This is a genomic window from Hydrogenophaga sp. UC242_53 (genome assembly GCF_042696965.1).
In the GTDB taxonomy this organism is placed as follows: domain Bacteria; phylum Pseudomonadota; class Gammaproteobacteria; order Burkholderiales; family Burkholderiaceae_C; genus Hydrogenophaga.
This window is the reverse complement of record NZ_CP170552.1, coordinates 2070119-2125356: the sequence shown is the minus strand read 5'-3', so window position 1 is coordinate 2125356 and position 55238 is coordinate 2070119. Positions and strand designations below refer to the sequence as shown.

The following is a 55238-nucleotide window of genomic DNA, read 5'->3' as shown; positions in this document are numbered from 1 at the left end:
CACCACGCTGATCGAAAGCGGCGACGGCCCCGGGCCCTTCGGCGCGCGCGGCGGCGGCGAAGGCGCCATCCTTCCGGTGGCCCCAGCCGTTGCGCAACGCGCTCTTCCAAGGCTGGGGCGTGCGCATCAAGGAGCTGCCGCTGACGCCGGAGCGCGTCTGGCGCGCACTGCAGGCTGCCAAGGCCGAAACCAACAACCAATGAGAGACTTGCATGGATTTCAAGATCGACGCCACCCTGCCCGCGACGGCCGCTCAACTCTGGGCCATCTTCTTTGATGTGCAGCGTGTCGCCGGGTTGATCCCCGGCTGCGAGAACGTCACCGAGGTCGAGCCGCTCAAGGAATTCTCCGCGGTGATGAAGCAGAAGATCGGCCCGTTCAAACTCGAGGTGCCCACGCGCATCGTTCTCGAATCGCACACCCTGGAAAAGCACGTCGAGCTCAGCGCCAGCGGTCGCGACAAATTCACCGGCACCACGATCGACGTGCGCATGAAGGTGGATCTGGAAGAGCTGAGTGATACGCAGCCGCGCCAATGCCGGCTCGCGGTGGACGCGCAGATGCAGGTGGCGGGCCGATTGGCCGCGCTGGGTTACCCGGTCGTGAAAAAGCGATCCGACGAGTTGTTCGCCGAATTCGAGCAACGCCTGCGCGACGAGCTGGCGTCATTCGGGGTCGCTCGGGCACCCTCCGCGGCCCAGGCGCCTGCGGCAAGCGCCCACAAGCCCGAAGCGCGAACCGCCGTCGCACCGCGACCCGGTGCGGCACCGGCCGCGCCGACCGCAGCGACACGGACCCGACCACGCCGCGTCGAACTGGTGTTGGTCTGGCCCCGCGTGGGCGTGAGCGTCGGGGTCGCTTTTGCGGTGGCGCATGTCGCCCACCTGCTGGGCCAGGCACCCTGGTGGTGGCTGGTGGCGCCCCTGCTGGGCGTGGCGGCCGGACTGGGTCAGAAGGAGGACTGATGCGCCCCGCCCGTTTCGAACTTCATCGCCCCACGAGCCTGGAGGATGCCCTGGCATTCAAGGCCGTGTACGGCGATGAATCCACGTTTCACGCCGGCGGCACGGAGCTGCTGGTGGCGCTGAAGGCGCGCGTGCTGCACTACGACCACGTGATCGACCTCAAGCAAGTGCCGGAGCTGCGCCGCATCCACCTGCGCGAGGACGGCACGCTGGTGATCGGCGCGCTCTCCACCCACCATGCCATCGCGCGCGATCCGCTCGTGCAGCGGCTCTTGCCGGGCTACGCCGAGCTGAGCGACAACGTGGCCAACATCCGGGTGCGTGTGGCCGGCACCCTGGGCGGGGTCCTGTGCTTCGCCGAGCCGCATGCCGATGCACCCACCATGCTGTGCGCGCTGGATGCGCGCATGGCGCTGGCGAGCCACGGGTCGGCGCGAACCTTGCCGTCGCGCGAATTCCACCTGGGGGAGTTCACCACGGCGCGCGAGGAAAACGAAATCCTGGTGGCGATCGAAGTGCCACCGCAGCCGCCCGGTGCGCGCTCGGCCTACCGCTGCTTCGGGCACACCGAACGCCCCGCCGTGGGCGTGGCCGCTGTCTGGTCCCGCAAAGGGCCGCAGCGCTTGTCGCTGTGGGCCGGCGCCATCACCGGTGTGCCCATCCCCCTGCCCGAGACGCAGGCCGCGGCGAACACCCTCCCCGCCGACCTGCCGCCGACCGAGATCTGGAATCGCCTGGCGCCGGTGCTGGCCGCCGAAGCGACCCGCATTCCTGCACACGACGATCTGCACGGCGGTGCGGACTACAAGCGCCATCTGGTCCAGGTGCTGGCCCAGCGCGCCATCGAGGCCTGCCTGACATGAACGATTCGAGTTCCCCCGAATTCCCCCTCACGCGCGTGGACATGACGCTCAACGGACGGCCGACCTCGGTCGACGTCGAGCCGCGCGACATGCTGATCGATGTGTTGCGCGACCGCTTGCGCCTCAAGGGCACCAAGCGTTCCTGCGACGTGCAGGTGTGCGGCGCTTGCACCGTGCTGGTGGACGGCATGCCCGCCTCCAGCTGCACCACGCTGTGCAGCGATGTGCACGAGCGCAGTGTGACCACCATCGAAGGGGTCGCCGCCGGCGGGCGGCTGGACCCTGTGCAGCGGGCCTTCATCGCCCATGGCGCACTGCAATGCGGCTTCTGCACGCCGGGAATGATCCTGGCCGTGAAGTCGCTGCTCGCCGTCGACCCCCGGCCGACGGAGGACACCGTTCGACATTACCTGCGCGGCAACCTCTGCCGATGCACCGGCTACGTCAAGATCATCGAGGCCATTCTGGACCTCGCCCACAACCCAGAACGTTTTTCATCGGAGCAACAATGACAGACAAGGTACAAGGAGATAAGCGCCCCCACGTGATCATCGCGGGCGCTGGCATGGGCGGGCTCACGCTCGCCGTGGCGCTGCTGAAGATGGGCATGGATGTCGACGTCTACGAACAGTCGTCGGAGCTGCGCGAGGTGGGGGCCGGCTTGTGGATCTCGGCCAACGGAGGCAAGGTGCTCGACACGCTGGGCCTGAAGAAGACGGTCGAAGCCATCAACCTCCCGCCCCAGGACCGTGTCGTGCGCTATTGGAAGACCGGCGAGGAACACTCGGTCTACAACCGCGATGCCCCCTCCTCCAAGGCCGATCACACGCTGATCCAGGTGCTGCGCGCCGAGCTGCAGCGCGTGCTGTTCGAGGCCGTGATCGCGCTCAAGCCGGATGCGGTGCACTTCGGTGTGCGCTCGCTGGGCGCGGACACGGTCGATGGCCGTGCGCGGCTGTTGCTCGATGGTGGAGGTTTCGTCGAGGGTGATGTGGTGGTCGGTTGCGACGGCGCGCATTCGCGCGTTCGCCAGTCCCTCTTCGGCGAGGCGCCGGCGCGCTACACCGGTGCCAATGCCTGGCGCGGCCTCGCGGCGATGTCGCGGCTCAAACCGCAACACCGCAGGCCCCTGGCCTCGACCTGGGTCGGACCGACCGCGCACGTGACCACCTACCCTGTGCAGCGCAACGGCGAGCAGTTCGTGAGCTTCTCGGCGCAGGTCGACAGCGACCTGTGGCAGACCGAATCGTGGTCGGAGCGCGGCGAGCTCGCCGACGCGCTCAAGGATTTCGAGGGCTGGCACCAGGACATCCTGGACCTGTTCATCCAATCGGAGAACCTGTTCCGCTGGGGTCTCTTCGTGCGCGATCCGCTGGAGGCCTGGTCCAAGGGACACGTCACGCTGGTCGGCGACGCCTGCCACTCGATGACGCCTTACCTGGGCATGGGGGTCAACGTGACCATGGAAGACGCCTATGTGCTGGCGCGCTGCCTCTCCGAATCGCCAAATGACGTGGCGAGCGCACTGAAGCGCTACGACACCGCCCGTGTTTCGCGCGCCAACCAGACCAAGGCCAGTTCGCTCGACATGCTGCACGTGTTCCACAGCCCGGCGCTGGAAAGCATCGAGACCGCGCGCCCCTACATTCAGAAGGCCTGGGCGCCCCAGGCCGTGCGCGAGCGCTACGACTGGCTGGTGTCCTACGACGCGACCACGGTGGAGATCTGAAGATGAGCGCTGCAGATCCTCAAGCGCGCCCTTGGGACGGGGTCATCCCTCCTGAAGAGCAGGCCATCTACCGGCAGTCCGGTTGGGGCATGCCCAGCGGCATCGGACGACGACCGGCCCTGCTGGTGATTGATGTGCAATACCGATCCATGGGTGAACAGCCCTTGCCGATCCAGGAGGCCATTCTCACCCTGCCCACCAGCTGCGGCGAGTACGGCTGGCGGGCGGTGCCGCACATCGCGCGGCTGGTCGAGACGTTCCGCCAACTCAACGCACCCATCCTGTATCCGTACGTGGCGCACAAGTCGGCGCACAACCGCGGCCAGTTCGAGACCAAGGTGCCCGGGGTGATGGACGTTCCGGAGCAGGCGTATGCCTTCGTCGCCGAGGTCGCCCCCCGCGAAGGCGACATCACCATCCCGAAGTTCCAGGCCAGCGCTTTCCACGGCACGGCCCTCACGAGCTACCTGGTGAGCCTCGGCGTCGACACCGTCGTGGTCACCGGCTGCACCACCAGCGGCTGCGTGCGCGCCACGGTGGTGGACGCCTGCGCGCTCAACTTCAAGGTGGTCGTGCCACAGGACGCCGTTTACGACCGCTCGCAAACCTCGCACGCGGTCAACCTGTTCGACATGGCGAGCAAGTACGCCGACGTGACACCCACGGACACCCTGGTCGACCTGCTGAAGAACAAGATCGAACGGCGCGGCTGATCGGCCGCCGGAGTCCCCGCTCTACGGGGCATCGTGGAACGACAACTCCAGACCGATGCGCTCCCCCTGGCGCACGCGGCCGATGGCGTGCTTGAGGTTGACCTGGTAGTGCCCCTTGCTTCCCTTGAACGGGCGCTGCGCCGTGGCGATGAGGGCCGCGTCCCCGAGCCCAAGCGGCAGCACCATCGGGCGCGACTGCGTGCGGGGACGTTGTTCCGTCATCACGAATTCGCCGCCCTGGAAATCGGTGCCCGGCTCGGACAGCAATGCCACGAGCTGCAACGGAAACACCTGTTCGCCGGCGTTGCGCTGGTGCAGCGGCACATGGTCTTCCACGCCAAGCCGGCTCAGGTAGGACTGCCCTCGCGCCTGACCCGCCTTGCGGTTGCGCCGCAGGAAATCGCCCAAGGTCGCGGGATAACGGTCGTCCATGCCCAGTGTGTCGTTCCAGCGATTGGCGATCACGGCCAGATGACCGTAGAACGCCGTGCGCCAGGCGTCCAGTGGCGCCGGCAGCGCCGCGTCGAAATAGAACACCTCGGCGTTGCCCGGATCGGCCCCGCGCCGCGATGCGCCCTCCCCGTCTGCCGCTGCCGGCATCCTCCGTGCCAGGCGCCGGGCAGCCTCGGCGCCCAGCAGGCCTGGCAACAGGCAACAGCCTTCGGCATCGAGCTGTGCGCCGATGCCGGCCCAGTCCAGGCGGTCGATGAGGGTGTCGGGTGACGTCATGAAAATCCCTGTCACGCCTCGAGCTCACGGCGCAGCAACTCGCGCTTGCGGTCCACGCCCCAGCGGTAGCCGGCCAGTTCGCCATCGCGGCGCACGACGCGATGGCAGGGAATGGCCACGGCAATGGGGTTCGTCGCGCAGGCCTGCGCCACGGCGCGCACGGCCTTGGGAGCACCGATGCGCCGGGCGATCTCCGTGTAGCTCGCGGTCGTGCCCGGCGGGATTTCGCGCAGCGCACGCCAGACGCGTTCCTGGAACGCCGTTCCCTGCACATCCAGAGGCAGGTGCAGGCCGACCGCTGGCGCTTCGATCAACCCCACCACCTGGGCGATCCAGTCTTCGAATTCACCGTCGCACCCGATGATCTCGGCCTTGGGGAACTGGTCTTGCAGGTCGCGCACCAGCCGCTCGGGGTCATCGCCCAGCAGGATCGCGCAGATGCCGCGCTGGCTCTGGGCCACCAGTATGGCGCCCAGCGAGCACTGGCCCACCGCGAAGCGGATGACGGCGCCGGCACCGCCTGCCCGGTAGTCGCGCGCGCGCATGCCCAGCAGATCGTCAGCGGCTTCATAGAACCGGCTGTTGGAATTGAAGCCCGCGCCATAGATGGCATCGGTGATCGAGGCCTGCGGGCTGCTCAGTTCCCCACGCAGCTTGCGGGCGCGGTAGGCCGAGCTGTACGCCTTGGGTGTCAGCCCGGTTTCGGCCTTGAACACGCGGTGGAAGTGGAACGGGCTCATGCCCACCTCCTGCGCCAGGTCATCGAGCGACGGAGGCGTCTGCGATGCCTCGATCACGCGGCAGGCGCGCGCCACCAGCGCGGCGCGCTCGGCCGCGGCGCTGGTCTGGTCGGCGCGGGCGCGGCGGCTGGGGCGGTAACCCGCGGCCTCGGCGGCTTCGGCGCTGTCGAAGAACTCGACGTTCTCGCGCTTGGGACTGCGCGCCATCGAACTCGGTGGGCAGTACACGCCGGTGGTGCGCACGGCGTAGACGAAATGGCCGTCGGCGGCGACGTCCCGCGCCTGCACGGCGGCCCAGCGGGTGTCTTCGGTGTCGTAAGCAAGGGTCGTGTTCATGGCAGAAACTCGGTGTCGGCGGGTGTCATCCCGCTTTGCGGAACGTGAGATTGAGGCGTTGGCTGCCGAGCAGCGCATGCGGCGCCTCCTTGAGCGGCATCACGCCGTGGTAGCGCAGGCGATCGGCACCGCCCCACACCACCACATCGCCATGGTGCAGCGGCACCTTGAGCACGGGGTCGGTGCGCGCCTGGCACCGAACAGGAACGTGGCCGACATGCCCAGCGACACGGAGACGATGGGCGCGGTGTCGTCGCGCTCGTTCCGGTCCTGGTGCAGCGAAAGCCGGCTGCCGGGCCGGTAGCGATTGACGAGGCAGGCATCGGGCTCGAAGCCGTCGAATCCCGCCGCGGCCGCCGCCTGGGGTGCGCAGCCGGGCCAACACCGCCGGCATGGCCGGCCAGGGGGCGCCGGTGTCCGGATCGACCGCGCTGTAGCGGTAGCCGCGCCGGTCGGTGGTCCATCCCAGCGCGCCGCAGTTGGTCAATGCCACCGACATGGTGAAGCCACCGGGCGTCACCATGTGCCGGAACGGCGAGATGGCCTCGATGGCGTCGATGGCGGGCAGCAGCTCACGCACGCACGGCAAGGCGAAGCCGCGCAACACCACCGCGGCGGGCCCCAGGCGCTGGCGCTCGTCTTGCGCCGTGGCCTCGAAAAGGTCGAGCGATGGCATGTTCACCTCGCGTCGTGAAAGATCAGGCCGACGGTGTGGCGCCGACCGCTGCGGACGCGGCTGACGCCGTGCCGCATGGCCAGCTTGCGGATGCCGCGCTGCCCCATCGCGGGCCGTTGATGGACGGTGAACACCACCGCATCCCCTTGGCGCAGCCCGACGACCTCCGCGCGTTGGCCCCGGGTGGACAGCTCGGTCATCACGAACTCGCCGCCGGCGAAGTCCCGGCCCGGCTCCGAGAGCAGGATCGCCACCTGCAGCGGAAAGACGTGCTCGCCATACAGATCCTGGTGGAGGCAGTTGTAGTCGCCTTCGCCGTATTGAAGGATCAGCGGCGTGGGGCGGGTCTGGCCGGCCTGGTGGCACCGGTGAAGGAAATCATCCAGCTCGTCGGGGTATTGCACCGCGATCCCCAGCTGCCGGTTCCAGCGGTTGGCGATCGGTGCCAGCCGAGGGTACAGCGCATGGCGCAGCTGGTCGATCAGCGCCGGCAAGGGGTACGCGAAGTACTTGTATTCGCCGCGCCCGAATCCGTGGCGGGCCATGACGATCCGCGAGCGATAGCCCTTGTCCTGCGGGTAGAGCGCGGCCAGTGCCTCGCATTGCGCCGCCGTCAGGAGGCCAGGCAGCACGGCATGTCCCTGCGCGTCCAGCCGCTGCGCCATGCCTGCCCAGCCGCTGGCGTCGGGCTTCGCGGTGCTGTCGTCGGTGGAACAGAAAAGGGAACGGGTCTGCATGGCCATGGCGCTTGGTGTCGAAAGGGTGGAGTGAGTCTAGGAACCCGCCCTCTTCCCGACACTCCGCTCCTTGCGGTTGAATTATTTTCCTGCCGCTCCCCCGCCGGTTCAGGTGCGCCGCCCGCCCCGGCCTAGGCGCTGGCGTCGAAGAAGATCCCCGCCGTGCGCCGGTAGTGCTCGGCCATGAGGCGCTGCGCCTCTTCCAGCTGCGAGCCCATCACCGCGTCGAAGATGGCGCGGTGCTCATCGAGCTCGTTGCGGCGCTTGTAGGCCTTGCGCGCCGCGAGCTGCCGGTAGCGATAGGCCTGGTCGTACAGCTGTTCGCAGAAGCCCAGCAACAGGGGGGAGCCGCAGCCTTCGAGCAGGGAGACGTGAAACGCCCGGTGAAGCCGCTCCCATTCCGGGTTCTCCTCGTAGTCGGCCTCGCCCACCGAGCGCGGCGTTCGCGACAGGCGGTGGAAGGCCAGCACCACCTTTTCCTCCCAGGCCGCCGAGCGCTTCGCGAAGGCCTGCGCCAGGGCCATCGACTCGACGGCGATGCGCGTGGACACCAGGTCGTCCAGCTGCGCCTGCGTGGCCTGCGCCACGCTGAAGCCGCGCTGGTCGCTGTGCACCACCCATTCCTCGCTGGCCAGGCGGTTGAGCGCCTCGCGCAGCGGGCTCGCGCCCACCTGGTAGCGCTCGCGCAATTCATGCATCAACAGCTTGCGGCCGGGTTGCCAGCGGCCGGACAGCACGTCGGCCCGCAGCCGGTCGTAGGTGGTGCGGGTCAGCGTGGGCGTCGAAATCTCGGGTGGGGCATCGGTCTGCATAGGGTTTTCACTTAATTATCGACAACAACAACGGTTGCATAATTTTTATCGACAAAACAACGTATCGAAGGATTTATCGACATCATGCCAAAGTTTGCGCGCATTGCAACGCTTGCGGGTGGGCCTGCCCATTGGGCCGTCCAGCAGGGCGACGACCTCATCGATCTGGGCCCCGCGCCAGCGGGTGACGACCCCGCCGCCTGGCTGCAACGGCTGGCGGGCGGCGCCAGTGCGGCGGCGCTGGCCCGTGGCGAACGCCTGGATGCCGCCCGCGTCCAGTGGCTCACGCCCGTGCCTCGGCCCGGCAAGGTGATCTGCCTGGGCCTGAACTACGCCGCCCACGCGGCCGAGGGCGGCAACGCGGCACCCGAGTACCCGGCCTTCTTCATGCGCGGCGCCACCTCGCTGATCGCGCACCAGGCGCCGCTGGTGCGGCCCCGCGTCTCCGACAAGCTGGACTTCGAGGCCGAACTGGCCGTGGTGATCGGGCAGCGCGCGCGCCACCTCACCGAGGCCAACGCGCTGCAGGCGGTCGCCGGTTACGCCTGCTTCAACGACGGCACGCTGCGCGACTACCAGCGCCGCACGCCGCAATGGACCATCGGCAAGAACTTCGACGGCACCGGCGCGTTCGGCCCCTGGCTGGTGCCTGCGGCTGACCTGCCGCCGGGCGCCACCGGGCTGAAGATCGAGTCGCGCCTGAACGGCCGCGTGATGCAGAGCGACAACACCGGCCACATGGTGGTGACGGTGGCCCAGGCGCTGGTGCTGCTCTCGGAAGTGCTCACGCTGGAGCCCGGCGACGTGATCGCCATGGGCACGCCGGCCGGCGTCGGTTATGCGCGCAAGCCCCCCGTGTGGATGCAGCCCGGCGACCGCATCGAGATCGAGATCGACGGCGTCGGCCTGCTGTCCAACCCCATTGCCCAGGAGAACCATTGATGGAACCCCGCGTGACCCGACTGCCCGACGACTTCCGCTGGCCCGGAGGCCGCCAGCTGGCCGTCATCTTCAACATCGCCTACGAAGCCTGGTCCGATGGCCAGGCGCCGGGCATCGGCCCCATGGGCAACGTGCTCAAGCCCGGCTTCTTCGACACCAACGCGCATTCGTGGGCCTCGTTCGGCCTGACGCGCGGCATCCACCGCCTGCTGGCCATCGCCGAAAAGCACGCCGTCAAGACCAGCATCATGGTCAACGGCGTGATCTGCGAGCGCGATCCGGCCACGGTGCGCCAGCTCGCCGAGTTGGGCCATGAGGTCATCAACCACTCGTGGGGCATGGACGTGATCCCGGTGTACTTCGACGAGGCCGGCGAGCGCGCCAACCTGCGGCGCAACCACGACCTGCTCACCAAGACGGCCGGCGTCGCGCCCACGGGCTGGATCAGCCCGCGCGGCACGGGCAGCCCGATCAGCTCGCGCCTGCTGGCCGAGGCCGGTTACCTGCACCACGGCGACGTGAACGACGACGACCGCCCCTACGTGATGGATTTCGGCGGCCAGCGCATCGTCGGCATCCCGCTGACCATGGATGTGAACGACCTGCCCACCTGCATCCGCTACGGCCAGGGCCCGCGCCACATGCTCGACACCTTCGACGACACCTTCGCCGCGATGCGCGCCGAGCGCGCGCCGCTGATGCTGGACGTCACCGCGCACACGCACGTCATGGGCCGGCCGTCCGGCGCCTGGGTCTACGACGAAATCATGGCGCGCGTCAAAGCCGCGGACGACGTCTGGATCTGCACCCGGGAAGAAATGGCGCGCCATGTGCTGAAGACGGTCTGACGGCGCGCGCATCCCCCTCACAACAAAAGGAGACAAACCACCATGCAACGTCGATCCCTTGCGCGGACCCTGTTGGCGGCCGCCCTGCTGGCCGCCCCAGCGCTCGGCCTGGCCCAGCAGCCGGCCTCCTCTGCCCCCTGGCCCACCAAGCCGGTGCGCCTCGTCGTCGCCTTCGCGCCCGCGGGGCCGGCGGACATCATCGCCCGCCTGCTGGGCCAGAAGCTGGGCGAGGTGTTCGGCCAGAGCGTGGTGGTGGACAACCGCCCGGGCGCGGGCGGCAGCGTGGCCTCGGCCCTGGTGGCGCGCGCCGAGCCCGACGGCTACACGCTGCTCATCAACACCAGCTCGTACGCGGTGAACCCGTCGATGCAGCGCAACCTCGGCTTCGACGCCGAGAAAGACCTGACGCTGCGCAGCCCCTGGTCGCCTCCAGCCCGAACCTGATCGCGATCGCGCCTTCGCTCAAGCCGCGCAACCTCAAGGAGGTGATGGAAGAGGCCAAGGGCGGCACCTACAACTACGGCACCGCCGGCGCGGGCACCACGCCGCACCTGACGGCCGAGTACCTCTTCAAGGTGCTGGGCAAGGTGCCGGTCACGCACGTGCCGTTCCAGGGCGCGGGGCCGGCGCTCAACTCCATCATGGGCGCGCAGACCCAGCTGGCCAGCGTGGCGCTGCCGGCGGCCGTGGAGCTGGTCAAGTCCGGCCGGGTGCGCGGCCTGGTGGTCACCGGCTCCAAGCGCTCCGCCGCGCTGCCGGACGTGCCCACCGTGGCCGAATCGGGCTTCCCCGGCTTCGAGGACGTGACCTGGGTCGGCGTGTTCGCGCCCGCCAGGACACCCGACGCCATCCTGCAGCGCGTCAACCGCGAGGTGGCGCGCCTGCAGCAGGACCCGGACTTCCTGGCCAGGCTCGCCGCCACCGGCTTCGAGCCCCTGGGCGGCAGCGTCGCCGAATCGCGCGACTACCTGCACAAGGAGCTGGCCAAGTGGGCCCGGGTGGTCAAGGAGACCGGCGCGCAGCCCAACTAGTCAGGACACGCCCGCCCCGGGGCGGGCCCGCACCCGGTTGGACAACTCGCCCAGGCCCTCGATGCGGCAGGTGACGACATCCCCGTCGGCCAGGAAGCAGCGCGGATTCATGGCGTAACCCACGCCCGAGGGCGTGCCGGTGGCGATGACGTCGCCCGGCTCCAGCGTCAGGCCGGCCGACAGCGACTCGATGATGGCCGGGATCCTGAAGATCATGTCCGCGGTGCTGGCGTCCTGCCGGCGCTCGCCGTTCACGTCCAGCTGAATGCGCAGGGCGTGGGGGTCGGGAATCTGGCTGGCGTGCACGATCCATGGCCCCATCGGGCAAAAGGTGTCCAGCCCCTTGCCCTTGAACCACTGGTCGTGGCGGCGCTGCAGGTCGCGCGCGGTCACGTCGTTCACGATGGTGTAGCCAAAGACGTGCCGCCAGGCGTCCTTGGCCTGGATGTCGCGGCCGCCCCGGCCGATGACGAAGGCCAGTTCCACTTCGTAGTCCAGCCGCCGCGTGACCGCGCTGTCCAGCTCGATGTCGGTGTCCGGCCCGGTGATCGAGGTGGCGGGTTTGGTGAAGAACTGTGGCGCTTCGGGCAGGGGCGTGGCCTTGTCGCGCGAGGTGTTGTCCTCCTGGATGTGCTCGGCGTAGTTGCGCCCCAGGCAGAAGACGTTCTTGCGCGTGCGCGGGATCGGCGCGGCCAGGCGCAAGGCATCGGGCGCGATCCGCGCGGCGCCGAGCCCGGGCAAGGCCTGCGCGACCGCCTGGGCCAGCTCGAGCGCCCGTTCATCCAGCGCGATCAGTTGCACGATGTCGGTGGTCGCGCCAGGCGCAAGCCACTTCAGTTGGCCTTCGCGCTGAAGCAGCGGCAAGGCCAGGTGCAGATCGACGATGGTGTCGTCGTCCAGCTTCAGGACGGTGTGGTGCTCGCCTTCGCGCAGCAGGGTGCCCAATCTCACGGGTGGTCTCCTTCGGTGGTCAGAACAATCAGGGCATCGAGCGCCACGGGTGCCGCGTCGCCGATGAGCAAGGGGTTGATTTCCATGGCCTGCAAGGTGGGGCCAAGGTTGGCGGTCAGGGTTTGCAGGCGCTCGAGCACGTCCACGAGGTCCTCCAGCGTGCTGGCGCGTGGCCATCGGGCGGCCGTCACGACGCGCCCCACGGTGCCCTTCAGGACGAAGGCCCGCATCTCGTCGCGGCTCACCGGCATGCGCAGCAGCTGCACGTCGTCGATCGCTTCGGCGTACCGGCCGCCCAGGCCCATCAACAGGAAGCGACCCAGCGGGGCCTCGTGCACGACACCCACGATGAGCTCGAGTTCGCCCCGCATCATCTGCTGCGCGCAGACGTGGCCCGGCACCGGCAAGCCCGCCATCGCGCGCCCGATGCGCTCGAAGGCCTGCGCCACCTTGTCGGGCGTGTCCAGATGGAGCTGCACCAGCCCCACGTCCGACTTGTGTTCGATCCCGTCGACCACGCCCTTGAGCACGATGGGGGTGCCGCATTGCGCCGCGAAGGCCTTCGCCGCCGCGGCATCCGCCACGATGGCGCGCGCCACGCAGCGGATGCCGACCTCGGTGAACAAGCGCATGGCGGCGATTTCGTTGAGCGCGCGCGCCTGACCGGCGGCGCCCGCCGGCAGGGCACTCAGGTTCACCTCAGGGTCTGCCGGCCCACGCGATCGCCGGCTGCGCGCGGCTTTCATGAAAGCCGCCAGGGCTTCCATGGCGCTGGCGCTGTCGGTGAAGACGGGCACGTCCTGGGATGCCAGCAGCGCCGCCTGCTCGGCGGGCAGCGTGCCCGGTGCGATGACCAGGTGCGGCTTTCCACTGCCGCGCCGGGCATCGCCAATGGCGCGCGCGAAGGTTTCCCGGCCCACGGCCGACGGCAAGGTGTGCAGGAACGCGACCACGGCGTCCACCGGCCCATCGCCCGCCAGCAGGGCCGCCGTCGCGCCGCTGCTGGGCGTCCCGCCGACGCTGGTGACGTCCAGCGGGTTCAGCAGGCCGGGCGATCCCTTGATGCGGGTCAGGGCCTGGGTCGCCGCGTCGCTCAGGGCGGCGACCTCGAGTCCCTGGGCCACCGCCGCATCGGCGATCAGCGTGCCACCGCCGCCCGAGGCGGTGAGCACCCCCAGCCCGAGGCCTCGTGGCTGCCAACCGGGCGGCTGGCTCTGCACCAGGCGCGCGAAGGCCACCAGCGCCTCGACGGAACTCACCTGGGCCACGCCCGCGGCGTCCAGCAAGGCGCGGTAGGCGCGCGCGCTGCCCGCCAGGCGGCTCGAATGCGCATTGGTGGACGCCGCGCCCGCCTGTGTCATGCCCAGCTTGAGCACGGCCACCGGCTTGCCCGCGGCCTGGGCGCGCGCGGCGATGTCCAGGAAACGGGTGCCGTCGCGCAAGGCCTCCAGCACCAGCAGGATCACCTGCGTCTGCGGGTCGTTCACCAGGTACTCGAAGAAGTCGAGCATGTCCAGGTCCGCCTCGTTGCCCACCGCCACGAACTTGGACAGACCCACGCCACCCGTGTTCATGCGGGCGGACAAGGTGGAAAACAGCGCGCCGCTGTGCGAGACGATGGAGACCGGCCCTTCGGCGAGCACCTGCGCGTGCGCCGCGTTGTAGCCCAGCGAAAGGCGCTGGTGGGTGGCGTACAGGCCGTTGGTGTTGGGCCCGACGAAGCGGATGCCCCATTCCCGGGTGAGCGCCGTCAACGCGAGCTGGCGCGCGGCGCCCTCCTCGCCCGCCTCCGCGAAGCCCGTGGACGCGACCACGGCCGAGCCCACGCCGAGCTTGGCGCATTCCGTCGCCGCCTGCAGGGCCTGCGCACCGGGGACCACCAGGAACGCGACATCGGGCACGGCCGGCAGATCGGCCATGCGGGCGTAGCTACGCAGGCCGGCCACTTCGTCGGCGCGCGCGTTGACCACGAAGATCTCGCCCGCGTACCCGCCGTGGCGCAGGTACTCCAGGGGTCTGTGGCTCAGCTTGAGCGGGTCGGCGGAAGCACCGACGATGGCGATGCTGCGCGGATTGAAAAGGCGTGGCGGCACGCCACCGGGTCTCGGTTGGGTCATCGGGTTCGGTCGTTGGCGGAAGGTGGGGATCAGCGGCCGCGCCACACCGGCGCGCGCTTCTCGAGAAAGGCCCGCACGCCTTCGCGGCGGTCCTCGCTGGTGTAGGGGCTGGGGCCGATCTCCATGCGCAGCGCGGCGGCCACCGGCATGTCCAGCGTCTTCAGGGCGTTGGCCTTCATGCGCCGCACGGACAGCGGCGCGTTCGACGCGATCCGCTGCGCCAGCGCCATGCTGCTGGCGAGCACCTGGTCTTCTTCCACCAGGGCGTTGAGCAGGCCGCTGTGCCATGCGCGCCCGGCGTCCATGGCGTCGCCCGTGCACAGCAGCTCCATCGCGAGCGCGGGCGCCACGCGGCGGGCCAGCATGACGGAGCCGAAGTTCGCGCCCAGGCCGATCCTGGCCTCCGGCAAGCCGAAGCGCGCACCCCAGTGGGACAGGCGGATGTCGCAGGCCAGCGCCAACTCGAAACCACCGGCCATCGCGCTTCCGTTGAGCGCGGCCACCACGGGCACCGGGCAGTCCAGCAGGACCTCGAACACCGTGCGCTCGATGCGCGCGTTCGGACCGCGCCACGGCGGGGCCTCGCCTTCGCTGGCGCGTTCGTCCTGCTGACCCATCTCCTTCAGGTCGGCGCCCGAGCAGAACACCGGACCTTCGCCCGTCAGGACCACACAGCGCGTGACCCCGTCTTCGCCCGCCGCCAGCACCGCCTCGGACAGCGCGTGGATCAGGGCCTTCGACAGCGCATTGCGGCGTTCCGGCCGGTTCAGCTTCAGGAGCAGCACATGCCCGTCGCGCGAAGCCAGCAGCACATTTTCATCGGCCATGCCGTGTCACTCCTGCTCCATGCCCGCGGCCTTGACGATGCGGGCCCAGAGCGCGATCTCCTTCTCCTGGAAGCGGGCGAACTGCTCGAGCGTCAAGGGATTGGGTTCGCTGCCGCTCTGGCGGAAGTAGCTGGGGTCGCTGACGATGGCCTCGCGCACCAGTTCGTTCAGGCGCCGCGCCACGGCCTCCGGCGCCTGCGCCGGCAGGTAGACGGCGGTCCAGGCGTACAGCTGGTAGTCGGTCAGGCCCTGTTCGGCGAAGGTGGGAATGTCGGGCGTGCTGCTCATGCGCTCCGCGCCGGTGGTGCGCCAGGGCTTTCATCTTGCCGCTGCGGATGTTGGTCATCGCGTTCAGCCCGTCCGACCAGGTGAGGTCCACGCGCCCACCGGCGATGTCCGTCATGATCTGCGAGGGGCTCTGGTACGGCACGTGCAGCAGGTCCACACCGGCCAGCAGCTTGTAGAGCTCGCCACCGGCGCGGGCGGAGGCACTGGAACTGGCGAAGGTCAGGCTGCCTGGGCTCTTCTTCGCGAGCTCGGTCAGCTCCCGCACGTTGTTGGCGGGGAAGTCCTTGCGGGCCAGCAGGACCGTGGCGCCCTTGCTGACGGTGGCGATGGGCGTGAAGTCCTTGACGGGGTCGTAGGGCAAGCGCTTGAACAACGCGGGGTTGGCGGCGTGCGTGGTCTGGGTGGTGACCAGGGCCGTGTAGCCGTCGCGCGGCGCCTTGGCGACAAAGCTCGCCGCCAGGAAGCCATTGCCGCCTGGCTTGTTTTCGATCACCACCGGCTGCCCCGTGACCTTGGTGATGTGGGCGCCCACGAAACGGGCCACGGTGTCGGTGGCGCTGCCGGCGGCGAAGGCCACCACGAAGCGGATCGGCTTGTTCGGGTACTTCTCGGCGTCGGCGAGCTGGGCGTGCGCATGGCCGGCCGCCAGCGCCAACAGCAGCGCGCCGGCGGTCGCGCGGAACGTGGAACGGATCATGTTTGTCTCCTGGGATGTATCGAACGCCAGGCCATTGTTGGGCGGCGCGCGCGCTGGGTAAATTGAATTCTTGGTGTACGCTGATAACCTTTGGTTAATCTCTCGTCGATGCCATGAACCTGCGCCAGATGGAAGTTTTTCGCCACGTCATGCAGACCGGATCGATCAAGGGCGCGGCCGAACTGCTGCACATCAGCCAGCCGGCCGTGAGCAAGCTGCTGGCCGGGGCCGAGCGCCGCAACGCGCTGCAGCTCTTCGCGCGCGTCAAGAACCGCCTGGTGCCCACGCCCGAAGCGCACCGGCTGTATGCCGAGGTCGAGCGGCTCTGGGAGCGCGTCGAACGCGTGCGCGATCTGTCCCACGAGCTCTCGAATCCCAGTGGGGGCACGCTGGTGGTCGGGGTGTCGGCGAGCCTGGGCGCCACGGTGGTGCCCACCGTCGTTCAGGAGCTGATCCGCATGACACCGCTGGCGGTGGTGCGCATCGAGCAACTGGTGCCGCATCTGCTGGTGCAATCGCTGCTCGACGGCACCACCGACATCGGCGTCACGATGGGCGTCCAGCCCCATCCGAGCCTCGAGCTTCTGTCCCGGTACCCTTGCGGCCTCGTCTGCGTCATGCCCAAGGGCCACCCGCTGTCGTCGCGGCGCTCCATCCGCGCCGCCGACCTGCGGGGGCAGCAGATCATCTCGTTCCCACAGTCCTTGAGCTACGGCATCTCGCCGCGCGACCTGTACGGCGAGTACGCGGAGGAAATCCGCGCCTCCGTGGAAGTGCGCTCAGGCCAGGCCGCCTGCTGGTACTGCCTGGCGGGCGCGGGCATCGCCGTGGTCGATGCGACCGCCGTCGCCGGCAAGGCGTTCCCGGGCCTGGTGTCGCTGCCCTACCGCTGCGAGGCGCAACTGGAAGCGCGCCTGATGCACCACGGCGAGCGCCCTCTCTCGCGCCTGGCCGAGCGGTTCTGCGACATCTTCAAGAGCACCTGGCCTCGCCTCATGGGCTGATCAACGCCGGCTCACGCGCGCTTCTGCACCCAGAACTGGTACATGCCGACGAAGGTCTCGGGGTGCTCGGTTTCGTACCGGTGCCACAGGCCCAGGTCGTGCGCCGCGCCTTCGTCGGGGAAGCGCGCGCGGAACCGCTGGCGCACCGTGGGCTCCACGTGCAGGCCCACGAAGTCCAGGCCCAGCCGGCGCAGCAGCGCCTGGATGGCGGGCAGCGTGGTGCGGTGCTCCTGCTCGTGGAACAGCAGGTCCCGGCAGGCACTGAGGCCGAAGAAGTCGCCAAAGGTGGTCAGCCGTCGGAGGGCTTCGGGGCCATCGCAGGCCATCAGCGCGGCGCGGGCATCGCGGATGCCGTCGGCCGTGGCCGGGAAACCGCGCTCGGCGATGAAGCGGCGCGCCGCCACCACCGGCGCGCGCGCCAGTTCGCTGTAGAGCCCGATCAGCATCAGGCCGCCCGGCCGCAGCAGCGGCAACAGGGCGCGCCAGCCCGCTTCGGGCTCGGCCAGGTGGTGCAGCACGCCGACCGATTCGATCAGGTCGAACCGCCGATCGATCGCACCGAGCTGCAGGAGGTCGGCCTGCGCGTATTCGATGCGCGCCAGGCCCAGCGCCCGCGCCTGGCGCATCGCATACGCCAGGCTGCGGGCGCTCAGGTCGATCGCGAGCACCTGCGCGCCCCGGTAGTGGTTCGCGGTCTCGGTCGAGTGGCGCCCGGTGCCGCAGCCCGCGACCAGGATGTCGATGCTGCGGCGCTCGCCCAGGGGCTGGAAGCGCGCCTGAGGGACCTGCCCGCGCAAGCGGTCGTCGAGCGACAAGGGCGCGGGGAACAGCGAAGGGCGCGTCCAGCGCGGGTAAGGGTTCTCCTCGTACTGCCGCCGCACGCGACACGAGGTGTTTTCGCCGATGGTGGTCAGGCGCGGCAGGCGCTCGCGCAGGCGTTCTTCCTCCCGCACGTCGTCGATCTGCTGCCGCATCACGGCCCGCAGCGCCTCGGGCCACGGCCGGGCCGACAGCGCGTCGGCGTGGGCCAGGGTGTGCAGCGGCCGGTAGCTGGCCAGCGCCAGCAGCTCGTGCGCCTGCGGCAGGCCACCCGTGTCCAGCGTGGCGTTGATCCGGGCCTGGAGCTGCGCCAGCTGCCCGGTTTCGGGCGCGCTGCGGACCCACGCGTATTCGTTGATGAAGCACTGCCGCGCGAGCGCGCCCCGCAAGGCCCACAGACCTTCCTCAGGGGCAACGGGCGCCAGCGCTTCGGCCAGCAGCGCCGCGCGCGCCTGGGTCAGGCAACGCTCCAGCACCACGTCACACACCGTGGCGCTCTCCAGCAGGGCCAGCAGCAGGCGGTCCTCGCGCCAGGGCGCCAGGGCCTGCACCGTCATCGGGCCTTCCTGCCCGATGGCGCCTTGCAGGTGCGGCTCGCACAGGATCAGCGCGCTGGCCGCGCGCGCCAGCTCCTCGGGGCGCCGCCAGGCTTCGGCGATCGCGCGCGCGAGCACCGGCCGCAGGTGGCGCTGCAAGGCCTGGAGAGGCAGGCGCTGCAGGCATTCGGCCACGCCGATCTTCACTTCCACGGCCTCGTGGATCGACAGCGCCTGAAGGAAACAATCGAGCGCCTGCAGCGGCTGCCCCTGGCGGTTGAACACGACGCCGAGGTTGGCATGCGCCTGCAGAAAACCGGGCGCGATCGCGATCGCCTGGCGGTAGTGCACCGCGGCCTGGTCGAGCAGGCCCTGTTGCATGTGAAGCAGGCCGAGGTGGTAGTGGGCTTCGGGAAACCGGGGCCGGGCCAGCGTGGCGCGCGTGAGGTGGTCCAGCGCGGCCGCGGCGTCACCCGCCTCCAGAGCCCACAGGCCCATCCGGTGCAGCGCATCCGCCTGCGGCGCAGGCACACCGCCGCCACCCGCCAGGCAGCAATGCTTGTGCTTCTTTCCGCTCAGGCACGGGCAAGGGTCGTTGCGCCCCGCTGTCTTCATGCTGTCTGTCTCCTCAGGGTGGCCGTCACACGGCGGCGGTTCCCTCCCCTTTTTCTTCTTCTGGTCTTCTCGCGCTCAGAACCGGGGGGCGCGCTTCTCCAGAAAGGCGCGCACGCCTTCGGCAAAGGCAGGCCGATCCGCCAGTTCCATCTGGCGCTCGCGCTCCAGGGCCACCTGCTGTTCGAAGCTGTGGCTGCCGCCCTGTTCGTAGAGCCCGCGCACCTCGTGCACGGCATGGGCGGGCAGGCGGGCGAGCCGCTGCGCGAGCCGCAGGCTCTGGGCGGGCAGCTCCGCGTCGTCCACGCAGGCCCAGATCAGTCCCCATTGCGCCGCGTCCTGGGCCGAGAGCCGATCGCCCAGCAGCGTCAGCCCGAGCGCGCGGGCGCGGCCCACCGCGCGGGGCAGCGTCCAGCTCGCGCCCAGGTCCGGCACCAGGCCCAGCGCCGGGGCGAACGGCAGGTAGAAAAACGCGGAGCGCGCCGCGATCACGATGTCGGCCGCCAGCGCCAGGCCCACACCGCCGCCGGCCGCCGCGCCGTTGACCGCGCACACCACCGGCACGCGCAGCGCGCGCAGGCCCGTCACGATCGGATTGCCCGCGTCGGCCATCATGTCGCCGATCGCACCACCCGCGCTGGTGCCGCCATGGGTCGGGCGGTCGGGATCGAAGTCGGACAGCTTGGCGCCCGAGCAAAAGGCCTTGCCGCTGCCGGTGAGGATCAGCGCGCGCACGGAAGCCTCCTCGCGCACCCGCTCCAGCGCCTGCAGGCAGCCCTGCCGCATGCCCAGGCTGATGGGGTTCATCTGCGCGGCTTCGTTGAGGGTCAGGGTGGCGATGCCATCGGCCACCTCGAACAGCACGGCGGGTGCGCCACTCATGTAGGGTCTCCTCCGGCCTTGCCGGTGTATTGCTCGGGGAAATGCAGGCGCACGATCTCGCCGTCGGTCTTCAGCGCGTGGCAGCCGCCCAGGGGCGAGTTGCGGTGCTCGGGCTGCTCGCGGTCGGTCACGTCGTCCGCGCCGCTCCACAGCATCTGGAAGGCGGTGGTGCGCATGGGCGGCAGCAGCTCGGTCATGTGGGTGCAGCCCAGCTCGGCCCGGAACAGGCGCTTGGCCACCAGGATGAAGCCGGGCTGGATGCGCTGCCCGATCAGGCGGCGGTAGCTCTCGGTGATGGCGCCGCACACGGCGTGCGGCCCCTCCACCGTGTGCGCCTCCACGCCGTGGATCAGCCGGTCGCGGTCGATGGTCAGGCACAGGCTCATGTGGTGGATGGGCTGGTTCTCCCCCACGCTCTTTTCTTCCAGCTCGATCGGGAACGGCTTGGTGTCGATCAGCGTGCCCACGATGTCGAAGAGCCCGTCGTCGCGCTCGAAGCCTTCGCAGTGGATGCGCCGCAGGTGCACCTGGCGGCGCGTCACCGGGGGCGGCGGCGTGCCGGCCATCTCAGTCCGGCGCCCCGTGCACCACACCGGCGGCCACCAGCGCGTCGATCTCGGCGTCGCTGCGCCCGAGCGAGCGCAGGATGTCCCGGCTGTCGCGGCCGATCGCGGGCGCGGCAGCCGGCAGCTCGCTGGGCGTGCGGTCGAAGCGCGGCGCGGGCGCGGGTTGCACCGCCCCGCCCTGCTCCACGAAGGTGCCGCGAGCGCGGTTGTGCGGGTGCGCCGGCGCCTCGGCCATGCTGAGCACGGGCGCCACGCAGGCGTCGCTGCCTTCGAGCAGTTCGCACCAGGCGTCGCGGCTCTTCTGCAGGAACAGCGCCGCCAGCTTCTCGCGCAGCGCGGGCCACTCGGCGCGCTCCCACTGCCGCGCGAAGTGAGCATCCGTGATGCCGCACTTCTCCAGCAGCAGCCGGTAGAACTGCGGCTCGATCGCGCCGACCGACAGGTAGCGCCCGTCCGCACAAAGGTAGTTGCCGTAGAAATGCGCCGAGCCGTCGAGGAAGTTGCTCGCCCGCTCCTCGTGCCAGAAGCCCTTGGCCTGCAGGCCATACTGCGCGGCCATCAACACGGCGGCGCCGTCGGTGATGGCCGCGTCCACCACCTGGCCCTGGCCCGAGCGCTGCGCTTCATAGAGCGCGGCGACCACGCCGAGCGCCAGCAGCATGCCGCCACCGCCGTAGTCGCCCACCAGGTTCAGCGGCACGGCGGGTGGCCGGTCGGCCGGGCCCATGGCGTGCACCGCGCCCGAGAGCGCGATGTAGTTCAGGTCGTGGCCGGCGGCCTGGGCCAGCGGCCCGGTCTGGCCCCAGCCCGTCATGCGGCCATAGACCAGCTTCGGGTTGCGCGCCAGGCAGTCCTTCGGGCCGACGCCGAGTTTTTCGGTCACGCCCGGGCGAAAGCCCTCGATCAGGATGTCGGCCTTGTCCACGAGCCGCAGCACGGTCTCCACCGCGCGCGGGTCTTTCATGTTGAGCGCGATGGAGCGGCGCCCCCGGTCCACCACGCTGTCGTTGCGCATCAGCGCCTCGAGCGCGCTGCCGCCGCCGGGCGGGGGCATGCGGTCGATCCGGATCACCTCGGCCCCCATGTCGGCCAGCATCATGCCGGCGAAGGGGCCGGGGCCGATGCCCGCGAGTTCGATGACGGTGACGCCGTGCAGAGGTCCGCTCATGGTGCGTGGCCCCCGCTCACATGCGCTTGGCGACTTCTTCGAGCATCACCTCGGTGGCGCCGCCCCCGATGGTGAGGATGCGCGCGTCGCGCGCCATGCGCTCCACCGGCGTGCCGATCATGTAGCCGGTGCCGCCGTGCAGCTGCAGGCAGGTGTGCACCACCTCCTGCAGGGTCTCGGCGGCGAAGCACTTGAGCATGGAGACCTCGCGCACGATGTCCTTGCCCTCGTCGATCATCTGCGCGCACTGGTAGGTGAGCGAGCGCACGGCCGCCGTCTTCGAGGCCATCCAGGCCAGCTTGTTGCGCACCACCTGCTGGTCCCACAGCGACTTGCCGAAGGCCTGGCGCTGCTTCACGTACTCCACCGTCAGCTCGATGGCGCGCGAGGCCGTGCCCGAACTGAGCGCGCCGATCACCAAGCGCTCGTTCTGGAAGGTGCTCATGATGTAGTAGAAGCCCTTGCCCTCCTCGCCCAGCAGCGCGTCGTGCGGCACGTGCAGGTCTTCCAGGTAGAGCTCGGCCGTGTCGGACGAGCGCCAGCCGTGCTTGTCCAGCTTGCGCGCGATCTTCAGGCCCGGGTTGCCCTTCTCCACGATGAACAGCGACAGGCCCTTGCTGCCCTTGGCGTGTGGGTCGGTGCGCGCGGCCACGATGTAGATGTCGCCGAACACCGCGTTGGTGATGAACATCTTGGAGCCGTTGATCACCCAGCCGCCGTCGGTGCGTTCGGCGCGCGTCTTCAGGCCCGCCACGTCGGAGCCGGCGTGCGCCTCGGTCACGCAGATCACGCCCACCTTCTCGCCCGCGCAAGCCGCCGGCAGGTAGCGCTGCTTCTGCTCGTGCGTGCCGCGGTGCGCGATGTGCGAGAGCGACATGTCGCTGTGCACCGTGAGCGCGGAAGCCACGCCGCCGTAGGTCGAGCGCGAGAGCTCCTCGCCCAGCACCAGCGAGGACAGGGCCCCCAGCCCGCCGCCGCCATATTCGACCGGGTGGCGCATGCCCAGGAAGCCCATCGCGCCCAGGTCGGTGAAGACGTGGCGCGGGATCTCGCCGCTGGCTTCCCAGGCGTCGCCATGGGGCACGATCACCTCGTCCACATAGCGGCGCAGCTGCTCGCGCACCATGCGCAGGTCCTCGTCGACGATGTCGGGTTCGCTGAAGTAAGGCAGGGTCATGGAAACGGTCTCCAAAGGGTTCTGCCACTATTATAGACCGACACGTCGGGTTATTTAAAGCCCTGGGCGCAAGGCGGGCGGGCAAATTCAACGGGGTACACTCTCAGGCCTCTGAGAGGAAACAGACATGCCACGCGTGCGATCCGACGACTACGACGCCAAGAGCCAATCCATCATGGACAGCGCCGCCGCGCTTTTTGCGAAGGTGGGCTACCCCAACGCCAAGATGCAGGACATCGCGCAGGCCTGCGGCGCGACCAAGTCCATGCTCTACCACTACTTCCCGACCAAGGACGACCTGCTCAGCGCCATGCTGACGGAGCACCTGGAACGGGTGATCGCCAGCGTGGACGAGGCCGTGGCCGGCGACCGGCCGGTGAAGGAGCGTTTCGCCGCCTTCGTGCAGACCTACGCGCAGAAGTCGGCGCAATCGCGCCGCCGCCACGTCATCGCAATGAACGACGTGAAGTTCCTGCCCAAGGCCATGCAGACGCCGCTGCGCCAGCTGGAGAAGAAGGTGACCGACCAGGTGGCCGACCTGCTGCGCGAACTCCACCCCGGGCTGGAAGACGGCGTCTACAAGCCCTACGCGATGATGCTGCTGGGCATGCTGAACTGGACCGACTACTGGTACCGGCCCGGCGGCCCGATGAAGTCCGACGAACTCTGCGAGCGCATCACGCGCCTGTTCCTGCTCGGTTTCATGGCCGAGAAGTAGGCCCCGGCCCTCGGTTCATTTCATCATCTGGTCGTAGTCGAGCACGACCTTCCAGCGCCCGTTCTGGATCTGCGAGAGCCGCGCCTCACTGGTGGCCAGGTGGCTGGTGGGCGACCAGCTCATGGCCGGCATGCCGAACATGTCGCTCGGCACCTTGAGCGATTCCAGCGTCTTCGCCAGCGCATCGGTGCTCACGTTGGGCCCGTTCTTCTGCAGCGCGGTCGCCAGCCGGTCGATGATCACGTAGCCGTAGGTCGAGAACACGGTGGGGTTCTCGTTGTAGGCGGTCTTGTACTTGTTGGCCCAGAAGCGCAGCGGCTGCGAAGCATCGTCCTCGTAGGGCACCTGCGCCATCATGGTCGAATACAGGCCGTCCATGCCCTTGCCGCCCAGGCGCGGAATCAGGTCGGTGTAGGCGCCCACCGAGGTCAGGAAGGTCGGGTTGTAGCCCAGCTTGCGCGACTCGGCGATGGCGCCCACGGTCTCGCGGATCACCGTGCCCAGCACCACGAAGTCGCAATTCGCCGCGCGCAGGCGCGCCACCTGCGATGAAAAGTCCGTCGCGCCGCGCTTGTAGGTGGTGCGCTCGGCGAATTCCACGTGGATGCTCTTCAGGCCGATCTCCGCGCCCTTCATCACCTCCTGGCCATAGTCATCGTCCTGGTACAGGGTGCAGGCCTTGGTGGCGTTCTTTTCCTTGTACAGGCGCGGCGTGGCGCGCGTCATCTGCTCGATGTAGGACGAGACGAAAGCGAACTTGAGCTTGTCCACCGGCTCGTACATGTCCTTGGCCAGGGCCATGGGGAAGAAGTTCATCACGTTCTTCTGCGCCAGCGTGGGCATGGCCGCGTTGGCACTCGCCGCGCCCAGCATGCCGACCATCACGAACACCTTGTCCTGATTCACCAGCTTCTGCGCGGCGAGCACGGCGCGCTTGGGGTCGTAGCCGTTGTCCTCCACGCGCAGCACCAGCTTGCGGCCGTGCACCCCGCCCTGCTCGTTCACCTCGGCGATGCGCAGGTTCATGCCGTTGCGCAGGTCCTTGCCGTAGCCCGCGAGCGGGCCGGAGAGGTCGAGGATGGAGCCGATGAGCAACTGGTCCTTGCTCACGCCCTGCTGCTGGGCCAGCGCGGGCCAGGCCAGCGCCGCCAGGGACAGGGCGGCCCATGGGATCAGGGTGCTGCGGTGCTTCATGTCGGTCTCCTTCGGTGGGTGGATCAGACGGGGTGGTAACGGCCGCCCGACGCGGCCATGTCGCGCAGCGCCTGCGGCGCCTCGAAGCGCGGGCCGTGGCGTTGGGCCAGGCGGTCGCAGGCCTCGACGAAGCGGGCCGCGCCCACCATGTCGATGTGGCTGATGGCGCCGCCGAGCACGGACGGGAAACCCCAGCCCAGCAGCGAGCCCACATCCGCATCGCGCGTGCTCACGATGCCCTCGGCCACGCAGCGCGCCGCCTCGAGCGACTGCGAGTACATGAGGCGCTGGCGCACCTCGTCCAGGCTCGGTTGTTCTTCCGCCAGCGGGAAGCGCCGCGCCAGGCCCGGCCAGAGCGTCCTGCCACCCTCGGCGGGGTGGTCGTAGAAGCCCTTGCCGGCCTTGCGGCCCGGGCGGCCCAGCTCGTCCACCATGGCGACCAGCACCTCGTCCTGCGGCTGCTCGCGGTAGGCCGCGCCCTGGTCCAGGCGGCCCTGCTTCATGGCCTTGTGCAGCAGCTCGACCGAGAACTCGTCGATCAGCGCCAGCGGCGGCATGGGCATGCCGGCCAGGCGCCCGGCGTTCTCGATCAGGTTCGGGTTCACGCCCTCGGCCAGCATGGTCATGGCCTCGAAGGGGTACATGCCGAAGGCGCGGTTGGCGTAGAAGGCCGGGCAGTCGTTGACCACGATGGGCGTCTTGCGGATGCGCTTGACGAAGTCCATGGCGTGCGCCACGGCGGCCTCGCCGGTCTTCCCGCCACGGATGACTTCCACCAGCGGCATCTTCTCCACCGGCGAGAAGAAGTGCAGGCCCACGAAGGACGCGGGGCGCGAAGACACCTCGGCCAGGCCGGTGATGGCCAGCGTGGAGGTGTTGGTGGCGAAGATGGCGTCGGCGTCCATCGCGGCCTCGGCGCGGCGCGTCACGTCGGCCTTGACCGCGCGGTCCTCGAACACCGCCTCGATCACGATGCCGCAGCCCGCGAGCTCGGCCATGTCGGTGGTGGTCTTCACGCGCGCCAGGGTCTGGTCTCGTTGCGCGGCGTCCAGCCGGCCCTTGGCGACCTGGCCGTCGAGGATCTTCGCGCCGTAGGCCTTGCCTTTCTCGGCGGCCTCCAGGCTCACGTCCAGCAGCACCGTCTCCAGCCCGGCCACCGAGCACACATGGGCCAGGCCCGCGCCCATCATGCCGGCGCCCAGCACCGCCACCTTGCCGAACTTGCGCGGCGGCACGCCCTGGGGCCGGCCCGCGAGCCGGTTCGCGTCGCCCATGGCGTAGAACAGCGTGCGGATCATGTTCTTGGTCTCGGGCGAGGTCGCCAGGCGCGCGAACTGGCGCTGCTCGATGCGCAGGCCGGTGTCGATGTCGACCTGGCAGCCGTCGTACACGGCCGCCAGAATGGCCTCGGGCGCCGGGTACAGCGCCTGCGTCTTGCTCAGCAGGTGGCCGGACACGCCGAAGAACACCTGCGTGGGCCCGGGCGACTGCGGTGTGCCGCCGGGGAATTTGTAGCCCTTGGCGTCCCAGGGTTTGACGGTGGCGCTCGCGCCCTCGTTCAGCAGCCAGTGTTTCGCGCGCGCCAGCAGCTCGGCCGCCGGCACCACCTCGTCCACGATGCCCGCCTCCAGCGCCTTCTGCGGCCCGACCTTGCGGCCTTCGAGCAGGTAGGGCAGCGCGGCCTTGATACCGATCATGCGCGGCAGGCGCTGCGTGCCGCCAGCGGCGGGCAGCAGGCCCAGCGTCACCTCGGGCACGCCGAGCTGCAGCTTGGGATCGTCCACGGCGATGCGGCGGTGGCAGGCCAGGCAGACCTCCAACCCGCCGCCCAGCGCCGTGCCGTTGATGGCGGCCACGAAGGGCTTGCCCGAGGTCTCGATGCGGCGCAGCGTGGCGCTCAGCGGCCCGGTGATGTCCATGGACTGCTGCGCGCTCGAGATGGTGCGGATGAATTCCAGATCACCGCCGGCCAGGAACTCGGGCCGCGCCGAAGTCACGATCACTCCGCGCACGGCCGCGTCCGCCACCGCGCGGTTCACCGCCGCGCCGAAGGCCGCGATCGAGTCCGTGTTCAGCACGTTCATCGGCCGGTCCGCCACGTTCCACGTCAGGGTCGCGATGCCGTCCGCGTCCACCGTGTAATCCACCATTGTTTCGCTCCAGTTGCTTGTTGTTGTGGCGCTCAGACGCGCTCGATGACCATGACGGACCCCATGCCGCCGCCCACGCACATCGTGACCACGCCGGTGCTCAGGTCGCGCCGCTCCAGCTCGTCGAGCAGGGTGCCGAGCAGCATGCCGCCGGTGGCGCCCAGCGGGTGGCCCATGGCGATCGCGCCGCCATTGACGTTCACGCGGTCGTGCGGCACGTCCAGCACCTCCATGAAGCGCAGCACGACGGAGGCAAAGGCCTCGTTGCACTCGAACAGGTCCACGTCGCGCGCGTTCATGCCGGCGCGCTTGAGCGCGGCCTGCGCGGCCGGCGCCGGGCCGGTGAGCATGATGGTGGGCTCGGTGGACACGGTGCCGAAGGCGCGCACGCGGGCGCGGGCTTTCAGGCCCTGCGCGGCCGCCGCTTCCTTCGTGCCGATGAGCACGGCCGAGGCGCCGTCCACGATGCCCGAGGAGTTGCCCGCGTGGTGGATGTGTTCGATGCCGCCGAGCTGCGGGTAGCGGTGCAGCGCCAGCGCGTCGAAGCCCATCTTCTCGCCCTGCGCGGTGAACGAAGGTTCCAGCTTGGCCAGCGTCTCCATCGTGGTGTCGCCGCGCACGTGCTCGTCGCGCGCCAGGATCACCAGGCCGTTGAGGTCGCGCACCGGCACCACGGACCGGTCGAAGTAACCCTCGCGCCAGGCCTGGGCCGCGCGGCGCTGGCTCTCGACCGCGTAGGCGTCCGCGTCCTGGCGGCTGTAGCCGTAGAGCGTGGAGATCAGGTCGGCCGAGATGCCCTGGGGCACGATGCGGTTGGGGATGGTGAGCTGCGGGTCGGTGATCCAGGGGCCGCCCGAGGTGAACATGGGCACGCGCGACATGCTCTCCACGCCGCCGCCGATGACCAGTTCGGCCTGCCCGGACTTCACCAGCGCGGACGCGAAGTTGCAGGCCTCCAGGCCCGAGCCGCAGAAGCGGTTGATCTGGATGCCGGGCACCGCCTGGTCGTAGCCGGCGGCGAACACCGCGCTCTTGGCGATGTCGGCCGCCTGCTCCTGCACCGGCTCGACGCAGCCCAGGATCACGTCGTTCACTTGCGAGGTGTCCAGGCCGTGCCGGTCGCGCAGCGCGCCCAGCAGGCCCCCGGCCAGGCGCGCCGAAGGCACCTCGTGCAGACCGCCGCTGGCGCGGCCCCGACCGCGCGGGGTGCGCACGGCGTCAAGAATGTAGGCTTCCGTCATATTGAAAGGGATGGTTGGGGAATGGCGCGCTTCAGCGCCCCTGGAACACGGGTGGGCGGCGCTGCTGGAAGGCGGCGATGCCCTCCTTCAGGTCGGCGGTGGCGAATACCTGGGCCAGTTGGCGGCCCTCGTGGGCGAACATGGCGTCGAAGTCACCGCCCTGCAGCAGGATCTCTTTCGACAGGCGCAGCGCCTGCGTCGGCCCGGCGGCGATGGCCAACGCGGTCTTCGCCACCTCGGCGGCGAGCTGCTCGCGCGGCAGCGCGCGGTTGATCAGGCCCAGTCGCGCGGCCTCGGTGCCGCTGAGCAGGCGGCCGGTGTAGATCAGCTCGGCCGCCAGCGCGTGGCCCAGGCGGCTCAGCAAGAAGTGGTGGGTGCCGCTGTCGGGCACCATGCCGATGTGGCGGAACGGGCTGCCGAACAGTGCCCCGTCCTCGGCGAAACACAGGTCGCAGCACAGCGCCAGCCCGAAGCCGAAGCCCAGCGCCGGGCCGGTCACGGCAGAGATGGTGGGCACGGGCAGCTCGCGCAGGCGGCGGCAGAACGGGCCGACCACGTCCGCGATCAGGGCCATGGGGTCGTCGGCCGCCGGGTCGATGGAGCCGATGTCCCAGCCGGCGGAAAACACCGGGCCGGCGCCCTGGATCACCAGGCAGCGCGCGCCGCTGGCGAGCGCCTCGTCCAGCAGCGCGCCCAGGCGTTGCACGTCGGCGGTGCGGAAGGTGTTCTTGGGTTGCGCGAGGTCCAGCACCAGGGTGGCGACGGCGCCTTCGGTGCGCAGGGTGATGCCCGTGGCGGGCCGGATGGCGGTGGCGGTTGACATGCCCGCCACTCTGCCAGCGGGGCCGGCCCGGAATATCGTCGCCTCGGACGATTCGACTAGTCGCGACCGGCCGCGATGATCGCCTGCGCCAGTTCCGCCGGGCGCGTGAACCAGGCCTCATGGCTGCCGGGCGCCTCGAGATAGCGGAACAGGCCCAGCCGCTCCGACAGCCGGGGGTGCCACGGCAGGCTGGCCGGCAGCGCCACGTCCAGCACGCAGTTCAGGTACGACTTGCCGACCGGCAGCGCGGCCAAAGGCTGGCTGAGGGCCGAGGGCTCGGTGAAGGTGCGGTAGGGGTGGGGATTGAGCTTGGCGTAGGCGGCCTGGGCCAGCGCCAGGTCGGCATCGTTGATGAAGGCCTCGCGCCAGATCTCGAACGGCAGCATCACGGCCTGCCCGTTCGCACCGGCGATCTGGTCGAACAGCGCCTTGTAGTGCGGCGGCACCAGGTCGTTGAGGCACTCGCCCGGCTGCGGCACGAAAGCGTTCACGTAGACCAGGCGCGCCAGGCGCGGCAGCAGCCGCTCGGCCGCGCCGGATATGACCATGCCGCCGTAGCTGTGGCCGACCAGGCGCACCTCTTTCAGGTCGCGGCTTTCGATGTCGCTCACCAGCGAGGCCACCGCCTCGGCCAGGCCCACGGCGGCGCGGTCGTCGCCCGGCCGGTTGCCGGCCAGCGTGGGGCAGTGCACGGTGTGGCCGGCCGCGCGCAGGTGCCCGGCGGTGGCTTCGAGTTCGGCGCCGGTGTGCCAGGCGCCATGGACGAGGACGTAGGTATCGGACATGGGGGTCTCCTGTGAAAGTGCAGCGCACTGTAGGCCGCGCCCGCGGCGGTGGATGGCCGCTGCCCGCCAGGCCCATGGCCGCTGACGGCCCGCGAAGGCCTCAGCGCTGGCGGCGCAGGGCGCCCGGCGTGTGCCCCGTGGCGTGGCGGAACGCGCGCACGAAATGCGAGGGGTCGAGCAGGCCCACGCGGCGGCCGATTTCGGCGACCGTGAGGCGGTCGAAGCGCGGATCGGCCAGCAGGCGGCGCGCGCTGTCCATGCGGCAGGCCATGAGTTGCTGGGCGAACGTGTGCCGGTGCGCGGCCAGCGCGCGGTGCAGGCTGCGCTCGCCGATGCCCAGGCCGGCGGCCACGGCGGCGGCGGTGAGCCCGGGCTCGGCGTGGCGCTCGCGCACCGCGTCGGCGATGCGCGCGGCCAGGCCGGGGCGGGCCGGCGGCGCCTCGGTGCCGGCGGCCAGCGCCAGCAACGCACCGAGCTGATCGGCCAGCAGCGCCGGTGGCAGCGGTGGCGCCAGCGCCAGCTCGGGCTGCAGCTGGCGCGCGAAGGCCGAGAGCGCGGCGCCGAAGCCGCTTCGGCCATCCAGCGCGCGCCCACAGGCGGCCGCCGGGTCGGGCAGCCAGCGCTCGACCCAGTCCGAGGGCAGTTGCAGGGAGATGGTGTCGCAACGGGTGTCGAAGTGGAATTCGTACCGGCGGCGCGAATCGACCAGCAGGCAGTCGCCCGGCGCCAGCCGCGTGCCGCGCGCCTCCTGGGCGCCGGCCCAGGGCTCATCGCTCTTGCAGAGCAGGTAGAAGTAGTTGGGCCCGCCCCGCGACAGGTGCCGGGGCGTGCGGTAGACGTCCTGCGCGCTGCCCTCGACGCGGTTGAGCTGCAGCTCGCCCAGCGCGACCGAGGTCAGCGCGGCCTCGAAGCGCTGCGGCGCGCGGCTGCGCACGTCCATCGCCAGAAAGCCTTCGCAGACCGCGTCCACCCAGTAGTCCAGGGACCGCCCGTGGGAAGCGGCCTCGGTGCTCCAGCGGCGCAGCGGGGTGTTCATGGCGCCAAGCATGGCACGCCCGCGCCCCGGCAGGCAAGCCCGGAAAACCCGCCTTCGAGGGCCTCACAGGTCGCGGGCGATCAGCTCTTTCATGATCTCGTTGGTGCCGCCGTAGATGCGCTGCGCCCGCGCGTCCACGTAGGCGCGCGCGATCGGGTACTCGGCCATGAAGCCGTAGCCGCCGTGCAGCTGCACGCAGGCGTCCACCACCTTGCCCTGCAGGTCGGTCGTCCAGTACTTGGCCATGGAGGCGGCCTGCGCGTCCAGCGTGCCGCGCAGCAGCAGCGCCAGGCAGTGGTCCACGAAGGTGCGGCCGATCTGGATCTCGGTCTTGAGCTCGGCCAGCACGAAGCGCGTGTGCTGGAAATCGGCCACCGCCTGCCCGAAGGCCTTGCGCTCGCGCACGTAGTCCAGCGTCCAGCGGTAGGCCGCTTCGGCGGCGGCGATCGCCGAGATCGCGATCTGCAGCCGCTCCCAGGGCAGCTCGCGCATGAGGTAGGCGAAGCCCTGGTTCTCCTCGCCCAGCAGGGCGTCGGCCGGCACGCGCACATTCTCGAAGAACAGCTCGCCCGTGTCCTGCGACTTCAGGCCCATCTTCTTCAGCGGCTGGCCCTTGCGCACGCCGGGCAAGCTGGTGTCCACCGCCAGCAGGCTCACGCCCTTGGCGCCGGCGGCCGGGTCGGTCTTGGCGACCACGATCACCAGGTCGCACACCGTGGCGTTGGAGATGAAGGTCTTGGAGCCGTTGAGCACGAACCCATCGCCCTCGCGCACCGCCGCCGTGCGCACGGCCTTCACGTCCGAGCCCGCGCCGGGTTCGGTCATGGCGAGCGCACCGATCACCTCGCCCGTCACCATGCGCGGCAGCCAGCGCTGCTGAAGGTGTTCGCCCGCGAAGTGCAGCAGGTAGTTGGTGACGATCTCCGAGTGCATGGTGAGCGAGAGGCCGAAGTTGCTGTACGGCGCGGCCTCCTCCAGCAGCACGGCGGAGTACAGCAGGTCCGCGCCCGGCCCACCGAGCGACTCGGGCACGGTGGGACACAGCAGGCCGGCCGCGCCGGCCGCCTCGAAGAAGCCGTGTTCGAAGCCGCCGCGCGCTTCCCAGTGTTCGATCTTCGGCGCCACCTCGGCCTGCAGGAAGCGGCGCACCGTCTCGCGGAAGAGTTCGTGTTCGGGTTGGAAGATCTCGCGTTGCATCATGGGAGTAAGAACTTTCTCAGGCCAGCCAGCCCGCGCGCCGGGCGACCTGCACGGCCTCCATGCGGTTGCGGGTGTCGAGTTTCACGTTGATGTTGCGCAGGTGGGTGCGGATGGTGGTTTCGGCCACGAACATGCGCTCGCCGATCTGGTCGTTGGACAAGCCTTCGGCCACCAGGCGCAGCACCTGCAGTTCTTTTTTGGTCAGCGCGTCGATGGCGCTGGCCGAGGGCGTCGCCGCGCCGGCCACGGCGGGCGGCGGCAGCGGCGCCACGGGCGCGCGCAGCAGGCGGTCCAGGAAGGCGATGGGCGCGCCGCCATCCGCGTCGAGCAAATCGGTCGGCCCGCTGCGAAGTTCCTGCAGCATCACCAGCAGCAGCGGCCCTTCCACCAGGAAGGCGCGCACATAGCCCTCGGCGGCACCGAAGCACACGGCCTTGGCGCAGCACGCGCATGGCGCGGTTGCGCTCGCCCAGCTTGTACTGGGCCTGCGCCAGCACCAGGCGCAGCGTCATGGCGCGGCGCTCGCGCTGGGCGCGTTCGGCCGCGTCCACCTCGGCGCGCAGTTCGGCCACCACCTCGGCCGCGTGCCCGGCCTGCACGGCCCAGCGCGCGTGCGCCAGCGCCAGCGTCTCGACCTCGTTGGCGCGCAAGGACGAGCGGCTCACGCGCGCCCACAGCGCCTTGTCGCCACAGTGGTCGATCTCGGCGCGCGCGCGGCCCAGCCGGCCCTCGGTCACCAACATGCGCACGCGCTCCAGCCGCGCGCCGGCCACCACGCGCGGCAGGCCGTCGCGGTGGCCCAGGTGTTCCAGTTCGGCCAGCAACTGCAGCGCGTGGTCGGCATCGCCCTGGTCCTGCGCGATGCGCGCCATCACCACGTGGGCCAGGATCAGCTGGTCCGGAATGCCCACATGGCGGATCAGCGGGATGTAGACCGCCAGCAGGCGCTCGGCCTGGTCGAGCTGGTCGGCCTCGAACAGGGCCTCGGCCAGCAGCACGCCGGCCATGGCGTTGCCGTTGGTGGTGCGGCCCGCGTCGTGCGTGCCGGCGTTGACGGCCAGCCGCAGGCGCGCGAGCGCCTTGCGCAGCCGGCCCTGCGTGAGGTCCACCGCCGCCTCGGCGGCTTCGGAGAGCGTGAAGTTGAAGCTGCTGCGGTGCTCGGGCTGGCGGCTGCGCGCGGCGTCGGCGTAGCGCAGCGCCTCGTGGTAGCGGCCCGCGATCATCGCCAGGTTGGCCAGGATGATCTCCAGGAAACCGCGCACGAAGCTCACGTGGCTGGGCAGCGCGCCCAGCAGGGCCGAGGCCAGTTCGGTCGCCTCGTCGGTGCGGTCGGTCAGCACCATGAAGAGCGGTTTCATCGCGAGCCGGTGCGCCCTCACCTCCTCGTCCGGGTCGGCGCGGCGCTCCAGGCGCTCCAGCAGGGGCGCGGCCGCCAGCGGGCCGCGCGCGAAACACACGGCCCAGGCGTGCACCACCTGCAGCATGGGGTGTTCGTCGAGCAGGCCGCGCTCCAGCAGCGGGTCCAGCCAGCGCGAGAGCAGGCGCATGCGGCCCTGGTCCAGCAGGGCCTGCGCGTGCTGGTTCAGCAGCGGCAGCGCGGTGCGCACGTCGCCGGCGGCCAGCGCGTGTTCGATGGCGGGCACCGGCCGGCCCTGGCCGAGGAACCAGCGCGCCGCCGCGCGGTGCAGGCCGGGCACCTCGTCCGGGTACTGGCGCAGCAGCTGCGCGCGCAGGAACTCGGCGAACATGCCGTGGTAGCGGTAGCCGCTGCCCTCGGGCTGCAGCGGAATCAGGAACAGGTGCGACTGCTCCAGCGAGCGCAGCATGGCGGCGCTGTCCTCGCGCCCGCAGATCAGGTTGCACAGCGAGGCGTTGAGCACGGCGAGCACGCTGGAGCGCAGCAGGAAACCGCGCACGTCCTCGGTCTGGCGCGCCAGCACGTCTTCCACCAGGTAGTCCACCACGGCGGCGTTGGAGCCGGTGAAGCCGGCGATGAATTGGCCCGGGTGGTCGCGGTGCTCGAGCGACACCGAGGCCAGCCACAGCGCCGCCGCCCAGCCCTCGGTGCTGCGGTGCAGGCGCACGATGTCTTCGCTCTCCAGCACCAGGCCGCGCCGCTCGCGCAGAAAACCCTCGGTCTCGCTGACCGAGAAGCGCAGCTGCGCCGGGTCGATCTCCAGCAGGCGGCCGCGCGCGCGCAACCGCCCCAGGCTCAGCTCGGGCGCGCCGCGCGAGCCGACGATGAGCTGGGCGCCGCGCGGCAGCTGGTCGATGAGTTCGTTCACCAGGCCCAGCGCCACCGGGTTCTGCAAGGCCTCGAAGTCGTCGAGGAAGAGCGCGAACGGCGCGGGGTGCGCCGCCACGTGGTCGATCACCGAGAAGGCCAGTTCCTCCAGGTTGCCCACGGGCGCGCCGCGCGCGCGCGCCAGGCCGGGCACCAGCGGTTCGAGCGCGGCGGCCAGCACGGTGAGGAAGCGGCCCACGTCGTTGTCCGCCCGGTCCAGCGTGAGCCAGGCGGTGGGCAGGCCGGCTTCCTCGAAGCGGTGGCGCACCTGCAGCATCACCGTGGTCTTGCCGAAGCCCGCCGGGGCGCGCAGCAGCACCAGCCGGGCCGACCCGGCGCTGAAGATCTTCTCGCCGACCTCGGCGCGCACGATCTCGAAGGCCGTGGGCAACGGGGGGTTGAGCTTGGCCGCCAGCGGCGAGCCGCGCGCGGCCTCGTCCACGGCCTCGGTCGCCGTGCTCACCAGTCTCAGTCGCGCGCCTTCGGTTGCCATGTCATCCCGCCTTCGTGTACATCGTAACGACGCAGGCGCCGCCGAGCCCGAGGTTGTGTTGAAGCGCGACCTTGGCGCCGTCCACCTGGCGCGCGCCGGCCTGCCCACGCAGCTGCCACACCAGCTCGGCGCACTGCGCCAGCCCGGTCGCGCCCAGCGGATGCCCCTTGGACAGCAGGCCGCCCGAGGGGTTGGTGACCACACGGCCGCCGTAGGTGTTGTCGCCGTCCAGGATGAAGCGCTCGGCCCCGCCCTCTTCCACCAGGCCCAGGGCCTCGTAGGTGATGAGCTCGTTGCTGGTGAAGCAGTCGTGCAGCTCGACCACCGGCACGTCGCCGGGGCCGATGCCGGCCTGTTCGTACACGCGCTGGGCCGCGCGGCGCGTCATGTCGAAGCCGACCAGCTTGCGCATGTCGTTCTCGTCGAAGCTGCTGTTGCCGTCCGTCACCAGCGCCTGCCCCGCGATGCGCACCTGGCGGCTGAGCCCGTGCTTTTTCGCGAAGGCCTCGGAGCACAGCACCGCCGCCGCGCCGCCGCAGCTCGGCGGGCAGCATTGCAGCCGGGTCAGGGGGTCGAACACCGAGGGCGAGGCCAGCACCTCGTCCAGCGTGAGCGGGTCGCGGAAGATGGCGTTGGGGTTGTTCGCCGCGTGCCGGCGCGCCTTCACCGCGATGCGCGCGAAGGTGTCGGCCCGCGTGCCGTAGAGCTGCATGTGCATGCGGCCCGCGCCGCCGAAGAGCTGCGCGGCGATGGGCGCGGCCTCGTCGCGGCCCTGGGTGTCGGCCATCACGTCGAGCAGGCGCTGCGAGGGGTCGGGCCGGTCGGTGAAGTGCGCCGCGATGGCGCCGCGCTGCATCTGCTCGAAGCCCACCACCAGCACGCACTCGGCCTCGCCGCTGGCGATGGCCTGGCGGCCGAGCCAGAGCGCGGTGGAGCCGGTGGCGCCGTTGTTGTTGACGTTGACGACGGGGATGCCGGTCAGGCCCACGTGGTAGGCCGCCGCCTGGCCGCAGCAGGAGTCGCCGTAGACGAAGCCGGCGCAGAGCTGGTCGACCGACTGGTAGTCCACCCCCGCGTCGGCCAGCGCGGCCTTGATGGCCGCCGCGCCCAGCAGCGGGTAGGGGTCGCCGGCGCCGGGCTTGGTGAAAGGCACCATGCCCACGCCCGTCACAAACACATGGCGGCTCATGGGGCTCACTTCATCTGCGCGTAGTCGTACACCACCTTCCAGCGCCCGTCCTGGATCTGCGAGAGCCGCGAGGCGTCCGACGCCAGGTGCTTGGTGGGCGAGAACGACATCGGCGGGTTGCCGAACAGGTCGCCCGGGATGTTGCCCATGCCTTCCATCGCCTTGACGAAGGATTCGGTCGTGAGTGCCGGGCCGGCCTTCTGCGCCGCGCGGGCGAACAGGTCGATCATGGTGTAGCCATAGGTCGAGAAGGTGGTCGGCGCTTCGTTGAAACGCGTCTGGTACTTGTTGGCCCAGAAGCGCAGCGGCTGCGAGGCGTCGTCCAGGTAGGGGTGCTGCGCGGTGGTGGCGGCGTAGAAGCCGTCCATGCCCTTGCCACCCAGGCGCGGGATCAGGTCGGTGTAGGCGGAGGACGTGGCGACGAACACCGGGTTGAACTGCAGTTTGCGCGCCTCGGCGATGGTGCCCACCGATTCGCGGATCAGCGTGCCCATGACGATGAAGTCACAACCCGCGGCCTTCAGCCGCGCCACCTGCGAAGAAAAGTCGGTCGCGCCGCGCTTGAAGCTGGCTTTCTCTTCCAGCCTGGCGTTGACCTTCTGCAGGCCGGCCTCGGCCCCCTTGAGCACCTCGGCGCCGAAGTCGTCGTCCTGGTAGATGGCGCAGGCCTTCTTCGCCCCCTTCTCCCGGTACAGCTTGGGCACCACGACGGCCATCTGGTCGAAGTAGGAGGCGATCAGCGCGTACTTGTACTTGTGCAAGGGCTCGTACATGTCGCGCGAGAGCGAGAGCGGGAACAGGCTGAGCACGTGCTTGGAGAACATGATGGGCATGGCCGCGTTGGCGTGCGCGGTGCCGAAGGTGCTCACGATCGCGAACACCTTGTCCTGGTTGACCAGCTTCTGCGCGGCCAGCACGGTGCGCTTGGGGTCGTAGCCGGCGTCTTCCACCAGCAGGGTGATCTTGCGGCCGTGCACCCCGCCCTGCTCGTTGATCTCGGCCACGCGCAGCTGCATGCCGTTGCGGATGTCCTTGCCGTAGCCGGCGAGCGGCCCCGAGAGATCGGGGATGGTGGCGATGCGGATCTCGTCCTTGCTCACGCCCAGCGACTGGGCCGAGGCCGTGCCGCAGAGCGCCAGCAGCGCGGCGGCGGCCAGGAGGGAATACGTCTTCATGAAGCGGTCCTTTCAGGTGGGGTGGGGTCAGCGGTACATGGCCTCGATCTGCTCGGCGTACTTGGTCTGCACCAGCTTGCGCTTGAGCTTCATCGTGGGGGTGAGCTCCTCGTCCTCCGCGCCCAGGCGGGTTTCGAGCAGGAAGAACTTCTTGATCTGTTCGACGCGGGCGAACTTGGCGTTCACCTTGTCGATCTCGCCGCGGATCAGCGCCTGCACCTCGGGCGAGCGCGCCAGGCTGGCGTAGTTGCTGAAGGGCACGTCGTGGTCCTGCGCGAACTTCTCGACGTTCTCCTGTTCGATCATCACGATGGCCGTGAGGTAGGCGCGCCGGTCGCCGATGACGACGGCGTCGGTCACGTAGGGGGAGAACTTGAGCTCGTTCTCCCATTCGCTGGGCGTGATGTTCTTGCCGCCGGCGGTGATGATGATGTCCTTCATGCGGTCGGTGATGCGGAAGTAGCCGCCCTCGTCGGCCACGCCCACGTCGCCGGTGCGCAGCCAGCCGTCGGCGTCGATCGCCTCGGCGGTCTTCTCGGGCTGGTTCAGGTAGCCCATGAACACGTTGGCGCCGCGCACCAGCAGCTCGCCGGTCTGCGGGTCCACGCGCACCTCGTTGCAGGGCGCGGCGCGGCCGATGCTGCCCGGGCGCATGGCCTGCGCCGGCATGATGGTGGAAATGCCACCCGACTCGGTCTGGCCCCAGGCCTCCAGCATGGGCACGCCCAGCGCGAGGTACCAGCGGATCAGGTCGGGCGAGATCGGCGCCGCGCCGGTGATGAGGAAGCGGCAACGGTGAATGCCGATGAAGCGCCGCACGTGGTCCAGCGAGGCCAGGCCCGCGAGCCGGTACTTCAGCCGCAGCCAGGGCCCCACGGGCCGACCCGCCAGCACGGCGGCAGAGACCTCGTGGCCGACGCCGATGCCCCAGGCGTACAGGGCCTGCTGCACCCGGCCGGCCTCCTGCACCGAGATGGTCACGGCCGAATAGAACTTCTCCCACAGCCGGGGCACGCCGCCGAACACGGTGGGCGCGATCTCGCGCACGTTCTCGGGCACGGTGTCGGGGTTCTCCACGAAGTTCATGCGCGTGCCGCTGTAGAACGAGGCGTACAGCCCGATCACGCGCTCGGCCACATGGCACAGCGGCAGGAAGCACATGCGCTCGTCGTTCTCGTCCTGCGGCTGGATGCCGTCCAGCCCGCGCACGGTGGCCAGCAGGCTGGCGTGCGAATGCATCGCGCCCTTGGGCCGCCCGGTGGTGCCCGAGGTGTAGATCAGGATCGCGAGGTCGCCGGCCTGGCGCGCGCCGGCCCGCTGCGCCAGGGTGTCGGGCTGGGCCGCGCCGCGCCGCCGAAGTTCGTCCAGCGTGATCACACCCGGGTCGCTGAAATGCTCCAGCCCCTTGGGGTCGATGACCACGATCCAGGCCAGGCGCGGCAGGTGGGCGCGCGCCTCCAGCGCCTTGTCCAGCTGTTCCTCGTCCTCCACGAACAGCACGCTGGTGGCCGAGTCCTCGCACAGGTAGCGCACCTGGCCGGCCGCGTCGGTCGGGTAGATGCCGTTGGACACGCCGCCCGCGCTGAGCACGGCGAGGTCGCACCAGACCCATTCCACCCGCGTGTTGGAGAGGATGGACGCGGTGTCGCCCGGGCGCAGGCCCAGGTCCACCAGGCCCAGGGCGATCTCGCGCACGGTGTCGCCCACCTCGCGCCAGGTCCACTCGCGCCAGATGCCCAGCGTCTTCTGCCGCATGAGCACGCGATCGGCGCGGCGCGCCACGCCGGCCCAGAACATGGCGGGGATGGTCTCGCCGGGCAGCGGCTCGCGCTGGCGCGGCCGCAGGGATTCGAGGTTCCAGAGTTGTGCCATGGGTTACCGCCAGTTCTTCTTTTTCTTCCAGCGCCGCTCGCCGCGCGCACCGGTTTCCTTCATGCCGAGGTAGAACTCCTTGATGTCGTCCTTCTCGCGCAGGTTCTCGCAGCTGTCGTCCATCACGATGCGGCCGTTCTCCAGCACGAAGCCGTGGTCGGCCACGTTGAGGGCCATGTTGGCGTTCTGCTCCACCAGCAGGATGGTGGTGCCGCGCTCGCGGTTGATGCGCACCACGATCTCGAAGATGTCCTTGGTGAGCTTCGGGCTCAGGCCCAGGCTGGGTTCGTCGAGCAGGATGAGCTTGGGGCCGGCGAGGATGGCGCGCGCGATCGCCAGCATCTGCTGCTGGCCGCCGGAAAGCAGGCCGGCGTCCTGCGCGGCGCGGTCCTTGAGGATCGGGAAGTAGCCGAACACGGTCTCCATGTCGCGCGCGATGCCGTCGCGGTCGCTGCGGGTGTAGGCGCCCATCAGCAGGTTGTCGCGCACCGAGAGCAGCGGGAACACCTCGCGCCCCTCGGGCACGTGCACCAATCCCTTGCGCACCACGTGCGTGGGATCGGCGGCGGTGATGTCCTCGCCCTCGAAGCGGATGCTGCCCTTGCGCGGATCGAGGATGCCGCTGATGGTCTTGAGGATGGTGGTCTTGCCCGCGCCGTTGGAGCCCAGCACGGTGACGATGCGCCCGGCGTGCACGCTCAGGCTCACGCCGCGCACCGCCTTCACCGGGCCGTAGGCGCTTTCCACGTTGTTCAGGGTGAGCACGGGTTCGCTCATGCCGACACCTCCGCCGGCCGGCGCAGCGAGGCCACGTCGCCCACGCTGCCGAGGTAGGCCTCCACCACCGCCGGGTGCGACTGCACCTCGGCCGGCGCGCCCAGCGCGATCACCTCGCCCTGGTTCATCGCGAGCACCCGGTCGGACACGCGCGAGACCAGGCCCATGTCGTGCTCGACCATCAGCACGGTGATGCCCAGGTCGCGCACGATGTCCTGGATCCAGAACGCCATGTCGCCGGTTTCCTCGCTGTTCAGGCCCGACGAGGGTTCGTCCAGCAGCAGCAGCTTCGGCGACATGCACAGCGCGCGCGCCAGCTCGACCACCTTGCGCACGCCGTAGGGCAGGCCCGCCACCAGCGAGTCCCGGTGGTGCTGCAGGTCCAGCATCTCGATCACCTCCTCCACCTTGGCACGGGTCTCCCGCTCGGCCGCGCGCACGCCGGGGCCGAACAGCGCTTCGCGCCAGACAGAGGTGCGGCGGCGGATGTGGCGGCCGATCAGCAGGTTCTGCAACACGGTCGCGTGCTCGAACAGCTCGATGTTCTGGAAGGTGCGCGCGATGCCCAGCAGGGCCACCTCGTGCGGCGGCACCGCATTCAGCGCCTGGCCGTCGAAGGCCAGCGTGCCCGTGGTGGGGGTGTAGATGCGGCTGATCAGGTTGAACACCGTGGTCTTGCCGGCGCCGTTGGGGCCGATCAGCGTGAAGACCTCGCCGCGCTTCACATCGAAGCTCACGTTGTTCACCGCCAGCACGCCGCCGAAGCGCACGCTCAGATTGCGGGCCGACAGCAGGAACTCGTTGTCGCTCATTTCAGCCGCTCCGATTTCTGGAAGCTCTTCTGGCGCTTGAACATGCCGCGCCGGTAGAACGGGTACAGCTCCAGCCAGGTGCGGATCTTCAGCCAGCGGCCGTGGATGCCCATGGGCTCGAACATCACGAAGGCGATCAGCACCAGGCCGTAGACCACGGCCTGCAGGCCGGTGGCCTGACCGATGGCGGGCGGCAGCAGGTCCTTGAACAGCGCGATCACCTGCGGCGCGCCGATCAGGAAGATGGCGCCGAAGAAGGCCCCGTGCATCGAGCCCAGGCCGCCGATGACCACCATGAGCAGCAGGTCGATGGACTGCACGAGGTTGAACTGGTCGGGCGAGATGAAGGTCATCTTGTGCGCGTACAGCGCGCCGCCCAGGCCGGCGAGCGCGGCCGAGATGGCGAAGGAGAGCGACTTGTAGCGCGCCAGGTGGATGCCCATGCTCTGCGCCGAGACCTCGGAGTCGCGGATCGCCACGAAAGCGCGGCCGGTGGGCGCGCGCAGCAGGTTGAGAACGGCCAGCGTGCTGAGCACCATGCAGACCAGGCAGACGAAGTAGAAGGCGCGGTCCGAGTCGAAGGTCCAGCCGAACAGGGCCATGGGCTTGACGCTCTGGCCCGCGCTGCCGCCGGTGACCGACTCCCAGCGCGCCAGCACCTCTTCGACGATGAAGCCGAAGGACAGCGTGGCGATGCCGAGGTACATGCCTTTGACGCGCAGCGCCGGCAGGCCGACGATCACGCCCACCGCCGCCGACAGGCCCATGGCGCAGGCCAGCGAGACCGGGAAAGGCCAGCCGCGCGCGGCCAGCCAGGCCTCGGTGTAGGCGCCCACGCCCATGAAGGCGGCGTGGCCGATGGAGAACTGCCCGGTGAAGCCGGCCAGCAGCATGAGGCCGACGGCGACGATGGCGTAGATGAAGACGAAGGTGAGCTGCGCGAGCCAGTAGTCGGGCAGCAGCCAGGGCGCGGCCAGCAGGGCCACGAACAGCAGGCCGTACCAGAAGCGCTGGCCTTCGTGGCGAACCAGGTCGATGTCCTGGTTGTAGGAGGTCTTGAAGATGAAACGCATGGGGCCGGCCTCAGACTTTTTTTCTGGCGCGTTCGCCGAACAGGCCGGTGGGGCGCACGGCGAGCATGATCAGCACGACCACGTAGGGCATCACGTCCTTGAAGCCTTCGGGCAGGAAGAAGCCCGAGAGCGCTTCCACCACGCCGATGACGAGGCCGCCGACGATGGCGCCGGGCAGGCTGCTGAAGCCGCCGATGATGGCGGCGGGAAAGGCCTTGAGGCCGATGAAGCCCATGTTGACGTGCACGAAGGTGATGGGCGCGAGCAGGATGCCGGCGACGGTGGCGACGGCGGCGGCGAGGGCCCAGACGAGGCCGTTGAGTTTCTGCACCGGGATGCCCATGTAGTAGGCGGCGAGCTGGTTCTGCGAGGAGGCCTGCATGGCGATGCCGACGCGGGTGAAGCGGAACAGCAGCCAGAGGCCGGCGCAGAGGGCGGCGGTGGCGGCGATGATGAGGACTTGTTCGCCGGCGAGCACGAGGCCGCCGAGTTCGAGGGCTTCGCCTTTGTAGGGGGCGTCGAGGGTGTGGGTGTCGGTGCCGATGCCGGGGATCATGGTGACGCCGCCGCGCGCGACGTAGCCGACGCCGATGGTGAGCATGACGATGGAGAAGGCGGGTTGGCCGAGCACGGGGCGGATGACGGCGCGTTCGAGGCCCAGGCCGACGAGGGCCATCGCGCTCACTGCTGTTATGGCGGCGAGCCAGAAGGGCATGCCGAGGGGGCCCATGCACGCGAGGCAGATGAAGGCGCCGAGCATCATGAGTTCGCCTTGGGCGAAGTTGACGGTTTCGGTGGCTTTGTAGATGAGGACGAAGCCGAGGGCGATGAGGCCGTAGACGCAGCCTAGCGCGATGCCTGCGACGAGGATTTGAAGGATGAGCAACTGGGTCTCCGTCGGCGGCCCTGCTGTGCTTTTTTGTCTGCGCACGCGGGGCATCGTTGTGGGCCCGCTCTTGTGCTGTGCGGGAGTTGCATGGATCGTAGGAAACGCAGGGCTTCGGAATATCGTCCTATCCGACGAATCCGTTTTTTGGTGCTCGGTGGTTGCTGGGTTGGACCTCGCGCTGACGGCTGGCGTGGTCCGCGTTCTCCGGCGCTGCTCGCGGGCGTCTGCACGGGTCCGCCTTCACCTCTTCGTCAACACCACCCCCTCACTCACCCTCCGTGGCAACCGCGAATGGGCGCCTGCGCCCGCGAACCCCACCATCCGTCGAGAGGGAGGGAATGGCATGCCATTCAAGTGAAACTTGAATTCAACCACTTGAATTGCCCTGCGCCACCACCATGCCACTGGGTCGATGGTGCGGGTGGCCGGGCGCAGGCGCCCATTCGCGGTTGCCACAGAGTGGGCGAGCCCGCCCCGTGTTCACGCGGGGGTATGAGCGCGCCCGGGCAGTCGCCCGCGAGCAGCGCCGGAGAACGGTCACCCGCACCAGCGGCCCCGAGCAAACCCAGGTGAGCAACCCAGGCGAGAAAAATTACTCGACAGCCTTGTAGGTAGAAGCGGCCGGATCAGCCTTCAGCAGAAAGAGCTTGGGCGCCGCCAGGTGGTTGGTCGCAGTAAACCCGATGGGCGTCATCGCCCCGGTATCCAGGTTGTTCACCTTGGCCAACTCGGCATTCGTGCAATCCCAGGTCAGCGCCTTGCCACAACGCCCCATCGCATCGAACAAAGCCCGCGTGGCCGAATAGCCGGTGTAGGTGTAGCGATTCACGCGGCCCATCTCCTCCGGACTCAGGTGCTTGCTGATCTTGTCGGTGAACGCCTTGCCCTGCGGCGAACTCTCCAGGTACACATAGTCCACCGTGTACACATTTTCCGCCGCGGCCCCCATCAACTTCGCACTCGCCGGCACACGCGACACATACGTCACACCCACCGGAATCTTGTGGTTGATGCGCTCCAGCTCCTTCACCATCGTCACGTTCTCACCCAGCACACCACCGGCCAGCAGGATCTCGGCACCGGACTGCTTCACCTTCAGGATCTCCGACGAAAAATCGGTCTGGCCCTTCTTGTAGATCTGGGTCGACACCACCTGCAGCTTCTTCGCCTTGGTCGCGCGCTCGAAACCGTCGCGCACGTTCTCGCCGTAGTCGTCGTCCTGCGAGATCAGGGCCCACTTCTTGCCCGGGTACCGGTCGGCCATGCGGGCGGCCAGCTCTTCCACCGCGTTGGACATGTCGTAACCGACCGCGAACACGTTCTTGATCGTCGGCTTGTACAGGCCTTCGTAGGTGGTGATGGGCGCCATCGCCGGCAGGCCGGCCTGCTGGATCAGCGGCATCGCGGCCTGGGCCTGGGCCGTGCCGGAAACCGAGGTCAGCGCGAACACCTTGTCGCTGTTGATCAGCTTGCGCACACCCTGGATGGTGCGCGAGGGCACGTAACCGTCGTCTTCGGAGATCAGGCGCAGCTTGCGGCCGTGGATGCCGCCGGCGGCGTTGGCTTCGGCGATGGCCGCCTTCACGCCCAGGTTGTGCGCCACGCCCAGCAGCGCGGGTGGGCCGGTCAACGGCAGGATGTCGCCGAGCACGATCTCGGTGTCGGTCACGCCCTGCTGTTGGGCCTGCGCGGTGGCGCAGGCGCCAGCGGTGAGCAGCGCAAGCGCCGCGAGTTGGGTGAGGCTGTGCTTTTTCATCATGGTGTTGTCTCCGGTGGTTGGGGTGAGAGGGTCAGGTCAGTAACGCAAGGGCCAGAACACCCAGGTGTGGCGGATGTCGTGCCAGATGCCGCGCAGGCCGCGTGGGTCGAAGCGCAGAAAACCGATGATGGCCAGGCCGTAGAGCACGCTCTTGACCTCGTGCGCGCTGGTGGTCATCACGTCCTGCAGGCGCCCGCCGAGCAGTTGCACCAGCGAGCTGAAGACCTCGGGCAGCGTCACGATGAAGACCGTGCCCAGCACCGCGCCGAGCACCGAGCCCAGGCCGCCGACGATGATGATGGCCAGCGCCTCGATGGACAGCAGGAAGGGGAACGCTTCGACGCTGACGATGCTCAGGTACATGCCCATGATGGCGCCGGCCACGCCAGTGAGCGCGGCACTGATCAGGAAGGCCAGCAGCTTGTAGCGCACCAGGTTGATGCCCATGGTGCGCGCGGCGATGTCGTTGTCGCGCAGCGCCACCAGCGCCCGGCCCAGCACCGAGCGGCGCAGGTTGAGCGTGACCAGCACGGCCAGCGTGCACATGAAGAGGCAGAACCAGTAGAAGGCGCGGTCGCTGGAGAGGTCGAAGCCGAACATCGTCGGCCGCATCACCATGATGCCCCGCCCTGCCCCGGTGAACTTGCCGCCGGCCAGGATGCCGGTGCGCAGCGATGTGGCTGAAGGCCAGCGTGGTGATCGCCAGGTACAGGCCGTGCAGGCGCAGCGAGGGCAGACCCACCAGCAGGCCGAAGAAGGCCGGCACCACCGCCGCCGCCAGCAGCGCCAGCTCGGGTGGCAGGCCCAGGCGCGTGACGCCGATGGCGTACGAGTACGCCCCCAGCATCAGAAAGCCCACGTGGCCGAGCGAGATCAGACCCGCGAACCCGGTGAGCACCGTCAGGCCCAGCACCCCGATCAGGGTGAACAGGATGATGGTCACGTGCGAGAGCGCGAAGTTGCCGAGCAGGAAGGGCGCCGCGATCAGCGCCACCATCAGGACCGCGACCCACGCCTTCACCACGGGCGAGTCCGTCAGGACGACCAGCCCGCTGTAGTGCTCCTTGAAGTATCCGCTGCGCATCAGACTCTCTCGATTCGTTTTTCGCCAAACAGCCCGAAGGGCCGCACCATGAGCACCACGAGGATCAGCATGAAGCCCGCGATCTCCTTGAGGGAACTCGACAGGTAGCCACCCGTCATGTTCTCGAGCACGCCGATGATCAGACCGCTCACGCCCGAGCCCAGCACCGAGTCGAAGCCGCCCAGCACCGTGGCCGGGAAGGCCTTGAGGCCGAGTTCGTAGATCGTGGGCGTGAGGCCGTAGATCACCGCGAACAGCGCGCCGGCCAGGCCCGCCAGCGCCGATGCCGAAGCCCAGGCCACGGCCTGCACGCGCGCGGTGGACACGCCCATGAGGCGCGCCGTCTTCTCGTCGGCGGCCACGGCGCGCATCGCCACGCCGAAGCGGCTGTGGCCCAGGAAGTACCAGAAGCCCGCCACCGCCAGCACCAGGGCACCGAGCACGCCGAGCTGGCTCACGCGCAGGCCGATGCCGCCCAGGCTCACGAGGTCGTCCGCGCCCGCCACCTCGAACTTGTGCGGCGAGGCGCCCCAGACGATGGTGACGATGGAGCGCAGCACCACCGCCAGACCGACCGTGACCAGCACCACCGAGAGCACCGGCTCGCCCAGCATGGGCCGCATGATCAGGCGCTCGCACAGCAGGCCCAGCACCGCGCCGACCACGATGGCCAGCGCCACCGTGGCCAGGCTGCCGGTGCCCAGCATGGTCGCGAGCGACCAGGTGGTGTAGGCGCTGAGCATGCCCATCTCGCCCTGGGCGAAGTTGACGATGCCGGTGGCCTTGTAGATCACGGCGAAGCCCATCGCCACCAGGCCGTAGATCGCGCCGACCGCGAGGCCGGAGACCAGCAGTTCAATGAAGTAGTTCATGGCGCGCTCCCATAGATGATCTCGAGCTCGCGAGCGAACTTCTTGTTGATGAGGCCCCGGCGCACCTTCTGCGTCGCGGTGAGTTCGCCGTCGTCGTGGTCGAGCTCCTTTTCGAGCAGCACGAACCTGCGCACGTTCTCCACGCGGGCGAAGCGCGAGTTGACCTCGTCGATCACGCCCTGCACCAGCTCGATGACCTCGGGCAGCAGGGTGAGCGACTTGTAGGTCGTGTACTGCAGGTCGCGCTCGGCGGCCCAGCGGCCCACGGTGTCGAAGTCGATCTGCAGCAGGCCGCCGAGGAACTTCTTGCCCTCCCCCACCACGATGGCTTCGCGCACGTAAGGGCTGTCCTTGATCGCGTTCTCGATCTCCGAGGGCGCGATGTTCTTGCCGCCGCTGGTGATGATGATGGCCTTCTTGCGGTCCACCACCGCGATCTCGCCCTCGCCGTGTTGCTCCACGATGTCGCCGGTGGCGATCCAGCCGTCGGCCGAGAGGATGTCGGCCGTGCCCTTGTCGTCGAACAGGTAGCCCTTGAACACGCCGGGCGAGCGCACGAAGACTTCCTTGTCGTCACCCAGCCGCCACTCCACGCCTTCCATGGCCGGGCCGCAGCTGCCCCGGATGAAGGGCCGCCCCGGCACTTGCACGAAGGCCAGGCCGCCGGCCTCGGTGAGGCCGTAGCCCTGCCCCACTGGCAGGCCGATGATGTCGAAGAACTTCAGCGTCTCGGGCGAGACCGAGGCACCGCCGCACATGCGGGTGTGCGTGCGGTTCAGGCCCATGTGGCGCTGCATGTTGCGGAACAGCAGCAGGTACCAGAAGCCGAACTCGAGCCGGTCGCCCAGGCCCTGGAGGTGGCCGTGTTCGGCCCGGCGGTCCGACAGCGCGCGCCCGCGCTTCATGCCCACCCGGTAGAGCCAGCGCTGCGCGCGCCCGCTGTCCTTCATGCGGAACTCGAAGCCCTGCTGCAGCTTTTCCCAGATGCGCGGCACGCCCAGGAAAAAGGTCGGGCCGATCTCGCGGATGTTGGTGCGCACGGTGTCGACCGACTCCGCGAAGTTGATGCAGCCGCCCGAGATCAGGTGCTGCACCGTGGAGTAGGTGCGCTCGGCCACGTGGCACAGCGGCAGGTAGCAGACCGACTCGAAGGGCTTGTCCGCCATCTGGCGCGCCACCATGTAGGCGTAGGCGCCGTAGACGAAGTTGCGGTGCGTGAGCATCGCGCCCTTGGGCGGGCCGGTGGTGCCGGAGGTGTAGACCAGGATGTTGACGTCGTCGGGCACCAGGGCGTCGATCTGCCCGTCCAGCCGCTGCTCGGCCAGCGGGTCTTCGGCCACCAGCTGATCGCCGAGTTCGAGCAGGTGCGTGAACGCGTGCGGGCGGCCGGGCTCGTAGCGGCGCAGGCCCTTCATGTCGACGCAGAAGATGTGCCGCAGGTGCGGCAGGCCGGGGCCTTCGCGCATCGCGTCGAGCACCTTGTCGGTCTGCTCCTGGTCGCCCGTCACGGCCAGTTTCGCCTGGCAGTGGCCGGCGATGTACTGCACCTCGGCCCAGGGGTTGGTGGGGTAGATGCCGACCACCTGCACGCCGATCATCTGCGCGCCCAGGTCGGCGTAGAACCACTCGGGCACGTCCTCGGCCGCGATGATGATGCGGTCGCCGCGTTGCAAGCCGAGCTTGGTGAGGCCGTGCGCGACGCGGCGCGCGGCCTGGTAGTACTCGAGCCAGGTGCGGCCCTGCCAGATGCCGTGGATCTTCTCGCGCAGCGCCACCTGGGCGCCGCGCTCCTGCGCGCGCTGGCGCAGCAGGCCGGGCAGCGTGGTCTCGCCGCGAATGAGCTGGTTGTGGTCAAGCATGTGCCGCCTCCCCGCCCAGGTAGGCCTGCAGCACCGCCGGGTTGGCGGCCACCTCGGCCGGTGTGCCTTCGGCGATCAGCATGCCGAAGTCCAGCACGTAGACGCGGTCCGACAGGTCCATCACCACCTGCATGTCGTGTTCGATCATCAGCACCGCCACCCCGAATTCGTCCCGGATGTCGAGCGTGAAACGCGCGATGTCCTCTTTCTCCTCGCGGTTCATGCCCGCGACGATCTCGTCGAGCAGCAGCAGGCTGGGCTCGCAGGCCAGCGCCCGCCCGAGCTCCACGCGCTTCTGCTGGCCGTAGGCCAGTTGCGAGACCGGCTTGTCGCGCAATTCCTCGATCTCCAGGAACTCGATGATTTCCTCGACCTTGCGCCGCGCCGCGATTTCCTCGCGGCGGGGCCGGCCCCAGAACATCAGCGACTCCAGCACCGTGTAGTTGAAGTGCACATGGCGGCCGGTGAGCAGGTTCTCCACCACCGTGCCGTGCTTGAACAGCGCCAGGTTCTGGAAGGTGCGGCCGATGCCGGCGCGCGCGTAGTCGGACGAGCGCAGGCGCGCCGTGTCCTGGCCCTGGAAGAACACCTGGCCGGCGCTGAGGTCGAGCACGCCGCTGATCAGGTTGAAGGTGGTGGTCTTGCCCGCGCCGTTGGGGCCGATCAGGCTGACGATCTCGCCCGGCATCACGCGCAGGCTCACGTTGTTGACCGCGGTGACGCCGCCGAATTTTTTCGTCGCGCCGCGCACGTCGAGAATGGGATCGCTCATGACAGCCACCTCTTGCGGCGCTTGTAGTGTTTGACATCGCGCATGCTGGTGCGGCCCTGGGCCGCGCTCAGGCCGAGGTAGAACTCGCGCACGTCGGCGTTGCGGCGCAGGGCCTCGCTGGTGCCGTCGAGCACCACGCGGCCGTTTTCCATGATGTAGGCGTAGTCGGCGATCGCCAGCGCGCGCGTGGCGTTCTGCTCCACCAGCAGGATGGTCAGGCCGTTCTGGTCGCGCAGGGTTTCGATGGCCGAGAAGATCTCGGAGACGATCAGCGGCGCCAGGCCCAGCGAGGGTTCGTCGAGCGCGAGCACCTTGGGCCGGCTCATGAGCGCGCGCCCGATGCGCCACCATCTGCTGCTCGCCACCCGAGAGGTAGCCCGCGATCACACCGCGTTTTTCCAGCAGGCGCGGGAACAGGCGGAACACGTTCTCGCGCTCCTCGTCCAGCACCTGGCGGCTCTGCAGGTGCGCGCCGACCAGCAGGTTTTCTTCCACCGTGAGCGTGGCGAACAGGCGCCGGCCTTCGGGCACCTGCACAAGGCCCCGGCGCACGATCTCGGGCGCGGCGGCTTTTTCGATGTGCTGGCCGAAGAGCTGGATCGAGCCCTTCTCGATCTCGCCGTCCTCGGCATCGAGCACGGCCGAGATGGCCTTGAGCACGGTCGACTTGCCCGCGCCGTTGGAACCGAGCAGCGCCACGATCTGGCCGGCCTGCACTTCCAGCGAGACGTCGCGCACCGCCTCGATGGCGCCGCCATAGACGATCTGGATGTTGTGAACCGCCAGCACGGAGGCCTGGGCGGGCGCCGTCCCCGGGGGCGGGGCGGCGGCGGTGGATGGAAGCGACATGGGGCTGTGTGTGTCTCGAGGTCGTTGCGGTATCGGCGAAGGCGGTCGGGATTTGATAATTAGTCCGTCGCGTCGGTCTTTGATTGGGGCGATTATGGGGTGGTGACCTGTCGCGCGCCCTAGGACAAACCCTAGGCCGGCGCGGCGGTCGCCAGCAGCTCTTTCAGGGGGATGCCGGTGTCGGCCAGGGCCAGGGGATCGGCCAGCACGCCGGCCGCCACGGCCTTCTTGGCGAGCATGAAATCGGCCGGCCGGTTGACGGCGTCGACCGCGATCAGGCGGCCCTCGCGCAGGTAGAAAGCGCAGAAGCTGTGGTCCACGAAGGAGCCGCGCACCACGCACTGGTCGTGCCCGTCGGCCAGGCCGGTCATCTGCAGTTTCAGGTCGTACTGGTCGGACCAGAACCACGGCACCGCGTGGTTGGGCCGGGGCTTGCCGCACAGCCAGCCGGCAGCCGAGCGCGCCTGCTCCAGCGCGTTGGGCACCGACTCCAGGCGCACGCGCCGGCCGTAGAGCGCGCTGTCGTGCACCGTGCAGTCGCCGGCCGCGACGATGTGAGGATCGGAGGTGACCGAGTGCGCGTCCACCACGATGCCTCCCTCCACGCGCAGGCCCGCCGCTTCGGCCAATGCCGTGTCGGCCAACATGCCGATGCCCACGATCACCACGTCGGCCGGCAGGCGTTCGTCGTCGCCGCAGAGCACGGCGCTCACCGCGCCGGTGGCATCGCGCTCGATCGCGCGCACCGAGGCATTGGTGCGCAGGTCCACGCCGGCCTCGCGGTGCACCGATTCGTAGAAGCTGGAGAGCGTGGCGCCGGTCACCCGCGCGAGCACGCGCGGCTGCGATTCGAGCACCGTCACGCCCGCGCCGAGCTTGCGCGCCGAGGCCGCGACCTCCAGGCCCACATAACCCGCGCCGACGATGACCACGCGCGCGCCTTCGCGCACCGCCCCGGCGATCGCCAGCGCATCGGCCTGCGTGCGCAGGCTGAACAGGTTGGGCGGCGGCGCGCCCTCCAGGCCCGGCACCTCGAGCGCGCGCGCCCGGCCGCCGGTGCACAGCGCGAGCCTGCTGTAGGCCAGCGCGCTGCCGTCGGCCAGAAGCACCTCGTGCGCGGCGCGGTGAATGGCGCGCACCTTCGTGCCCAGCCGCAGCGTGATGGCCGCCGTGTCGAAGGCCGTGGCCTGGCGCAGCGCGAGCGAGGCCGCGTCGGCCGTGCCGCAGAGAAAGGCCTTGGAGAGCGGCGGCCGGTGGTACGGCAGGTGCGGCTCTTCGCCCAGCAGCACGATGGGGCCGGCCCAGCCCTGCTGGCGCGCGGCGAAGGCCAGTTCCACACCGGCGTGGCCCGCGCCGATGACGATCAATGTCTCTTCTGTGTGATCCATGCTTTCCCTATGGTGTGTCTGGGGCATTGGGCTTATAGTCCGTCTCGTCGGTCTAAATATAAAAGGGAACAGAGGAACATGCAACAGGTCACCACCCGGCCCAGGGGGCATTCCAGATGACGCGCGTGCGGGCCAACGACTACGAGCTGAAGAAGCAGGTCATCCTCGACAGCGCGGTCGCGCTGATCGCGCAGAAAGGCTTCGACCACGCGACCATGAGCGACGTGGCCGCCGCGTGCGGCGCCTCGAAATCGCACCTGTACCACTACTTCGCGAGCAAGGAAGACCTGCTCTACGCGATCGTGAAGGAGCACATCACCGGACAGGTGGCCGAGCTCTCGGCCATCGCGCGCGAGCCGCGCCCGGCGGCGGAGCGCTTCCAGCGCTTCGTGGCCTCGTTCGTGCAGGAAGGGGCGAAGTCGCGCCACCACCACCTGGTGCTGATGAACGACATCAAGTTCCTGCCGCCGGTGCAGCGCGAGGACGTGCGCAAGCTGGAGCAGGAACTGATGCAGCTGATGGTTGGCCTGCTGCGCGAGATCAACCCCGCCCGCATGGCGCGCGCCGAGGTGAACTCGCCCTACGCCCTGCTGCTGTTCGGCATGGTGATCTGGACCTTCACCTGGTACGAGCGCGACGGCCCGATCACGCCCGCCGAGCTGGCCGAGCGCATCTCGGCCCTGTTCCTCGACGGCTTTCGCTGCGGCGGCGGCTGAAGCCGCCCGCTCACTCAGTTCACCGACTTGCTCTTGCCGCGCCAGAACGGCTCGCGCAGCACGTTCTTCATGATCTTGCCCGCGCCCGAGAGCGGCAGCGCGTCGCTGAAGTCCACCGAGCGCGGCACCTTGTAGCCCGCGATCAGCGTGCGGCAGTGGTCGATGATCTCCTTCGCGCTGGCGCTCTGCCCGTCCTTGAGCACCACCACCGCGTGCACCGACTCGCCCCACTCCGCGTTGGGGATGCCGATCACGGCGCAGTCGCGCACCGCCGGGTGCGCGTGCACCGCGTTCTCGACCTCGCGCGAGTAGATGTTCTCGCCGCCGCTGATGATCATGTCCTTCACACGGTCGACGATGTAGACGAAACCATCCTCGTCCATGTAGGCCGCGTCACCGGTGTGCAGCCAGCCTTGGCGCAGCGCGGCGGCGGTGGCCTCGGGCTTGCGCCAGTAGCCGATCATCACCTGCGCGCCGCGCACCGCGATTTCGCCGTGGGTGCCGCGCGGGACTTCCTGGCCGTCCTCGTCCACAATGCGCACGTCCACCCCGTAGGCGGCGCGGCCGGCGGCCAGGCGCTTGCTGGGCATGCCGGGCTGGTCGAAGTGGTAGCGCCAGGGCAGGCTCACGGTGAGCGCGGCCGACTCGGTCATGCCATAGCCCTGGATGAACTCCCACGTGGGCAGCTTCTCCATGGCGGCGGCCAGCACCGGCACCGGCATGGGCGAGGCGCCGTACTCGCAGTAGCGCACGCTGGTGAGGTCGTAGCGGGCGAAGTCCGGGTGGTTGATCATCATGTTCACCATGGTCGGCACGAACAGGCAGTAGTTCACCTGGTGCGTCTGGATGGCCTCGAAGGCCAGCACGGCGTCGAACTTGGGCAGGCACACGTGGGTGCCGCCGGCCAGCGTGAGCGCGATGGCCGGCGAGCAGCCCGCCAGGTGGAACAGGCCAGCCGAGTGCATGTAGACCGTGTCCTCGCTGAAGTGCAGCGTGGCGATCCAGTTCACCGAGGCCGAGATGAAGTTCTTGTGCGAGAGCATCACGCCCTTGGGGTGGCCGGTGGTGCCGCCGGTGTAGTAGATGCCGCAGAGCTCGTCGCCCTGGCCGCACTCGTCGGCCATGGGCGGCGTGGCCGCGATCAGGGCTTCGTAGCCCTGCATGCCCTCGGGCGTGGCGCCCTCCCCCGCGTGGATCACGTGCGCCATCGCGTGGCCCGCGAGCAGCTGCGGCACCTGGGCCACGAAGGCGTCGTCCACGATCAAGGCCTGGCACTGCGCGTCGCCCAGGGTGTAGATGTTCTCGGGCACGGCCCAGCGCGTGTTCAGCGGCACCAGCACCACGTTGGCCCAGGCGGCGGCGAAGAAGATCTCGATGTAGTTGTCGCTGTTGAGCGCGAGGATGCCGAGCCGGTCGCCGGGCCGCAGGCCCAGGGCGCGCAAGGCGGCGGCGGCGCGCGGCACGCGCTCGCCGACCTGGGCCCAGCTGCGTTGTCGGCCCGCGAAAATCGTGGCGGTGTGGTGGCGCCGGGTCTGCACGGCGCGTGCCAGGGCCTGGGTCATCTGCATGGTGGATACGTCTCCTGCGTGTTCTTGGCGGCTTCAGAGCGCGGGGTGCTGCTGCGGCCCGGGGTAGCGAGCATAGCCTTGCGCCACGCCGTATTCGCTGATGCCGATGCCGGTGCGGCCCTCGCAGGTGGCGCGCACCACGTGGTCGCCCAGAGTGCGGGCGGCCGCGCGCGTGGCCGGGTCGTCGAGGTCCCACACGTCGTGCTCGGCGTGGTAGTCGCCCTTAGGGTCGCCGTGGTTCCAGCCCTGGAAGCCGCCGTACAGGCCGCCCTTCAGGTAGAAGCGGGCTTCCAGCCCTTCCATGCGCACGGTGCGCGGCGGACCTTCGGCGAACTGCAAGGTGAAGGTGCCGGCTGAGATGGTCTGTCCCAGCGGGTCGTCGGCCCATTCGAGTTCGTGCATGACGCTGATGGCCTCGCGGTGCGCCATGCGGCCGTCGGCCTCGCGCACGAATTCGGTGGCCGAGAGGTAGTGCGGCTTGCCCGGCTCGCGCTCTTTCAGGAAGATGGAAAAACCCAGGTCCTCGAACTGGAACATGGACCAGGTCCAGAAGAAGCCGCTGTGCTGCTGCACCGGGGGCGCGGCCTCGTCGGTGCGCATCTCGGAGCGGATGCCCCACGAGTGGTCGCGCTGACCCCACCAGGTGGACGGCGTCACCTCGTGGCGTTGCCCACCGAGGGCGAACCAGCCGCGCCAGCGGCCGAACTGCGAGATGCGCACCATGTCCTCTTCGACCACGCCCTTGCGCTCGCGGAAGTTCTGCTTCTCCTGCGCGGCGGGAAAGCTGGCCTCGAAGTCCAGCGCGAAGCTCAAGCCCGAGGCGTTGTCGGTGAGCGTGAGGCGGTGCCGCTTCATGCCCTCCACCACCTCGAAACGCAGCGGCCCCGCGCCGGCTTCGAGCGGCGTGGCGCCCAGCGCGCGCGAGGCGCGAAAGTTGTGCTGCCGGCGGCCCACGGTGATGCCGGCGAACACGTCCATCACGCCCTTGTTGGGGTAGTAGCCCATGCCAATGTCGAGGATCATGGGCACGCCGTCCACCGTGCCGGTGATCGGGTGCAGCGTGTACCAGTAGCGCTCGGTGAAGCGGGGGTCGCCTTGGCCGGCGCGTTGCGCGAAGGGCGCGGGGGCCTGGTGGCCGATCAGGTCGTCCTGGGCAGACATCATTTGAAAACTCCTTGGGCGTCGGCCGCGGGGCTCGGCGCGGTCATCGATGAAAAGTCGGCGCTCGGCACCAGGCGGCGCTGGGCCTTGAGCGTGAGGCGAAGCGCCGTGCGAAGCTGGTCGTGCAGTTCGCCCGCCAGGGGCGCGGGCAGCCCGTCCGGCGGCGAGAACAGCCAGTCGGTGAAACGGGCGAAGCGCCGCTCGGCGTCCGCCAAGGCGGCCTGCAATGCGGCCTGGGTTTCGGGCCGGGCGGTGGACGCGGGCGCCAGGCCGGGCGGCGCGGTCTGCCCCGCCGCGGCCAGGCGGGCCGCCACCCGCGCCAGGCAGGCGTCGAGCAGTTCGAGCTGTTCGCGCGTCACGTCCGGCGACCAGACCACCATGCGCTCCACCTTGCCCAGCACGTCCAGCACGCCGGCCAGCTGCGAGCGCGCGTGGTCGCTCTGCAGTTCCGGCGCGATCTCGTCGCGCAGCGCGCGGCAGATGCTGCCCATCAGGGCTTCGAGCGACTGGTTCATGCGGCCTCCGCGATCAGCTTGTTGAGTTCCATCAGCGTGGAGGTGAGCTGGAAGCCCATCGCGGCCATGCGCACGTCGCGCGAGCGGCCGGTCTGCACGCGGATCATGGCGCCCATCAGCATCGCGGCCATCTTGAACTGCACCATCACCTCGTAGTAGCGCACCACCTCGGGCCGCACGCGCAGGCCGGTCTTCGCCTGCCAGCGCTGGTAGAAGACC

General features: G+C 69.5%; 52 protein-coding genes and 5 pseudogenes (2 of these 57 running past the window's edge). 13 read left to right on the top strand and 44 right to left on the bottom strand.

What is annotated here, in order from left to right:
* The 6 genes in view from ACFJI0_RS10665 to ACFJI0_RS10640 are tightly spaced (at most 32 nt apart) and all read left to right on the top strand, a layout consistent with a single transcriptional unit that may run on beyond the window.
* A protein-coding gene (locus ACFJI0_RS10665; RefSeq protein ID WP_382324842.1) for a xanthine dehydrogenase family protein molybdopterin-binding subunit crosses the window boundary here: on the top strand, positions 1-277 show its final stretch. The gene continues 2102 nt to the left of window position 1, outside the view; 277 of the gene's 2379 nt are visible here — the last part of the coding sequence; the start codon falls outside the window, past its left edge; its stop codon occupies positions 275-277.
* On the top strand, positions 213-965 hold the full coding sequence (locus tag ACFJI0_RS10660) for a CoxG family protein (RefSeq protein WP_382324840.1): 753 nt from the start codon (positions 213-215) through the stop codon (positions 963-965). The genes ACFJI0_RS10665 and ACFJI0_RS10660 overlap by 65 nt, the downstream gene beginning before the upstream one ends.
* Entirely contained in the window at positions 965-1828 is an 864-nt protein-coding gene (locus ACFJI0_RS10655; protein ID WP_382324838.1) for an FAD binding domain-containing protein, read from the top strand. Before ACFJI0_RS10660 ends, ACFJI0_RS10655 begins: the two co-directional genes overlap by 1 nt.
* Entirely contained in the window at positions 1825-2340 is a 516-nt protein-coding gene (locus ACFJI0_RS10650; RefSeq protein ID WP_382324836.1) for a (2Fe-2S)-binding protein, read from the top strand. The genes ACFJI0_RS10655 and ACFJI0_RS10650 overlap by 4 nt, the downstream gene beginning before the upstream one ends.
* A gap of 32 nt (positions 2341-2372) precedes the next feature.
* A complete protein-coding gene (locus tag ACFJI0_RS10645) occupies positions 2373-3557 on the top strand; it encodes an FAD-dependent oxidoreductase (protein WP_382324835.1) in 1185 nt (394 codons plus the stop codon).
* Positions 3558-3559: 2 nt separating this feature from the next.
* A complete protein-coding gene (locus ACFJI0_RS10640) occupies positions 3560-4270 on the top strand; it encodes an isochorismatase family protein (RefSeq protein ID WP_382157956.1) in 711 nt (236 codons plus the stop codon).
* Between the two features lie 21 nt (positions 4271-4291).
* On the opposite strand, the gene ACFJI0_RS10635 is transcribed toward ACFJI0_RS10640, so the two are convergent.
* From ACFJI0_RS10635 to ACFJI0_RS10615, 5 genes and pseudogenes are all read right to left on the bottom strand, one after another.
* Positions 4292-4999 carry a 2OG-Fe(II) oxygenase gene (locus ACFJI0_RS10635; protein WP_382324833.1) on the bottom strand — a complete coding sequence of 236 codons (708 nt, stop codon included), beginning with the start codon at positions 4997-4999 and terminating at the stop codon, positions 4292-4294.
* 11 nt (positions 5000-5010) lie between these two features.
* Positions 5011-6075 carry a bifunctional DNA-binding transcriptional regulator/O6-methylguanine-DNA methyltransferase Ada gene (gene ada, locus ACFJI0_RS10630; RefSeq protein WP_382324831.1) on the bottom strand — a complete coding sequence of 355 codons (1065 nt, stop codon included), beginning with the start codon at positions 6073-6075 and terminating at the stop codon, positions 5011-5013.
* 25 nt (positions 6076-6100) lie between these two features.
* Positions 6101-6751 (bottom strand): annotated as a pseudogene (gene alkB / locus ACFJI0_RS10625) (DNA oxidative demethylase AlkB).
* 2 nt (positions 6752-6753) lie between these two features.
* Entirely contained in the window at positions 6754-7416 is a 663-nt protein-coding gene (locus ACFJI0_RS10620; RefSeq protein WP_382325606.1) for a 2OG-Fe(II) oxygenase, read from the bottom strand.
* Positions 7417-7619: 203 nt separating this feature from the next.
* On the bottom strand, positions 7620-8300 hold the full coding sequence (locus ACFJI0_RS10615) for a GntR family transcriptional regulator (protein ID WP_382324829.1): 681 nt from the start codon (positions 8298-8300) through the stop codon (positions 7620-7622).
* An 84-nt stretch (positions 8301-8384) separates the two neighbouring features.
* Here ACFJI0_RS10615 and ACFJI0_RS10610 point away from each other — a divergent pair, with 84 nt between their 5' ends.
* The 4 genes from ACFJI0_RS10610 to ACFJI0_RS10595 are packed head-to-tail and all read left to right on the top strand — an operon-like array spanning position 8385 to position 11121.
* Positions 8385-9242, top strand: coding sequence for a fumarylacetoacetate hydrolase family protein (locus tag ACFJI0_RS10610; RefSeq protein ID WP_382157966.1), 858 nt, complete (start codon positions 8385-8387; stop codon positions 9240-9242).
* Between the two features lie 11 nt (positions 9243-9253).
* Positions 9254-10090, top strand: a complete 837-nt coding sequence (locus ACFJI0_RS10605; RefSeq protein ID WP_382324827.1) for a polysaccharide deacetylase family protein — start codon at positions 9254-9256, stop codon at positions 10088-10090.
* Between the two features lie 42 nt (positions 10091-10132).
* Positions 10133-10534, top strand: coding sequence for a tripartite tricarboxylate transporter substrate-binding protein (locus ACFJI0_RS10600; protein WP_382324825.1), 402 nt, complete (start codon positions 10133-10135; stop codon positions 10532-10534).
* Positions 10510-11121 carry a tripartite tricarboxylate transporter substrate-binding protein gene (locus ACFJI0_RS10595; protein WP_382325604.1) on the top strand — a complete coding sequence of 204 codons (612 nt, stop codon included), beginning with the start codon at positions 10510-10512 and terminating at the stop codon, positions 11119-11121. The genes ACFJI0_RS10600 and ACFJI0_RS10595 overlap by 25 nt, the downstream gene beginning before the upstream one ends.
* On the opposite strand, the gene ACFJI0_RS10590 is transcribed toward ACFJI0_RS10595, so the two are convergent.
* The 5 genes and pseudogenes from ACFJI0_RS10590 to ACFJI0_RS10570 all read right to left on the bottom strand — a co-directional run.
* On the bottom strand, positions 11122-12072 hold the full coding sequence (locus tag ACFJI0_RS10590) for a fumarylacetoacetate hydrolase family protein (RefSeq protein ID WP_382324823.1): 951 nt from the start codon (positions 12070-12072) through the stop codon (positions 11122-11124).
* Positions 12069-14189, bottom strand: a complete 2121-nt coding sequence (locus ACFJI0_RS10585; RefSeq protein ID WP_382324821.1) for an acetate--CoA ligase family protein — start codon at positions 14187-14189, stop codon at positions 12069-12071. Before ACFJI0_RS10585 ends, ACFJI0_RS10590 begins: the two co-directional genes overlap by 4 nt.
* 29 nt (positions 14190-14218) lie before the next feature.
* Positions 14219-15016: an enoyl-CoA hydratase/isomerase family protein gene (locus ACFJI0_RS10580; protein WP_382324819.1), complete on the bottom strand. Its 798-nt coding sequence runs from the start codon at positions 15014-15016 to the stop codon at positions 14219-14221.
* A 6-nt stretch (positions 15017-15022) separates the two neighbouring features.
* Entirely contained in the window at positions 15023-15304 is a 282-nt protein-coding gene (locus tag ACFJI0_RS10575; RefSeq protein WP_382325602.1) for a tripartite tricarboxylate transporter substrate-binding protein, read from the bottom strand.
* 79 nt (positions 15305-15383) lie between these two features.
* A pseudogene (locus ACFJI0_RS10570) lies at positions 15384-16001 on the bottom strand (Bug family tripartite tricarboxylate transporter substrate binding protein); the annotation flags it as partial.
* Positions 16002-16114: 113 nt separating this feature from the next.
* Between ACFJI0_RS10570 and ACFJI0_RS10565 the strand changes: the two are divergent.
* Positions 16115-17005, top strand: coding sequence for a LysR family transcriptional regulator (locus tag ACFJI0_RS10565; RefSeq protein ID WP_382157981.1), 891 nt, complete (start codon positions 16115-16117; stop codon positions 17003-17005).
* An 11-nt stretch (positions 17006-17016) separates the two neighbouring features.
* On the opposite strand, the gene ACFJI0_RS10560 is transcribed toward ACFJI0_RS10565, so the two are convergent.
* The 5 genes from ACFJI0_RS10560 to ACFJI0_RS10540 all read right to left on the bottom strand — a co-directional run bounded on the left by ACFJI0_RS10560 (position 17017) and on the right by ACFJI0_RS10540 (position 22765).
* A complete protein-coding gene (locus tag ACFJI0_RS10560) occupies positions 17017-18975 on the bottom strand; it encodes a methyltransferase domain-containing protein (protein ID WP_382324817.1) in 1959 nt (652 codons plus the stop codon).
* A gap of 75 nt (positions 18976-19050) precedes the next feature.
* Positions 19051-19854 (bottom strand): enoyl-CoA hydratase-related protein, encoded by an 804-nt coding sequence (locus ACFJI0_RS10555; protein WP_382324815.1) that lies wholly within the window; start codon positions 19852-19854, stop codon positions 19051-19053.
* Positions 19851-20420, bottom strand: a complete 570-nt coding sequence (locus ACFJI0_RS10550) for a DUF2889 domain-containing protein (RefSeq protein WP_382324813.1) — start codon at positions 20418-20420, stop codon at positions 19851-19853. Before ACFJI0_RS10550 ends, ACFJI0_RS10555 begins: the two co-directional genes overlap by 4 nt.
* 1 nt (position 20421) lies before the next feature.
* Positions 20422-21588, bottom strand: coding sequence for a CaiB/BaiF CoA transferase family protein (locus ACFJI0_RS10545; protein ID WP_382324811.1), 1167 nt, complete (start codon positions 21586-21588; stop codon positions 20422-20424).
* A gap of 16 nt (positions 21589-21604) precedes the next feature.
* On the bottom strand, positions 21605-22765 hold the full coding sequence (locus ACFJI0_RS10540; protein ID WP_382324809.1) for an acyl-CoA dehydrogenase family protein: 1161 nt from the start codon (positions 22763-22765) through the stop codon (positions 21605-21607).
* A 127-nt stretch (positions 22766-22892) separates the two neighbouring features.
* Here ACFJI0_RS10540 and ACFJI0_RS10535 point away from each other — a divergent pair, with 127 nt between their 5' ends.
* On the top strand, positions 22893-23483 hold the full coding sequence (locus ACFJI0_RS10535; protein ID WP_382157993.1) for a TetR/AcrR family transcriptional regulator: 591 nt from the start codon (positions 22893-22895) through the stop codon (positions 23481-23483).
* A gap of 15 nt (positions 23484-23498) precedes the next feature.
* Here ACFJI0_RS10535 and ACFJI0_RS10530 read toward each other — a convergent pair whose 3' ends face one another.
* The 25 genes and pseudogenes from ACFJI0_RS10530 to ACFJI0_RS10410 all read right to left on the bottom strand — a co-directional run bounded on the left by ACFJI0_RS10530 (position 23499) and on the right by ACFJI0_RS10410 (position 51059).
* Positions 23499-24677: an ABC transporter substrate-binding protein gene (locus tag ACFJI0_RS10530; RefSeq protein ID WP_382324807.1), complete on the bottom strand. Its 1179-nt coding sequence runs from the start codon at positions 24675-24677 to the stop codon at positions 23499-23501.
* Between the two features lie 23 nt (positions 24678-24700).
* Positions 24701-26827: a 3-hydroxyacyl-CoA dehydrogenase NAD-binding domain-containing protein gene (locus tag ACFJI0_RS10525; protein ID WP_382324805.1), complete on the bottom strand. Its 2127-nt coding sequence runs from the start codon at positions 26825-26827 to the stop codon at positions 24701-24703.
* 32 nt (positions 26828-26859) lie between these two features.
* Entirely contained in the window at positions 26860-28068 is a 1209-nt protein-coding gene (locus ACFJI0_RS10520) for an acetyl-CoA C-acetyltransferase (RefSeq protein ID WP_382324803.1), read from the bottom strand.
* Positions 28069-28099: 31 nt separating this feature from the next.
* A complete protein-coding gene (locus ACFJI0_RS10515) occupies positions 28100-28891 on the bottom strand; it encodes an enoyl-CoA hydratase/isomerase family protein (protein WP_382324801.1) in 792 nt (263 codons plus the stop codon).
* Between the two features lie 56 nt (positions 28892-28947).
* The gene (locus ACFJI0_RS10510) at positions 28948-29676 is read right to left on the bottom strand and encodes an alpha/beta hydrolase (protein ID WP_382158006.1); all 729 of its coding nucleotides are present in this window, start codon (positions 29674-29676) and stop codon (positions 28948-28950) included.
* A gap of 100 nt (positions 29677-29776) precedes the next feature.
* Positions 29777-30712, bottom strand: a complete 936-nt coding sequence (locus tag ACFJI0_RS10505) for a helix-turn-helix domain-containing protein (RefSeq protein ID WP_382324799.1) — start codon at positions 30710-30712, stop codon at positions 29777-29779.
* Between the two features lie 63 nt (positions 30713-30775).
* Positions 30776-31912 (bottom strand): acyl-CoA dehydrogenase family protein, encoded by a 1137-nt coding sequence (locus ACFJI0_RS10500; protein ID WP_382324797.1) that lies wholly within the window; start codon positions 31910-31912, stop codon positions 30776-30778.
* Between the two features lie 16 nt (positions 31913-31928).
* Positions 31929-32276, bottom strand: coding sequence for a response regulator transcription factor (locus ACFJI0_RS10495; RefSeq protein WP_382325600.1), 348 nt, complete (start codon positions 32274-32276; stop codon positions 31929-31931).
* A gap of 82 nt (positions 32277-32358) precedes the next feature.
* Positions 32359-33270, bottom strand: a pseudogene (locus ACFJI0_RS10490) (hypothetical protein); the annotation flags it as partial.
* 1420 nt (positions 33271-34690) lie between these two features.
* On the bottom strand, positions 34691-35878 hold the full coding sequence (locus ACFJI0_RS10485) for a lipid-transfer protein (RefSeq protein WP_382324795.1): 1188 nt from the start codon (positions 35876-35878) through the stop codon (positions 34691-34693).
* A 5-nt stretch (positions 35879-35883) separates the two neighbouring features.
* Complete coding sequence (locus tag ACFJI0_RS10480; protein ID WP_382324793.1) at positions 35884-37053, bottom strand: ABC transporter substrate-binding protein; 1170 nt, start codon at positions 37051-37053, stop codon at positions 35884-35886.
* Between the two features lie 27 nt (positions 37054-37080).
* Positions 37081-38925 carry an AMP-dependent synthetase/ligase gene (locus ACFJI0_RS10475; RefSeq protein ID WP_382324791.1) on the bottom strand — a complete coding sequence of 615 codons (1845 nt, stop codon included), beginning with the start codon at positions 38923-38925 and terminating at the stop codon, positions 37081-37083.
* 3 nt (positions 38926-38928) lie between these two features.
* Positions 38929-39702: an ABC transporter ATP-binding protein gene (locus ACFJI0_RS10470; protein ID WP_382158020.1), complete on the bottom strand. Its 774-nt coding sequence runs from the start codon at positions 39700-39702 to the stop codon at positions 38929-38931.
* Positions 39699-40514, bottom strand: a complete 816-nt coding sequence (locus tag ACFJI0_RS10465; RefSeq protein WP_382324789.1) for an ABC transporter ATP-binding protein — start codon at positions 40512-40514, stop codon at positions 39699-39701. Before ACFJI0_RS10465 ends, ACFJI0_RS10470 begins: the two co-directional genes overlap by 4 nt.
* Entirely contained in the window at positions 40511-41587 is a 1077-nt protein-coding gene (locus ACFJI0_RS10460; RefSeq protein ID WP_382324787.1) for a branched-chain amino acid ABC transporter permease, read from the bottom strand. The genes ACFJI0_RS10465 and ACFJI0_RS10460 overlap by 4 nt, the downstream gene beginning before the upstream one ends.
* A 10-nt stretch (positions 41588-41597) precedes the next feature.
* Positions 41598-42473, bottom strand: a complete 876-nt coding sequence (locus ACFJI0_RS10455; RefSeq protein WP_382158026.1) for a branched-chain amino acid ABC transporter permease — start codon at positions 42471-42473, stop codon at positions 41598-41600.
* Between the two features lie 595 nt (positions 42474-43068).
* A complete protein-coding gene (locus tag ACFJI0_RS10450) occupies positions 43069-44235 on the bottom strand; it encodes an ABC transporter substrate-binding protein (RefSeq protein ID WP_382324785.1) in 1167 nt (388 codons plus the stop codon).
* Positions 44236-44271: 36 nt separating this feature from the next.
* A complete protein-coding gene (locus tag ACFJI0_RS10445) occupies positions 44272-44853 on the bottom strand; it encodes a branched-chain amino acid ABC transporter permease (RefSeq protein ID WP_382324783.1) in 582 nt (193 codons plus the stop codon).
* A 115-nt stretch (positions 44854-44968) separates the two neighbouring features.
* Positions 44969-45232 (bottom strand): annotated as a pseudogene (locus tag ACFJI0_RS10440) (branched-chain amino acid ABC transporter permease); the annotation flags it as partial.
* 86 nt (positions 45233-45318) lie between these two features.
* Positions 45319-46191 carry a branched-chain amino acid ABC transporter permease gene (locus tag ACFJI0_RS10435; RefSeq protein WP_382324781.1) on the bottom strand — a complete coding sequence of 291 codons (873 nt, stop codon included), beginning with the start codon at positions 46189-46191 and terminating at the stop codon, positions 45319-45321.
* A complete protein-coding gene (locus ACFJI0_RS10430) occupies positions 46188-48050 on the bottom strand; it encodes an AMP-dependent synthetase/ligase (protein ID WP_382324779.1) in 1863 nt (620 codons plus the stop codon). The genes ACFJI0_RS10435 and ACFJI0_RS10430 overlap by 4 nt, the downstream gene beginning before the upstream one ends.
* On the bottom strand, positions 48043-48822 hold the full coding sequence (locus ACFJI0_RS10425; RefSeq protein WP_382325598.1) for an ABC transporter ATP-binding protein: 780 nt from the start codon (positions 48820-48822) through the stop codon (positions 48043-48045). The genes ACFJI0_RS10430 and ACFJI0_RS10425 overlap by 8 nt, the downstream gene beginning before the upstream one ends.
* Positions 48819-49148, bottom strand: coding sequence for a hypothetical protein (locus tag ACFJI0_RS10420; RefSeq protein ID WP_382325933.1), 330 nt, complete (start codon positions 49146-49148; stop codon positions 48819-48821). Before ACFJI0_RS10420 ends, ACFJI0_RS10425 begins: the two co-directional genes overlap by 4 nt.
* A gap of 76 nt (positions 49149-49224) precedes the next feature.
* Positions 49225-49671 (bottom strand): annotated as a pseudogene (locus ACFJI0_RS10415) (ATP-binding cassette domain-containing protein); the annotation flags it as partial.
* A gap of 131 nt (positions 49672-49802) precedes the next feature.
* Positions 49803-51059 carry an NAD(P)/FAD-dependent oxidoreductase gene (locus ACFJI0_RS10410; protein WP_382324777.1) on the bottom strand — a complete coding sequence of 419 codons (1257 nt, stop codon included), beginning with the start codon at positions 51057-51059 and terminating at the stop codon, positions 49803-49805.
* A gap of 116 nt (positions 51060-51175) precedes the next feature.
* Here ACFJI0_RS10410 and ACFJI0_RS10405 point away from each other — a divergent pair, with 116 nt between their 5' ends.
* Positions 51176-51775 (top strand): TetR/AcrR family transcriptional regulator, encoded by a 600-nt coding sequence (locus tag ACFJI0_RS10405; RefSeq protein ID WP_382324775.1) that lies wholly within the window; start codon positions 51176-51178, stop codon positions 51773-51775.
* A 14-nt stretch (positions 51776-51789) separates the two neighbouring features.
* Here the strand turns inward: ACFJI0_RS10405 and ACFJI0_RS10400 are convergent, their stop codons facing one another.
* The 4 genes in view from ACFJI0_RS10400 to ACFJI0_RS10385 are tightly spaced (at most 33 nt apart) and all read right to left on the bottom strand, a layout consistent with a single transcriptional unit that may run on beyond the window.
* The gene (locus ACFJI0_RS10400) at positions 51790-53343 is read right to left on the bottom strand and encodes a long-chain fatty acid--CoA ligase (protein WP_382324773.1); all 1554 of its coding nucleotides are present in this window, start codon (positions 53341-53343) and stop codon (positions 51790-51792) included.
* Between the two features lie 33 nt (positions 53344-53376).
* A complete protein-coding gene (locus ACFJI0_RS10395; protein WP_382324771.1) occupies positions 53377-54507 on the bottom strand; it encodes a hypothetical protein in 1131 nt (376 codons plus the stop codon).
* Entirely contained in the window at positions 54504-55019 is a 516-nt protein-coding gene (locus ACFJI0_RS10390) for a hypothetical protein (protein ID WP_382324769.1), read from the bottom strand. Before ACFJI0_RS10390 ends, ACFJI0_RS10395 begins: the two co-directional genes overlap by 4 nt.
* Positions 55016-55238 carry the 3' end of a phosphotransferase family protein gene (locus tag ACFJI0_RS10385; protein ID WP_382324767.1) on the bottom strand. It continues 815 nt past the right edge of the window, so the window shows 223 of its 1038 coding nt (coding positions 816-1038); its start codon lies off the right edge, out of view; it ends in the stop codon at positions 55016-55018. The genes ACFJI0_RS10390 and ACFJI0_RS10385 overlap by 4 nt, the downstream gene beginning before the upstream one ends.

Coding starts and splice junctions, on each gene's coding strand:
- ACFJI0_RS10660 (WP_382324840.1), top strand. CDS start 213: ATGGATTTCAAGATCGACGCCACCCTGCCCGCGACGGCCGCTCAACTC.
- ACFJI0_RS10655 (WP_382324838.1), top strand. CDS start 965: ATGCGCCCCGCCCGTTTCGAACTTCATCGCCCCACGAGCCTGGAGGAT.
- ACFJI0_RS10650 (WP_382324836.1), top strand. CDS start 1,825: ATGAACGATTCGAGTTCCCCCGAATTCCCCCTCACGCGCGTGGACATG.
- ACFJI0_RS10640 (WP_382157956.1), top strand. CDS start 3,560: ATGAGCGCTGCAGATCCTCAAGCGCGCCCTTGGGACGGGGTCATCCCT.
- ACFJI0_RS10635 (WP_382324833.1), bottom strand. CDS start 4,999: ATGACGTCACCCGACACCCTCATCGACCGCCTGGACTGGGCCGGCATC.
- ada (WP_382324831.1), bottom strand. CDS start 6,075: ATGAACACGACCCTTGCTTACGACACCGAAGACACCCGCTGGGCCGCC.
- ACFJI0_RS10620 (WP_382325606.1), bottom strand. CDS start 7,416: ATGGCGCAGCGGCTGGACGCGCAGGGACATGCCGTGCTGCCTGGCCTC.
- ACFJI0_RS10615 (WP_382324829.1), bottom strand. CDS start 8,300: ATGCAGACCGATGCCCCACCCGAGATTTCGACGCCCACGCTGACCCGC.
- ACFJI0_RS10610 (WP_382157966.1), top strand. CDS start 8,385: ATGCCAAAGTTTGCGCGCATTGCAACGCTTGCGGGTGGGCCTGCCCAT.
- ACFJI0_RS10600 (WP_382324825.1), top strand. CDS start 10,133: ATGCAACGTCGATCCCTTGCGCGGACCCTGTTGGCGGCCGCCCTGCTG.
- ACFJI0_RS10585 (WP_382324821.1), bottom strand. CDS start 14,189: ATGACCCAACCGAGACCCGGTGGCGTGCCGCCACGCCTTTTCAATCCG.
- ACFJI0_RS10580 (WP_382324819.1), bottom strand. CDS start 15,016: ATGGCCGATGAAAATGTGCTGCTGGCTTCGCGCGACGGGCATGTGCTG.
- ACFJI0_RS10575 (WP_382325602.1), bottom strand. CDS start 15,304: ATGAGCAGCACGCCCGACATTCCCACCTTCGCCGAACAGGGCCTGACC.
- ACFJI0_RS10565 (WP_382157981.1), top strand. CDS start 16,115: ATGAACCTGCGCCAGATGGAAGTTTTTCGCCACGTCATGCAGACCGGA.
- ACFJI0_RS10560 (WP_382324817.1), bottom strand. CDS start 18,975: ATGAAGACAGCGGGGCGCAACGACCCTTGCCCGTGCCTGAGCGGAAAG.
- ACFJI0_RS10555 (WP_382324815.1), bottom strand. CDS start 19,854: ATGAGTGGCGCACCCGCCGTGCTGTTCGAGGTGGCCGATGGCATCGCC.
- ACFJI0_RS10550 (WP_382324813.1), bottom strand. CDS start 20,420: ATGGCCGGCACGCCGCCGCCCCCGGTGACGCGCCGCCAGGTGCACCTG.
- ACFJI0_RS10545 (WP_382324811.1), bottom strand. CDS start 21,588: ATGAGCGGACCTCTGCACGGCGTCACCGTCATCGAACTCGCGGGCATC.
- ACFJI0_RS10540 (WP_382324809.1), bottom strand. CDS start 22,765: ATGACCCTGCCTTACTTCAGCGAACCCGACATCGTCGACGAGGACCTG.
- ACFJI0_RS10535 (WP_382157993.1), top strand. CDS start 22,893: ATGCCACGCGTGCGATCCGACGACTACGACGCCAAGAGCCAATCCATC.
- ACFJI0_RS10530 (WP_382324807.1), bottom strand. CDS start 24,677: ATGAAGCACCGCAGCACCCTGATCCCATGGGCCGCCCTGTCCCTGGCG.
- ACFJI0_RS10525 (WP_382324805.1), bottom strand. CDS start 26,827: ATGGTGGATTACACGGTGGACGCGGACGGCATCGCGACCCTGACGTGG.
- ACFJI0_RS10520 (WP_382324803.1), bottom strand. CDS start 28,068: ATGACGGAAGCCTACATTCTTGACGCCGTGCGCACCCCGCGCGGTCGG.
- ACFJI0_RS10515 (WP_382324801.1), bottom strand. CDS start 28,891: ATGTCAACCGCCACCGCCATCCGGCCCGCCACGGGCATCACCCTGCGC.
- ACFJI0_RS10510 (WP_382158006.1), bottom strand. CDS start 29,676: ATGTCCGATACCTACGTCCTCGTCCATGGCGCCTGGCACACCGGCGCC.
- ACFJI0_RS10505 (WP_382324799.1), bottom strand. CDS start 30,712: ATGAACACCCCGCTGCGCCGCTGGAGCACCGAGGCCGCTTCCCACGGG.
- ACFJI0_RS10500 (WP_382324797.1), bottom strand. CDS start 31,912: ATGATGCAACGCGAGATCTTCCAACCCGAACACGAACTCTTCCGCGAG.
- ACFJI0_RS10495 (WP_382325600.1), bottom strand. CDS start 32,276: ATGCTGCAGGAACTTCGCAGCGGGCCGACCGATTTGCTCGACGCGGAT.
- ACFJI0_RS10485 (WP_382324795.1), bottom strand. CDS start 35,878: ATGAGCCGCCATGTGTTTGTGACGGGCGTGGGCATGGTGCCTTTCACC.
- ACFJI0_RS10480 (WP_382324793.1), bottom strand. CDS start 37,053: ATGAAGACGTATTCCCTCCTGGCCGCCGCCGCGCTGCTGGCGCTCTGC.
- ACFJI0_RS10475 (WP_382324791.1), bottom strand. CDS start 38,925: ATGGCACAACTCTGGAACCTCGAATCCCTGCGGCCGCGCCAGCGCGAG.
- ACFJI0_RS10470 (WP_382158020.1), bottom strand. CDS start 39,702: ATGAGCGAACCCGTGCTCACCCTGAACAACGTGGAAAGCGCCTACGGC.
- ACFJI0_RS10465 (WP_382324789.1), bottom strand. CDS start 40,514: ATGAGCGACAACGAGTTCCTGCTGTCGGCCCGCAATCTGAGCGTGCGC.
- ACFJI0_RS10460 (WP_382324787.1), bottom strand. CDS start 41,587: ATGCGTTTCATCTTCAAGACCTCCTACAACCAGGACATCGACCTGGTT.
- ACFJI0_RS10450 (WP_382324785.1), bottom strand. CDS start 44,235: ATGATGAAAAAGCACAGCCTCACCCAACTCGCGGCGCTTGCGCTGCTC.
- ACFJI0_RS10445 (WP_382324783.1), bottom strand. CDS start 44,853: ATGGTGATGCGGCCGACGATGTTCGGCTTCGACCTCTCCAGCGACCGC.
- ACFJI0_RS10435 (WP_382324781.1), bottom strand. CDS start 46,191: ATGAACTACTTCATTGAACTGCTGGTCTCCGGCCTCGCGGTCGGCGCG.
- ACFJI0_RS10430 (WP_382324779.1), bottom strand. CDS start 48,050: ATGCTTGACCACAACCAGCTCATTCGCGGCGAGACCACGCTGCCCGGC.
- ACFJI0_RS10425 (WP_382325598.1), bottom strand. CDS start 48,822: ATGAGCGATCCCATTCTCGACGTGCGCGGCGCGACGAAAAAATTCGGC.
- ACFJI0_RS10420 (WP_382325933.1), bottom strand. CDS start 49,148: ATGAGCCGGCCCAAGGTGCTCGCGCTCGACGAACCCTCGCTGGGCCTG.
- ACFJI0_RS10410 (WP_382324777.1), bottom strand. CDS start 51,059: ATGGATCACACAGAAGAGACATTGATCGTCATCGGCGCGGGCCACGCC.
- ACFJI0_RS10405 (WP_382324775.1), top strand. CDS start 51,176: ATGACGCGCGTGCGGGCCAACGACTACGAGCTGAAGAAGCAGGTCATC.
- ACFJI0_RS10400 (WP_382324773.1), bottom strand. CDS start 53,343: ATGCAGATGACCCAGGCCCTGGCACGCGCCGTGCAGACCCGGCGCCAC.
- ACFJI0_RS10395 (WP_382324771.1), bottom strand. CDS start 54,507: ATGATGTCTGCCCAGGACGACCTGATCGGCCACCAGGCCCCCGCGCCC.
- ACFJI0_RS10390 (WP_382324769.1), bottom strand. CDS start 55,019: ATGAACCAGTCGCTCGAAGCCCTGATGGGCAGCATCTGCCGCGCGCTG.